The sequence below is a fragment of the Tsukamurella strandjordii genome (assembly GCF_039525985.1).
Classification (GTDB): Bacteria; Actinomycetota; Actinomycetes; order Mycobacteriales; family Mycobacteriaceae; genus Tsukamurella; species Tsukamurella strandjordii.
The window spans coordinates 1-56,009 of sequence record NZ_BAAAII010000005.1 but is presented as its reverse complement, the minus strand read 5'-3'; the positions used below and the strand labels follow the sequence as shown (position 1 = coordinate 56,009).

The window sequence follows — 56,009 nt, the reverse complement described above, 5'->3', positions numbered from 1 at the left end:
CGCCGACGGTGTTCGCCGCGTCTGGTCCATCAAGAGTGCGTCCTTCGCCGGGACCGCGATGGAGAGGGGCACGAAGCGGTCATTCGCGCGCGTGCTGGCCCAGGCTTCCACCATCGGGCCACTGCACCTGATCGTGCCGGTCTCCCTGCGGATCACCGACGATGCCGGCACCGCGGGAGTCGTGACGTCACGGCGCACGCTCCCGATCGGATACACCGCCGAGGCGGATGAGCGGTTGCACCCATCCCACCTCGCCGCACTGACGGTGCTGATCGGCTCCGCCGGCTACTGAGCGTTCTCGCGGGATCGGCCGCGCTCGCGTAGGGCCGCGAATACCCCCGGCGAGCTCGTGAGCACGCCGATGGCGACGCCGAAGGGCACGAAGCTGAGGATCGGCGAGTCGTTCCACCCGGACCACTGGGTGAACGCGATCGCGATCGCCATGGTCACCGCGCCCGCGACCCAGCTCCATACGTCGTCGCTCCTGGTGGTGGCCGGGCGGGGACGCGAACCCGCGACCTTGAGTCCGCATTCGATCAGCACCATCGCGAGTACCGCTCCGACAGCGCATCCGGCGATGTTGAGCAGGAGATCGGTCATACCGGCACAATATGTCCTCCGCCGACTTTTGGTGCCTTTCTGCGGTCGCAGCGCGGTGTCGGCCGCAGAAAGGCACCGAAAGTCGGCTAGTAGTGCGCGTTCAGGTAGTCGATCAGGTGATGACGGGTGTCGCGGATCTGGTCGTGATAATCGTCGCCCGCGGCGGCGTGGGCATCGCGCAGGCCCTCGAGGGCTGGATCGTGCCCGCCCTCCAGGTACACGTCATCGTTCCACGTCAGGGCCCACAGGCGTTGCGACTCTTCTCTCACCCGGCAATCCACGACGGCGCGGTAGGCGGCGGCCTCGTACAGGTCGCACTCCGCCGCGAGCGGGTCGCGGTGGTAGCCGATCTCCTCGGCGGCGCGGTCGAGGATCGGTTCGAGCTCCGAGCGCGGGCTGGTCGACGATGCCATCGCCAACTCCGTCCACGCCTCCCCCGCGCCGGGTAGGTCGGCGATGACTTCGGCGGCCCGCTGTGGCACGTCGGCCGAGGGCATCGCTTGGAGGCGGTAGCTCACGATCAGGTCGTGGGCACGGGTGGTGGGGTCGGCGAAGTGGGCGTGGACGGTGTCGGTCAGCTGCGGCCCGAATCGGGCGTCGAGATTGTCGATGATGCTCTCGCGCAGTCCATCGCGCCGATGGCTCCGCATCCATTCGGGCTCGTCCTTCACAACCGTGGCGAGCTCCACCGATGGCACGAGGGCGACGAGCGCCTCGCGGTACCGGCGGGCGTCGCCGGTGCGCAGGGCGTAGTGGATGAGCTGCGTGGTGACGTCGGCGTCCGCCTCGTCCGCGGAACGGTCGTAGCCGATGTCCGCGGCGGCCCGCTCGACCGTGCCCCCGGCACTGGTCACCGCGGGGGTGGCCAGTTCCACCCAGGCCGGCCCCAGATCGCCGAGGCCCGCAACCGCTGGGGGCAGCTCGGCATCGGAGAGCAGGCCGCGTCGATACGCGGCGATCACATAGCGGCCCCGGACAACAGGATCGGCGAAGTGCTCCTCGACGTCGGCGCCGAACCGCGCGACCGGAACATCGAGTCTGCGGATTGGTACGGATGTCAGGGCCGGCGCGGACAATTCGGCAGTCTCGTCGTCTCGACGGTGGCGGATCGCGGAGACCATGTCGGGAAGGAAGACCATCGGCATAATGGCAACGCCGACAGTGATGCCCTCGACGAACCGCGACCGGTCGGGCCACAGGGCAAACACGAGGAGCGGAGCCAACACAGCCCAGAGCAGCGGCGGAATGTAGTCGAGGACCCAGTCCTTGATCCGCCGTTTCCGGGTGTGTGTTCCGATCACGGCGCCGACGGGGATCGCGAGCAGGAGCATGGCGAGGGAGCCGACGATCACACCGCCGAAGTAGCTCACCTGCGGTCGTCCGAACGTGGCGTTCCAGATCGCGCGTCGTCCTCAGCGGCCATGGGCGCATCGGCGCTCTGCGCCTCGGTTTCCGCGGCGGAGCTCTGAGGACGGCCGTCGAGTCTGCACTCAGTGACGGTTTCCCGCGACGCCCCGTCACTCAATGCAGACTCGTCTCCACGGCGACGCAAGAGACTGACAACGTCCGGGAGGAACACGACGGGCGCCGCTGACACGGCGACGACGATTCCGTCCACGAATGCGGATCGATCGGGCCGGAGTACGCCGACGACCACGCCGACGATGATCCACCAACCGAGGACAGCCAGAGCTCCGCGCAGCCAATCGCGGATACGGACGCGAGGAAGTGGGCCGATCCTGCGGCTCATAGGCCTCCCGAGCGCGACTAGCACTGTCAGTCCGAGCACGGTCCCCCAGACTGCACTCATGCCGGGACCGGCGAGCCGAATCGGGTGGTGAGGAGGGCGAGGGCGGTGCGACGGAAGGCGCGGTCGACGTCGGGGTCCCACTCCTTGTCACCGCTGCGCACGAACGGGGCGACGAGCACGGGGAGAGCCTCGATCAGCGTCGGCGAGGAGAGCTGCCAGCCGCGGACCATCGTCGTGTAGTGGATCGTCCGCGAGAAGTCCACGTAGTCGCCGCTGTCGAGGGCGGCGAAGGCCCAGTAGCCCACCAGATCGGTCGCATGGTCGGGGTCCGGGGCGGCCGGAGACGACAGCGCGAATCCCGCGCGCACCGGGAAATCGCCGTCGCGGAAGTACGACCGCGCCGCGGCGGGAATCGCGTCGCGGGCGGACCGGACCTCCTCGTCGTCACGCGCGACCTGCCGCCGGTTCCGCAGGTGTGCGACCGCCAACGCGATCGCGAACAGGGCCATCGTCGAGCCGACGCTCCACGCAAGGGACGCCGAGGCGGATTCCGGCGCGCCGACGGTCGTCACCCGCAGTACCTGCACGGGGAGGATCACGGCGAACCCGACCGCGTAGCCGACGAGCATGTCATTGGTCGACGACGTGGTGCGCCGATCACCACGGTATCGCCAGGCCTGGACACCGACCACGACCAGCAACAGCCCGATCACCGCGAGATTCGCCAAGACCTCGGCGTTCTCCTCCACCCACTGCCCCATGGCTCGCAGTTTACGTCAGCGAACCATGGGTCAACGACTGGTTACTCAGCGAAGGCCTCGATCGGCGGGCAGGAGCAGACCAAGTTTCGGTCGCCGTACACACCGTCGATCCGCCGGACGGACGGCCACACCTTGGCGCGCGCACCGCCGGACGGCAGGCCCGCGGGGTACACGGCGATCTCGCGCGAGTAGGGGTGGTTCCACTCGCTCACCAGGCACTCGGCGGTGTGCGGGGCACCGCGCAGCGGGTTGTCCTCCACCGGCCACTCCCCCGAGGCGACCCGCGAGATCTCCGCGCGGATGGCGATCATCGCGTCGCAGAACTCGTCGATCTCACCGAGCGACTCGCTCTCCGTGGGCTCCACCATGAGCGTGCCCGCCACCGGGAAGCTCATCGTGGGCGCGTGGAAGCCGTAGTCGGCCAACCGCTTCGCGACGTCGTCGATGGACACGCCGGTGTCCTTCGAGATGCCGCGCACGTCGAGGATGCACTCGTGCGCGACGCGGCCGTTCTCGCCCGTGTACAGCACCGGGAACGAATCGTTCAGGCGCGCAGCGATGTAGTTCGCCGAGGCGATCGCGGTCAGCGTCGCCTTCCGCAGGCCGGAAGCACCCATCATCCGGATGTACGCCCACGTGATCGGGAGGATCGACGCGCTGCCGAACGGCGCGGCCGAGATCGTCGGACCGTTTCCGAGGGAGGGCTCCAGCGGGTGCCCGGGCAGGAAGGGCGCGAGGTGGCTGCGCACGCCGATCGGGCCGACGCCCGGGCCGCCACCACCGTGCGGGATGCAGAAGGTCTTGTGCAGGTTCAGGTGCGAGACGTCGCCGCCGAACTTGCCGGGCCGCGCGAGGCCGACCAGGGCGTTCATGTTCGCGCCGTCCACGTACACCTGACCGCCGGCCTCGTGCACCGCGCCGCAGATCTCGCGCACCTCATGCTCGTACACGCCGTGCGTGGACGGGTAGGTGATCATGATCGCCGCCAGCTCGTCGGCGTGCTTGGCGATCTTCTCCTTGAGATCCGCGGTGTCCACATCGCCCGACTCGCGCGAGGCCACCACGACCACCTTCAGGCCCGCCATCACGGCCGAGGCCGCGTTGGTGCCGTGCGCGGACGACGGGATCAGGCAGACGGTGCGGTGCGCATCGCCGCGCGAGAGGTGGTAGTTGCGGATCGCGAGGAGGCCCGCGTACTCGCCCTGCGAGCCGGCGTTCGGCTGCAGCGAGACGTTGTCGTAGCCGGTGATCGCCACCAGCCACTCCTCCAACTGGGCGATCAGCGCGCGGATGCCCTCGCTGTCGGCGGCGGGCGCGAACGGGTGCAGCCGCGAGAACTCGGCCCAGGTGATCGATTCCATCTCGGCGGTCGCGTTGAGCTTCATGGTGCACGAGCCCAGCGGGATCATCGAACGGTCGAGCGCGATGTCCTTATCGGCCAGCTTGCGCAGGTAGCGCAGCATCGCCGTCTCGGTGCGGTAGTTGTGGAAGGCCGGGTGCGTGAGGAACTCCGAGCTGCGGTTCTCGATGTCCGACGGTGCCGCGTCCACCGGCTGCGCGTCGAAGGCCTTGAGCACCGCGGCGACGTCGGCCTCGGTGGTGGTCTCGTCGGCGGCCACCGAGACGTGGTCGTCGTCGACGCGCCACAGGTTGTACCCGGCGGCCTTGGCGGCGGCGATCACGTCGTCGGCGCGGCCGGGCACCTGCACGAGCACGGTGTCGAAGAAGTCGGCGTGCACCACGGCGTCGCCGAGGCCCGCAGCGAGCGCCGACGCGCGGGCATGCACACGCAGCGCGATCGCTCGCAGGCCCTCGGGGCCGTGGTAGCTGGCGTACATCGCGGCCAGCACGGCCAGGAGCACCTGCGCGGTGCAGATGTTGCTGGTGGCCTTCTCGCGGCGGATGTGCTGCTCGCGGGTCTGCAGGGCGAGTCGGTAGGCGAGGCTGCCGTCGGCGTCCACGGAGACGCCCACGAGGCGGCCGGGGATCTGCCGGGCGTGCTTCTCGTGCACCGCGAGGTAGCCGGCGTGCGGACCGCCGAAGCCGAGCGGCACGCCGAAGCGCTGGGTGGTGCCGAAGCAGGCGTCGGCGCCCTGCTCGCCGGGAGGCGTCAGCAGGGTCATGGCCAGCAGGTCGGCGCCGACGGCGACCAGTGCGCCGCGCTCATGCGCGGCGTCGATCACGGTCTGCACGTCGGGGATGCGGCCCGAGGCACCGGGAGTCTGCAGGATGACGCCGAAGAACTCGCCCTCGGGCAGGCCGTCCGCGATCACGTCGGTGACCACGACCTCGATGCCCAGCGGCTCTGCGCGGGTCTCGATCACGGCGAGGGTCTGCGGGAAGACGTCCCGGTCCACCACGAGTCGCGGGCTCTTGGACTTGCCGGCGCGGCGCAGCAGGGTCATGGCCTCGGCGGCGGCGGTGGCCTCGTCGAGCATGGAGCTGTTGGCGATCTCCATGCCGGTGAGGTCGGAGACCATGGTCTGGAAGTTGAGCAGCGCCTCGAGGCGGCCCTGGCTGATCTCGGGCTGGTACGGCGTGTACGCGGTGTACCAGGCCGGGTTCTCGATGATGTTGCGCAGCAGTACCGGCGGGGTCAGCGTGTCGTAGTAGCCGAGGCCGATCATGGTGCGGTCCACGGTGTTGCGGTCGGCGAGCGCACGCAGCTCGGCGAGGGCCTCGTGCTCGTCGATCGGTGCGGGCAGTGCGCCCAGGCCGTTGTCGTCGGCGGGGTCGAGGATCGCCGACGGGACCGCGGCGCGGGCCAGGTCGTCGAGGCTGTCGACGCCGATCACGCGCAGGATCTGCTCCAGCTCACCGGCGTCGGGGCCGATGTGGCGAGCGGGGAAGTTGCTTGCGGAAGTGCTGTCGGACACTGGGGAACCTCCGGGCCGTGACGTGCCGGGCGCGAGGGACGACCGGCGCTGCCCTCCCCCTCAGTCGCCGGCGGCTCCAGAGGCGCCCAACCCGCATGGTCCTGGTGCCTGAGAGATTGACGGAGAGGTGTTGCTCCTTCGGCGCCCGGGGCCCGTGCTCGACGGTGCCCGCTGGGCTCTCCCACGCGGTGTTGCGACGCCCGACGATTCTAACTCAATCCAGCAGGACATCCGTACGGTGACTCGGCCCGCCCGCGGAGGGCAGCAGCTCCAGCACCACATCGGCCGCGCGGTCCAGCCCACCGAGCTCGGCCAGTTCCGCCGCGAGCTCCCGCGCACGGCCCGTGAGTTGCAGGGCGGCGTCGCAGGCCGCCCCCAGCGACACCGCGTCCAGCTCCTCCGGCAATGGCACCGCGATCCCCGCCGAGGCCAGCATCTCGGCGTTCTGGAACTGGTCCGCCGCCTGCGGCGCGGTGATCACCGGTGTGCCGGTGAGCATCGCCTCGGTGCTGCCACCCATGCCCGCGTGGGTGAGGAAGACGTCCGTCTCGCCCAGCACCGTGACCTGATCGATCCACGGGTGCACCTCCACGTTGGGCGGCAGCGCACCGTCGGAGGCGGTCACCGTCGACGGGTCGGTGCGCCCGCCCACCTGCAGGATCACCCGCCAGTCCGGGCGGGCGACGGCGAAGTCGCAGGCGGCGCGGTAGGTGTCGGGCTGGTCGGTGAAGGCCGACCCGAAGGACACCAGCAGGGTGGCCGGGCGGTCCTGGGCCGACGGTGCCGCCTCCGGAAGGCGGCGCGCGGGTCCGGTGAAGGTGTAGATCGAGCGGTCCACGCGGTCGGCGTTGGGCTGCATGGACGGCGCGATGAGCACGAGCGACCGTTCCGGCGTGCCGATGAACTCCAGCGAGTCCGTCTCGATGCCGTACCGGGCGAGCAGTGCGTCCTGTCGGGCCAGCATCGCGATGCCCCGAGGGTCGGTGCGGAGCATGGTGTGGAAGTCGGCCATATCGTCGGCGTAGCCCTCCCAGGCCACGTACGTCGGCGAAACCTGGAGCGCGGGAACGCCCCAGGCCCGGGCGAGGACCAGGCTCATGGCGCCGGCGATGTCGTAGAGGATCAGATCGGGACGGTCGTCCTCGTACAGGGCGAACCACTGCGGCAGCTGGTTCTCGTACTCGTCGGCGAACACGGAGAGTTGGTCGATCACGTCGCCGGCGAAACCGTCCTCGGCGTCCGCCGTGGCCGCCTCGCCGAGCTTCGGGATCACCGAGGTGTAGGGCTTGAGTTCGGCGCCGGTGGCCTCGATGGCGTCCCGCATCGACGGGTCGTTCGCGTAGGTCACGCGGTGCCCGCGGCGCACCAGTTCGGCGAGCAGATCGAGCGCCGGAAGCACGTGCCCGGGGGCGGGGATGGAGAACATCGCGATGTGAGCCACGGCGATGAACCTAGGCGGCGCACGATGGGCGCCGCAATGCGATTTAGCCGGTGGCGCGGGAGCGGTTGCGGCGGCGCGAGGCGAGCTCGTCCTCGGGGGCCGCGTCGGCGGCGGCACCGTCGGCCCGCTCGCCCGGGAAGTCGGCGATGGTGCCGGTGAGCTCGCGCATCGCGCCGGAGACGGCGATGCCGAAGACGCCCTGGCCGTGCTGCAGCAGGTCGACGACCTCTTCGGCGCTGGTGCACTCGTAGACGGTGGTGCCGTCGGAGAACAGGGTGATGCGGGCCAGGTCCTCCACACCGCGCTGGCGCAGGTGGTCGACGGCGACGCGGATGTTCTGCAGCGAGATGCCGGTGTCCAGCAGCCGCTTGACGATCTTCAGGACGAGAACGTCCTTGAACGAGTACAGGCGCTGGGTGCCCGAGCCGCCGGCGCTGCGGATCGACGGGACGACGAGCGAGGTGCGGGCCCAGTAATCGAGCTGGCGGTAGGTGATGCCGGCGATCTGGCAGGCGCTGGGGCCGCGGTATCCGAGCAGCTCATCGGGGATGGTGTCGTTCGGGAACAGGCCCGGCGCGATGTCGTCGAGCGAGCCCTGTGTACCCACGAGCGTGCTCGCCTGCGGGTTATCGCCCTGCCCGGTGCCAACCTGATCGGTCACTGCCGTCTCCCTCGTAGGTCCCGTGCGCACTCCTCAGAGTACGCCTCCCGCGTTCCGGCCGTCGGTGTAATTCCCTCGGTGCCATTCGCGGTGTCCGGCGTGAACGCTAGGGGGCCGAAGCGTCCGAATCAACGCGACACACCCATAACCTCAAGTTGAACTTTAGGTCGAGACCGAATCGTGATCTTCGAGCGAGCGAGTGCGCGAACCGACGTTCAGGACTCGCCGGGGGCCTTGAAGTCGTCGGCCGAGATGGAGTCCAGGAACTCCTTGAACTTCTCCACCTCTTCTTCGGCGGGCGCTTCTTCACCGGATTCGGTTGTCTCCGAGTCGATCTCATCATCCGGGAGGATCAGCCCGGCCTCGGCCAGCACCTCTTCCTCGGCGAAGATCGGCACCGCGAGCCGCACCGCGATCGCGACCGAGTCCGACGGCCGGGCGGAGACGGTCTCGTCACCGTCGAGCACCAGATCGGCGTAGAAGGTGCCCTCCTGCAGCCCGGTGATGCGCACCTCGGTGAGCGAGCGCCCGAGGGTCTCCAGCAGGTCGCCGATCAGGTCGTGCGTCAGCGGGCGGCTGGGCTCCACGCCCTGCAGCTTGATGGCGATGGCCGTGGCCTCGCCCTGCCCGATCCAGATGGGCAGATACCGGGGGCCGCCCACCTCGCGGAGCAGCAGCACCGGATCGTCCTGCGGCGGGTCCATGCGGATGCCCGCGACCGTCATCTCGATCATGGCTTCACCTTACCGGCGGCCGAATTGGGTTGCACCGACTACCGAACGGCGTCTTTGACAGCGGACTTGACCAACTGGGTGTGGAAGGTCACGGACAGCGCCGCGAGCTCGCGGATCAGCTCCGCCGCCCGCTCCGCGGCACCGGCGTCGCCGCCGCGGGCCACGGGGTTCGCGATCTGTGCGATCAGACCCGCCTCACGGTCGGCGGAGGTCTTGAAGGCCCGCAGGTGCCGGGCCTCGAGCCCGTACTCGGCGAGCGCCTTGGCCGCGCGGACCAATTCGACCGCGTCCTCGTCGAAGAAGCCCGCCTTGCCGGAGGTCAGCAGCGCCGAGCGCTCCAGCTCCCGCAGGAAGGCCTCGTCGGCGCCGGACCGGCCCAGCAGATCGGCGCGGCTGATCCGGGTCTGGCGGCGCGCGGAGAAATCGGTGGCCGGGGCCGTCTTCGACGACACCGCCGTCAGCGTGCGCGGGGCACGTGGGGCCGGGCCCTCGACGCTCTCGCCGCGATCGTGCGCGTCCAGCTGCTCCTTGATGATCTTGAGCGGCAGGTAGTAATCACGCTGAGCGGTGAGCACGTAGCGCAGCCGCTCGCAGTCCTTCGGCGAGAAGCGCCGGTAGCCCGACGGGGACCGGTCGGGCGTGACCAGCCCCTCCGACTCGAGGAATCGGATCTTGGAGATGGTCACGTCCGGAAACTCCGCGCGGAGCTGCTCCAGCACCGCCCCGATCGACATTGCGCTCGGGGCGGTGGATTCCTGACGTGGGGCCGTCACCGGGTTCAGCCCGCGGTGGGTACGAAGAACACCAGGCGGAACTTGCCGATCTGCACCTCGTCGCCGTGGGCGAGCGGCGACGCGTCGACCGGCTCACGGTTGACGTAGGTGCCGTTCAGGCTGCCCACGTCCACCACGGTGAAACCACCCTCGACCGCGCGGAACTCGGCGTGCCGGCGGGAGACGGTGACATCGTCGAGGAAGATGTCGCTGTCGGGATGACGACCGGCCGAGGTGGCCTCCTGATCGAGCAGGAAGCGAGAGCCCGCGTTCGGTCCGCGCTTCACCACGAGCAGCGCCGCGCCGGCCGGGAGGTTCTCCAGGCCCGTGACCGGAGCCTCGCTCTCGGATCCGCCGGAGGCGTCCATCTCGCGGATGATGTCGGCACGGAACACCGAGGTGGTCTCCACGGGGGCCTCGTCGAAGCCCTTGTCGTTCTCGCTCACATCGCTCCTTCGTCAGTTCCTACTGCACAGGTGTTCAAGTTTGCGGTACCTCGGGATGTTGTTGTCCACGGTACCGCGACCGGCGCCTCAGGGGCGGCCGATCGTCGGGGCTCTAAAGCCGTTCTAAGGAACGGACTTCACCGCCCGCTCAGGCCTCGGCGGTCAGCGCCTTGTAGCCGTCCGCGTCGAGCAGTTCGCCCAGCGCCGATTCGAGGTCCTCGGGCGAGGCGGCCTCGATCTCGACGATCCACCCCTCGCCGTACGGATCGGAGTTGATCAGATCGGGGCTGGAGTCCAGCTCGCCGTTCACGGCCACCACGCGGCCGGCCAGCGGCGCGAAGATGTCGGAGACGCTCTTGGTCGACTCCACCTCGGCGAACGAATCGCCGGAGGTGACCTCGGCATCGTCCTCGGGGAGCTGCACGAAGACCACGTCGCCCAGCTGATCCTGCGCGTACTCGGTGATCCCGATCCGGACCACCGTGTCGCTCTTCTTCAGCAGCCACTCGTGATCGGGCGTGTACAGCAGTTCTCCGGGAAAGCTGGCGCTCACTTCAGACTTCCTTTCGCGAGGGCTGCGCCGGGCGCGCGGCGGTTTCAACTTAGTGGGCGGCACCGGGGTCGAGCAACACGCCCCGGTGTTAACCCCTGTGACCGGTGTGGTTACGTCCGCCGCGGGAGCCGCTGCACCACCAGCACCGTCTGGTACCAGTACAGCGCCAGGGTCCACCAGTACATCCCCAAGCCCCAGATCAGGAAGGCCCAGCCCAGCGGGTGCATCACCGTGCCCAGCCAGTTGTCGAAGGTGCCCGCCAACAGCATCGGCAGCGCGTACATCAGCGCCATGGTGGCGGCCTTGCCCAGGTACAGCGTGGGCAGTGCGGTGATGCCGCGGCTGCGCAGGAAGGGCACCGTGCCCGCGAGGAGAACCTCCCGGCCCACGATCAGCGCGAGCACCCACCACGGGATGATCCCGCGGATCGCCAGTGCGATGGGCACCGCGATCATGTACAGCCGGTCGGCGGCGGGATCGAGCAACTCCCCCAGCCTGGTCTGCTGATTGAGCACGCGCGCCAGCTTGCCGTCGAGCCAGTCGGTGAAGCCGGACACCATGAGGACCACCAGGGCCCAGGCGTCGTTCTTCTCGACCAGCAGCAGCCACAGGAACAGCGGCACGCCGAGCAGCCGCAACACGCTGAGCGCGTTGGGCACGTTGACGATCCGGTCCGACGGTGCCGGGTCGGAGGCCGGTGCCGCGGCGTCGTTCATGGCGCTAGATCAATCCGAACATGTTCGCCATGCCCTTGGTGGCGAACGGATTGTCGTGCACCATGTAGGTCCACGTGAGGGTATTGCGCCCGAGGTCGGAAGCGTCCAGATCGATGCCGTCGGAGGTGATCTCGGCCTCCCGAAGCGACTCGCGGGCGCGGCGCAGGGCCTCCTCGGCGAGCTTGCGGAACTCCTCGATCACCAGGCGGTGGAACTCGTCGAGCGGCGACTGCTTGCCCAGCGCGCGCAGGTGGATCGTGGTCTGCACCTCGGAGACGAAGGCGAGGTGCTCGGCCCACACCCGGTCGAGGTGGTACAGGAAGGCCTCGCGCGCAGCCTGTTCCAGGACCTCGTCGGACACGCCGGCCTCGCGCAGCTCGTCGACGCGCTCCGGTTCGAGCTCGACGAAATCGGTGAGCGGCTTGTCGGTGGTGAGCAGCGCGTGCCGCCGCGCCATCACGAGATTGCGCTGCTGGTTCACCAGATCGTTGTAGCGCCAGGTGTTCGCGTGCGTCTCCAACATCGCGCCCTCGGCCACGCGCTGCGCCGAGTCGAGCATGTCGGCCGCCTTGCCGCCGCGCGGGAACTCCCCCGTGTCCGGGTCGAAGCCGCCGGGCGACCGCTTGAGCGGGAGGTGCCGCTCGACCAGCGGGTCCTCCACCGAGGCGAAGATCACCGAGGTGCCCGGGTCGCCCTGCCGGCCGGCGCGGCCGCGCAGCTGCTGATCGAGGCGCTCGGTGTCGTGCAGGCCGGTGCCGATCACGGCGAGCCCGCCCAACTCGGCGACCTCGTCGTGTTCGGGGCTGTCGTCGCCCGCCCCGCTGCCGCCCAGCTTGATGTCGGTACCGCGACCGGCCATCTGGGTGGACACCGTGACGGCGCCCTTCTTGCCGGCCTCGGCGATGATCCGCGCCTCGTCGGCGTCGTTCTTGGCGTTGAGCACGGTGGCGACCACACCCGAGATCTTGAGCATGTGCGCCAGCTCCTCGGACTCGGCCACATCGTGCGTGCCGATGAGCACCGGCTGGCCGGTCTCGTGCAGCTCGCGGACGTACTCGACGATGCCCGCGACCTTGTTGCCCTTGTTGTCGTACACGCGCATCGGCTGGTCGACGCGCACGTTCGGGGTGTTCGGCGGGATCTGGGAGACGCCGAGATCGTAGAACTGGCGCAGCTGCTCACCGGCCGCGAGCGCGGTACCGGTCATGCCGCACACCAGGGCGTAGCGCTGCAACAGCGCCTGGACGGTGATGGTGTCGATGACCTCGCCCGAATCCGTCTGGGCGAGCCCCTCCTTCGCCTCCACCGCGGCCTGCAGGCCGTCCGGCCAGCGCTGCAGTTCCGCGACACGGCCGCGCGAGGAGTTGATGAGCTTCACCGCGCCGTCGCGCACGATGTAGTGCACATCGCGTTCGACCAGCGCGTAGGCGTGCAGGGCGATGTTCACCTGCGGCAGCGTGGAGGCGACGTGGGCATCGGAGTACAGCTCGATGCCGCCCAGCTCCTCCTCCACGAGCTTCGCGCCGTCGTCGGTGAGGAAGGCCGATTTGCCGTTCTCGTCGATCTCGTAGTGCCGGCCCTGACGCAACCGGGCGACCACCTCCATGATGGCGGCCTGCGGGACATCTCCCTTGACCGAACCAGCCAGCACGAGAGGGATCAGCGCCTCGTCGACGAGCACCGAATCGGCCTCGTCGACGATCGCCACATCCGGTGTGGGCGAGATGAGATCGTCGGCGCGGGTGGCGAGCTGATCGCGCAGCACGTCGAAGCCGATCTCGTTGACCGAGCCGTACACCACGTCCTTGCCGTAGGCGGCGCGGCGTTCCTCGCGGGTCGAGGACTCGGTGACGAAGCCGACGGTCACGTCGAGCAGATCGAAGAAGGGCCTCATCCACTCGGCATCGCGCCGCGCCAGGTAGTCGTTGGGCGAGATCACGTGCACGGACCGGCCGGACAGTGCCATGCCGGCCGCGGCGATGGCACCGGCGAGGGTCTTGCCCTCACCGGTGGCCATCTCCACGACATCGCCCTCGAGCAGCCGATCGGCGCCCTGCAGCTGGACGTCGAAGGGCCGCAGCCCCAGGGTGCGCTCGGCGGCCTCGCGGGCGATCGCGATGAACTTGGCGCGATCCTCGGCCTTGGGCTTGTACACGTCCAGCGCGAGGGCGGCGTCGGCGAATTCCTCGTCGGTCAGGCCCTCCGCCCACTCGTCGAATGCGGCGGACTGCTCGATCAGCGCGACGGACCTCGATTGGTTCCGCGTGCTCTGCGCGCCGAGCACCTTCCACATCTTGTTGCTGAACTTGCCCACGTGACCTCCGCTGTCGGTTCGACCAGCTCCGAGCGTACCGGTGGGTTACAGCGCCGCGAAGTACCCCGTGGCCCAGGCGACCGCGCCGACGGCGGAGCGGTAGATATCCATGTTCACGTTGTCGATGGTGTCCTTGGCGCTGTGGTAGTTCGGGTCGTAGGTGACGCCTGCGTCACCACCCCACTTCTGGGCCTCCTCGGGCGTCTTCTTGCCGTCGGCACCGGTGTCCACACCGCCGGACGGGATGCCCTGCGCGATGAACGGGCCGTAGTCCGAGCGGCCGTCGAAGGCGCTCGACGAGACCGGCACGTTCTTGCCGGAGAAGTAGCGCTGGAAGACCTGCTCGATCACGCCCGAGCCGTCGGGGCCCACGGTGCTGCCCTCGAGCTTCGAGGAGCCGTCGCCGTCGTACGCGAAGAGCACGCCGTTGGGCGAGCCGAGCATGTCGAAGTTGAGGTAGCGGGCGATCTTGGCGCGCTCGTCCTGCGGCAGATCGGCCACGTACTTCTCGGAGCCGAGCAGGCCCTCCTCCTCGGCGCCCCAGAACGCGAAGCGCACCTTGTTCTTGACATCGGCATCGGCGCCGAGCTTCACGGCGGTCTCGAGCACCGCGGCCGAGCCGGTGCCGTTGTCGTTGATGCCGGGGCCCTCGGTGACGCTGTCGAGGTGCGCGCCCACCATCTGCACGGCGTCGGCGTTGCCCTTCTTGGTCTCGGCGATCAGGTTCCAGGTGTCGGCCTTGACTGTCTTGGCGTCCACGGAGAGCTGGACCTGCGCACCGTCGACCAGACCGGCCCCGTCGGCCTTGGAGACGCCGACCACCGGGATGCCGGCGCCGTCGTCGAGGCCCAGGGTGCCGCCCTTCCAATCGCCGTCCTGGTTGTTGACCAGGATGAGCGCCGCGGCGCCCTTGGCGAAGACCTTCTGGTACTTCTCCCCGAACTTGCAGGTGCCGCGCTCCACCACGGCGATCGATCCGGCGGTCACCTTGCTGACGTCCGCGTCGCTGCAGCCCTGGTTGCCGGTGGCCACCACCTTGGCGGTGAGATCGCCGTTGGTGCCGCCGGAACCGCTGAGGGCGGCCACCTTCAGCGGCGCGTCGCCCAGGCTGGCCTCCTGCTTGGAGACGGTCCACGAGCTGGCCTGGAAGGTCTGGCGCTTGACGTCGAAGCCCGCCGTGCGCAGCGCGTTCTCGATGTGCTCGACGCTCTGCTGGTAGCCGGGGCTGCCCAGCGCGCGGTTGCCGCCGTTGCGGTTGGCGATGTCCTGGAAGGCACGCAGGTGCGCCACGGCACCGTCGAGCTGGACCGTGTCCGACAGCGACCGGGCCTTGTCGGTGGCCGCCGGGTCGTCGGCGCCGCCGGGAGGGGCGGGCCGCTTCGGGGTACCGGTTTCACTGGCGGACGCACCCGCGGACGACGACGGTGCCGCCTGATCCGAGGACGAGCCGCACGCGGCGATTCCGAGACCCGCGACGGCGATCAGCGAGACCATACGGACTGATGTCGAAATGTTTAGCCTTTGCACCATGGTTGCCATTAGATACAACTGAGGCATGATCCGCCCGCCGAACACGCACATCTACGCAGTCGAAGTCGAGTGGTCGGCGCCCGAGGGCACCGCCGATTACGCGACCTATCCGCGTGCGCATCTGCTCAGTTCCGCGGCGGCGCAGTCGATCGCCGCCACCGCGGACCCGCATTTCGGTGGCGATCCGGCCCTGTGGAACCCGGAACAACTCCTGGTGGCCGCCGCGGCGAACTGTCACATGCTCTCGTACCTGGCGCTGTGCGCCCGCCGCGGCGTGGTGGTCCTCGACTACGTGGACGCGGCCACCGGCACCATGACCGAGACCCCGGGCGCGGGTGGGCGATTCACCGCGATCGAGCTGCGTCCACGGGTCACGGTGCGCGCCGGCACCGATGTGGAACTCGCCCGCGCCCTGCACCGGGACGCGGGCGAGCAGTGTTACATCGCGGCCTCGCTCAACCTGCCCGTCTCGCACGAGCCGGTGATCGTGACCGAGTAGATCAGCCCGCGCTGCGCTCCACGTGCACCTGCACGTTCTTCATCAACGGCTGATCGCTCTGGGTGCTGAAATCGGCGATCCCGATGAGTGCGTTCATCTCCGGCATGTACCCGGCGGCACTACCCCGGGGCAGGTCGTAGCGCAGCGCCCGGAACTTGCGGACCGTGCGCACGCTGCCGTCGCGCGAGGTGGCGGTGATATCCACGAAATCGCCCTCGGACAGCCCGCGCTCGGCCATATCGGCCTCGTTCAGGAAGATCAGTTCCCGCAGGTTCTTGATACCGCGGTAGCGATCGTTCGCCGAGTAGATCGTGGTGTTCCACTGATCGTGGCTGCGCATGGTCTGCAGCACCAGGGTCTTCGCGTCGGCGGGGATCACGTTCGGCAGCGGTGCCAGCGAGAAGTTCGCCTTCCCCGAGGGGGTGCGGAAGTCGCGCTGGCGGGCGGGCTGCGGGATGCGGAATCCGCCGGGCTGCTTGATCAGCTCGTTCATGCCCTCGAAGCCGGGAAGCACCTTGGCCATGACGTCGCGGATCCGGTCGTAGTCCTCGACGTACCAGGCCCACGGGGTGCGGCTGTCGGGCAGCGTGGCGGCGGCGATGCCGGCGATGATCGCGGGCTCGGACCGCAGCTCGGGCGAGGCGGGACGGCGCTTGCCGGTGGAGATGTGCACCATGCTCATGGCGTCCTCCACGGTCTGGCCCTGGAGTCCGGCGGTCTGCACATCCTTCTCGGTGCGGCCGAGGCACGGCAGGATCACGGCTTTGCGGCCGTGCACGAGGTGGCTGCGGTTGAGCTTGGTGGACACCTGCACGGTGAGCTCGCACTGCCGCAGCCCCGCCGCGGTGTACGCGGTGTCGGGCGCGGCCATCACGAAGTTGCCGCCCATGCCCACGAACACCTTGACCGAGCCGTCGTGCATGCCCTCGATGGTGGTCACCGTGTCGAGACCGTGCTCGCGGGGCGAGGTGATACCGCAGACCTCGTCGAGCTTGTCGGTCCACGGCGGCGGGCGGTGGTCGATGCCGCAGGTGCGGTTGCCCTGCACGTTGCTGTGGCCGCGCACCGGCGAGGGTCCGGCGCCGGGCCGGCCGATGTTGCCGCGCAGCAGCAGCAGGTTCATGATCTCGCGGGCCGTGTCCACGCCGTGCTCGTGCTGGGTGACGCCCAGGCACCAGGAGATGATGCTGCGGTCGGCGTCGAGGTACACCTTTCCGACGGCGCGGATCTGCGCCTCCGTGAGTCCGGACTGCTCGGCGAGATCGGACCACGGAGTGCCGGTCACCAACTCGCGGTAGGCCTCGTAATCGGCGGTGTGGTCGTCGATGAACGCCCGGTCGATCGCCGTGGGATCGGTCTCGGCGGCCTCGAAGACCACCTTGGCCATACCGCGCATGAGGGCGAGGTCGCCGCCGGGGCGCACCTGCAGGTTCATATCTGAGACCGAGGTCGATTTGAACAGCGCCATATCGACCATCTCGTGCGGCACGATCGTCTTGGTGGCGCCGGCCTCGACCAGCGGGTTGACGTGCACCACCTGCGCGCCGCGGCGGGTGGCGTCGGCGAGGGCGGTCAGCATGCGCGGGGCGTTGGACGCGGCGTTCACGCCCATGACGAACAGGGCGTCGGCCTCCTCCCAATCCTCCAGATCGCAGGTGCCCTTGCCGGTGCCGATCGACGCCTGCAGCGCGCGGCCCGAGGCCTCGTGGCACATGTTCGAGCAGTCCGGGAGGTTGTTGGTGCCGTATTCGCGGGCCAGCAGCTGGTAGAGGAACGTGGCCTCGTTGCTGAGCCGGCCCGAGGTGTAGAACGACGCCTCGTCGGGGCTGGCGAGACCGCGCAACTCCTCGCCCACCAGCGCGAAGGCGGCGTCCCAGGAGATCGGCACGTACTTGTCGCTGTCGGCGTCGTAGACCATCGGCTCGGTGAGCCGGCCCTGGTCCTCGAGATCGAAATCGGTCCAGTCGGCGAGCTCGGTCACGGTGTGCGTGGCGAAGAACTCGCGGCCCACGCGCTTGGGGGTCATCTCCCAGGTGACGTGCTTGACGCCGTTCTCGCAGAAGTCCAGCGTGAGCTTCTTGTCGTCGGGCCAGGCGCACCCGGGACAGTCGTAGCCGCCGGGGTGGTTCATCACGAACATCGAGTGGGTGCCGCGGATCAGCTCGCGCTGCTTGAACAGGATGGTGCCCACGGATTTCGCGGCGCCCCAGGACGCGGCGGCGTGGTGGTACGGGCTCGACGACCAGGCACCGTCGGTGACCGGGCCGTACCCGCCCTGGCGCGGGACGTCGGGCATCAGCCCCGGTACCCGGACGCGGGTCTCGTTGGGGTCGTTGTCGATCGCCATGTTTCGGCTCTCCTTCGTGCTGGGCTGGGGCTGAGGTCGGGGGCTGAGGTCGGGGCTGGGTCAGCCGATCGGGGCCGGGGACTCGACCCGGATCCGTTCGGGCCGGGTGTAGACGTTCATGGTCTCGCCGCGGAGGAAGCCGACCAGGGTGAGACCGGCCCGGTCGGCGAGTTCGACCGCGAGCGACGACGGTGCGGACACCGCGGCCAGGACGGGGATCCCGGCCATCACGGCCTTCTGGACGAGTTCGAAGCTGGCGCGGCCGGAGACCTGGAGGACGGTGCCGCGCAGGGGCAGCCGGTCGTGCAGCACGGCCCAGCCGATCACTTTGTCGACGGCGTTGTGCCGCCCCACGTCCTCGCGGAGCACCAGCAGCTCGCCGGTCGCGACGTCGAACAGTGCGGCGGCGTGCAGCCCGCCGGTCTTGTCGAAGACGGCTTGCTGCTCGCGCAGGCGGTCCGGGTACGCCGCCAGTTCCCGGGCGTCCACATCGACCGGGTCGCTCGACACGTCGTGCGACGACACCGTCTCCACGGCGTCGATGCTGGCCTTACCGCACATGCCGCAGGAACTGGTGGTGTAGAAGTTGCGGGTCACCCCGACGGCGGGCGGTGCCACACCGGGGGCGAGGGTCACATCGAGCACGTTGTACTGGTTGAGTTCGCCGCCGGTGCCGGGGCCGCCGCAGTGGATGGCCGAGGCGAACTGCTCTCCGCGGCTGATCACGCCCTCGGACACCAGGAAGCCCGCGGCGAGTTCCACGTCGTGCCCGGGTGTGCGCATCGTGACCGCGAGCGGGCTGCCGGACACCCGGATCTCCAGGGGCTCCTCGACCGCGAGGGTGTCCACCTTGCGGGCGGCAGCGACCCCGACGGCGACCTTCGTCACCGCTCTGCGTGTCGTGATCCTGCCCATGCCCCTTGACGCTACTCCGGGAGGCTGCTCGATTTCGACGCGATGCGGCGGTTGACTCGCGAATCACAGTCGACCCCGGTCCCGCTACGCTGCCCGAAACGCCGCAAGGCCGGAACGTGGAAGGGAGTGCGGTGATCACCGTCGACGAGCACCTGCGCCGGATACTGGCCGCCGCGCGGCCCCTGCCCGCGCACTCGGTCGAGCTCGCCGCGGCCCTGGGCTCGGTGCTGGCCGAGGACGTGCGCGGCCGCTGGCCGGTACCGCTCTTCGACAATTCGGCGATGGACGGGTACGCGGTGCGCGGCGGCGATGCCACGCCGGGAGCGCGGTTGCGGGTGGTGGCGGATGTCCCCGCCGGCAGCGGCGAGGATCCGCGGTTCGGCCCCGGTGAGGCCGTGCGGATCATGACCGGCGCGCCCGTCCCCACGGACGCCGATGCGATCGTCCCGCTGGAGGCGACCGACCTCGGTATCGCCGTCTCGGCCGTGGCACCGGAGTCGATCGTGGTGACGCGGGCGCCGAAGCCGGGGGCGCACATCCGGCGGCGCGGCGAGGACGCGGCCGCGGGTGCGGTGACGGTGGCTGCCGGGACCGAGCTGGGGCCGTGGCAGCTCTCGGCGGTGGCCTCGGCGGGACACGATCGGGTCCGGGTGCAGCGGCGGCCGCGGGTGGCGGTGGTGTCCACCGGATCCGAGCTGGTGGCACCGTCCGCCGACCCCGCGCGGGGCGAGATCCCGGATTCGAACTCCTTCCTGCTGGCGGCCGCGCTGCGCGAGGCCGGGGCCGAGCCGGCGACGGTGCGCACCGTCGCCGACGATGAGGCGGAGCTGTCGGCGGCACTCGCGGAGATCGAGGCGGATGCCGTGGTGCTCTCGGGCGGCGCCAGCGTGGGTGCCTTCGACGTGGTGCGCACCGTGCTGGGCGGGTCCGGAGTGCGTTTCGATTCCGTGGCCGTGCAACCGGGTAAGCCCCAGGGCTTCGGAGTGTCCGACGACGGCATGCTGGTGTTCTGCCTGCCGGGCAATCCGGTGGCGGTCGCGGTGTCCTTCGAGATGTTCGTCCGGCCGGCGGTGCGGTCGCTGGCCGGCCATCGGGAAGTGATGCGGCCCCGCGTGATCCGCCGGGCGGCGGTGGGCTGGCGCTCCCCCGCGCAGCGCGATCAGGTGCTGCCGGTGATCGTCGACGACGAGTCGGTGCGGCCCGCCGCACGCGGCGGCAGCGGCTCGCACCTGGTGGCCTCCTTGGCGGACGCGAACGGCCTGGCGCTGGTCCCCACGGGGGTCGACGAAGTGGGGGTGGGCGATCCCGTGACGGTGCTGGTGCTCCGATGACGGTGACGGCCGCGCTGGTGCTGGGCGGCGGGCGGGCCACCCGCCTGGGCGGCGCGGATAAGGCGGCGGTCGAGATCGCCGGTGTCCCACTCGTGGAACGCGTCTACGCGGCGGTGCGCGGCCTGCCCGTGATCGCCGTCGGTCCGCCGTCCCTGGCTCGGCCGGGGGTCACGGTGGTGCGCGAGGAGCCGCCTTTCGGTGGGCCGGTCGCCGCGCTGGCCGCCGGCGTCGCGGCGCTCGCGCCGGGGATCGGCGAGGTGCTGGTGCTGGCGTGCGACCTGCCGCGTGCGGCGGGCATCGTCGATCAGCTCACGGCCGCTCCCCTGCCCGACGATGCCGATGCGTTGGTGCTCCGCGACGCCGGCGGTCGCCTGCAGTGGCTGGCCGCCCGGTACCGGATGGCGCCGCTGCGGCGGGCGCTCGCCGCGCTGCCGGCGGTCGACGGTGCCCCGATGCGCGCGGTGCTGGACGGCCTCCGGTTCGTGGCCCTCGACGATGATCGCGATGCGGCCCTCGATCTCGACACCTGGGCCGATGTGGAGGGCTACCGCGACGGCTACCGCGACTAGCGGGTGGCCTCGAGCTGCTCCAGGATGAGGCCGGTCACGGCCTCGGGTGCCTGTTCGGGAGCCCAGTGGCTCACGTCCTCCAGCATCTCGAAGCGGTACGGGCCCGTGCAATAGCGCTCGGTGCCGAAGGCGACGGTGGAGCCGAAGGCCGCGTCGTCCGTGGGCCAGAGGTACATCGTGGGGACCTCGACGGTGCCGATCGCGGTGGCCGGGCGGCCGGAGCGGTACCAGTTCAGGGCGGCGGTCAGCGCGCCCGGCTCCTGCAGGCGCTGCACGTAGTCGTCGACGGTGCCGCGGGGTACGGCGCCGTCGAACATGCGGCGCAGTTCGCGGCCGTTGTCGGCGAGCATGGCGTTCTCGGTGGCGGGCGTCTCGCGCCACCGGATCATGTATTGGGAGCGGTTGTGCTGCTCCTCGTCGGTGCGCAGGGCCTCGGCGAGCGCCGCGGGGTGCGGAGTGGAGATCACCGTGAGCGAGCGCAGCCGGTCGGGATGCTCGGCCGCGGTCCACCAGGCCACGGCGCCGCCCCAGTCGTGGCCGATCAGGTCGAAGGTGGTCCAGCCCAGTGCGTCCGCGATGGCGACGACGTCCTCGACGAGCGGGGTCATCGCGTACTCGGCGGGGCGTTCGGGGCGCACGCCGGGCGAGTAGCCCCGCTGGTCGGGTGCCACCGCCCGGTAGCCGCGGTCGCCGAGTACCGCCAGCTGGTAGCGCCATTCGATCGCGGCCTCGGGGAAGCCGTGGAGCAGCAGCACCGGGCGACCGTCCGGGGGCCCGGCCGCGATGGCGTCGAAGGAACCGGCGGGCGTGGCGATGGTGAGGTACTCGGTCACGAATCCGAGGCTAGGCGAGAGGTCTGTCAGTCCTCCGTGCGACAGTGTCGGCATGACTGATCTCACCGGCCTCACCCCCGCCGAGCGGCACCGCGCGGTCGCGAAGACCTTCGCGGACGTGTCGCGGTCCATCTCCGATTGGGACGCGCAGACGCCGGTGCCGGAGTGGCGGGCGCGCGATGTGGTCTCGCACCTGGTCGAGTGGCTCCCCGGTTTCCTGGAGTCCGTCGGAGTCGAGCTGATCGGCGCGCCCGCGAATGCGGTGGCCCCGGCGGAGGCCTTCGGCCTGCTGACCGCGGCGGTGCAGGGGCTGCTCGACGCCCCCGATGCCGACCGTGTGGTGTCCACCCCGATGATGGGCGATCTGCCGCTGAACCAGCTGGTGGATCGGTTCTACACGGCGGACGTGTTCATGCACACGTGGGATCTGGCTCGCTCCAACGGGATCACGCCCGATCTCGATCCCGGGTTCGCGGCCGGTCTGCACACCGGCCTGGAGTCGATGGGCGAGGCGCTGCAGCAGTCCGGTCAGTTCGGGGCGCCGATCGAGCCGCCCGCGGGCGCCGGTGAAGTGGTCTCGCTGATGGCCTACATCGGGCGCGATCCCGCGCACTGATCGTCGCGTGCTCACCGCTCCACCGTCCCCGTCCGATACCGAGGTACTGGCGGCGGTCCGCACCCACTGGGCGACCGATGCCGCGGCCGCCGTGTACCTGCCGGTCGGGTTCGGCGCGCATCACTGGCGGATCGACGATGCGAGCGGTCCGGTCCTGTTCGCCACCGTCGATGCCGATACCGAGTTGCGTCCCCTCGCGGAGGCGGCGGCCGCGTACGGCGCGGCGGCGCACCTGCAGGCGGCCGGCGTCCGTGGCGTCGTCGCGCCGGTGCCGTCGAGCGCCGGGACCGCGGTGGTGCAACTCGACGGTGCGGGCCTGAGCGTCACGCCGTGGCTGCGCGGAACGACCCCGTCGGAGCACGAGGCCCGCGCCCACGCCACGGAGACGGCGGAGCTGTTGCGCGGCCTGCACGCGGCGCGGGGCGACGGCGTCCCGCGGTGGCGCACCCGGGTTCGCCCCGGGCTCGCCGACGCCATCGCGGAGGCCACCGCCGGACCGTGGCGTTCGGGCCCGTTCGGCGAACCCGCACGGCGCGCGATCCGATCCCGGCTCGCCGAGATTCTTACCTGGACCGGGCGGCACGCGGCGCTCGTCGAGCGTGCGCTCGCGGTCGAGTGGGTGCCGACACACGGCGAACCGCACCATCCGAATCAGCTGCGGACACCAGCGGGTCTGGTGCTGGTGGACTGGGAGTCCCTGCGCCTCGCGCCGCCCGAGCGCGATCATCTCGATCTACCCTCTGACCTGCACCGCGAGGTGGGCTCGCGGGATTGGGCGGTCGAACTGTTCGAGTGGGAATGGCGACTGACGGAGATCGATGAGTACCTGGAGTGGTTCCGCCGTCCGCACTCCGGCGGCCCCGACGACGAGGCAGCGTTCGTCGGGTTGCAGGAGGAGTTGAACATCGCATGAAGAAGCGATGCGATAGCAACCATGGGGGCCGGTTTAGGAGTACTGTCTGCGCCGTGAGGGAACACCCCCACACGCACTCGATTACAGGGAGGACAGCGCATGTCTTTCGCAGATGACGCGAAGAACAAGGCCAACGAGCTCAAGGACAAGGCCAAGGAGGCCGGTGCCAAGCTCGAGCAGGACGCTGCGAACGCGCGCGACGCCGCCTCTGAGGCTGCCGAGAAGGCCAAGACGAGCGTCGAGAACAGCGTGAACTCGGCCAAGGACAAGCTGTCCGGCAACTGATTTCATCCCGCCGATGCGGCCGAATCGATCATCGATTCGGCCGCATCGTCGTTTCCTGGGTCAGCGGGGCGTGCAGATGACCACGGGGATGTCGCGGTCGGTGCGCTTCTGGTACCCGTCGTAACCGCTGTAGGCCTTGACGATCTGCGGCCACAGCGCGGCCTTCTCGTCGGCGGTGGCAGAGTGCGCGGTCCACGGCGAGGTCACGTCGTCGACGGTGATCTCCACATCCGGATTGGCGACGAGGTTCTTGTACCAGTCGGGGTTGTCGGAGTGGCCGCCCTTGGACGCGACAACCACCACGCGGTCCGGCGAGTACAGCGGCGCGGTGAGCATGGTGGAGCGTCGCTGGCCGGACTTGCGCCCCACGGTGTGCAGTTCGAGGGTCTGCATGCCGAGAACGCGCTTGGGGAACCGTCCGCCGGTGACCGCGAGCAGCGCGCGGTGGCCGTTCTCCAGTCCCCACGCACCGAGCTCGGTGACCTTGTCTGAGAGTGTCATGCCCACATCATGCCCGCGGCAGCGGACCAACGCGATGCGCGAACACCCACAGCGCGTTCTTTCCGGTGTTCTCGGCCATGATCCCGACAACGCCGCATCCGCCGTGGGGATTCCTGATCGATCGACCGACCTCCCGCAGGACAGCGAAAACCGCTGGTGCGGAGGAATACTCGGCTACTGCGCGGAGAAGGTGGACGCGAGGCTCGACACGGCGCGCGCCAACATCGTGCGGCGAACCGCGACCGCAGAGGCGTCGCCGCCCGTCGGAGCGATGAGCGCGGGTGACGCCGAGGCCCAGGCGGTGACGAGGCCGAGCGCGAGGGCGAGCACGTCGGCGGATCGGTCCCCGAAGCGTGCCGCGAGCGCATCCGTCTTGGCGCCGTAGGTCTCGGCGTCGTTCGCAGTGATCACCGGCCGCTCCAAGTTCGCCCAGGTGGTCAGCCGGAGCGTGTCCGGGTGGGCGAGCAGGTAGTCGAAGAGCCGGACGGCGTAGTCGGCGAGGTCGTCGGCATCGAAGGCGACGGCCTCGGCCATCGCTCGCAGTGCCGCACTCACGACCAGGTCGAAGAGCTGCTCCTTGGGTCCGAAGTGCATGTAGATGGACCGCTTGTTGGCCTGAGCCTGATCGGCGATGCGGTCGATCCGCGCTCCGGCCAGCCCGAACTCGGCGAACTCCTGCCGCGCGGCGGCGAGAATCCGCCGCTTCGTCTCGGTCGCGTCGGGTGGCACGTGACGGACAGTACCGAAGCGGTTTGTAACTAACCAGTTATTGACAACCGTCCGGAACGGAGGCACGCTCGATGACACCCACCCGAACGAGACGAAAGAGACCCATGTCGAAGAAGATCCTCATCACCGGAGCCAGCTCCGGATTCGGCCGCGGCGCGGCGATCACCCTCGCTCGCGCCGGCCACTCCGTGGTCGCCACCGCCGAGACCTGGCCGCAGGTCCGGAGCCTGCGCGCCGACGCCGCCGAGGCGGGCGTCCAGCTCGACGTCATCAAGCTCAACCTGCTCGACGACATCGACATCGCCCACGCGGCGAAGTACGACCCCGACGTGCTGGTGCTCAACGCCGGCGTCATGGAGGGCGGATCGGTCGTCGACATCCCCCTGGAGCGCGTCCGGGAGTCGTTCGAGATCAACGTCTTCGGCCACCTGGCACTGGTCCAGGCCATCGTGCCGAAGATGGTGGCCCGCAAGTCGGGGAAGGTGGTGTGGACGTCGTCGATGGGCGGCATCCTCGTGGTCCCGTTCCTCGGCGCGTACTGCGCCACCAAGCATGCGATCGAGGCCATCGCCGGTTCGATGAAGGCCGAGCTCGCACCCCACGGCGTCCGAGTGGCCACCGTGAACCCCGGCGTCTTCGGCACGGGCTTCAACGACACCGGCGCCGAGAGCTACGTGCAGTGGTACGACGAGGACACCGCGGTCGTGCCGATGCCCGATTTCGGGGACAGCCTGGCCGATCAGGCCGACCCGCAGGAGATGATCGACACGATGGTCGAGATCATTCCCGCCGATGAGCACCTGTACCGGACCATGCGCCCGCTGGCCACCATCGACGCCGCGAAGCAGTGGCAGGAGACGGAGTGGACGCAGAATGCCTGAGATCACGCTCGACCATGCGAACCGGCTGATCACCCAGGGGATCGCGGCCGCGGAGGCCGCGGGCGTCAAGGCCGTCTTCGCCGTCCTCGACCAGGGCGCGAACCTGGTGGCCTTCGCCCGGACCGATGGCGCCTGGCTGGCCTCGAACGAACTCGCCCAGGCCAAGGCGCGCACCTCGGTGATGTTCCAGGCGCCGACCGCCGCTTTGGCGGCTCCGGTCGAGATCGGTAAGCCGGCGCTGCATTTCGATCACATCCACTCCCCCGGCCTCCTGCTCGTGGGCGGGGGCGTGCCCCTGTTCGACGCCGATGGGGCGCTCATCGGCGGCCTGGGAGCATCGGGCGGTTCACCCGAGCAGGACGATGCGCTCGCGCGGGCCGCAGCCGCCTAGCGGGCGTCCGGCTCGAGTCCGTCCACGATGAGTTCGAGGCCGAACGCGAACTGCGCATCGAATCCCGGATCCTCGGATCCCGGGACCGCGTGCGCAGCGGCGGCTTCGACCAGATAGGGATAGTCGGCGGCGGAGACGGATAAGACCGCCTCCGCCGCCGCGTCCCGCACCGTCCGGTCTGCACCGACGGGCAGGCTCTGCTCCGCGAGCACACTGCCGTACACGTAGCCGTCGAGCGCGCCGATCGCCCGCACGGCGCCGTGCACCGAGAACCCGGCGCGGCGCAGGAGCCCCAGCGCCGCATCGTGATGCCGCAGGGTGGCCGGCCCCGGATCGCGTCGCGAGTCCATGACGCCGATCGCCCACGGATGCCTACGCAGCGCGTCGCGCGTCGATCCCGCGAGCGCGCGCACACCGTCCCGCCACGGCACGTCGGGCCCCGGGAGTTCGATCTCCCCGAAGACCGCGTCGATCATGCCTCCCACCAGCGCGGCCCGGTTGGCCACGTGGTTGTAGAGCGACATCGCCTCGACCCCCAGTTCGGCCGCCACCGCGCGCATCGTGACCGCAGCGAGATCGGCACCGTCGGCCAGCGACACCGCGGCTCCCACGATCCGCTCCCGCGTCAGCGGAGCCCGTTTCCGCTCGACCATCGGCCCTCCCGACTCTTGCGCGAACTTACACAGTAAGCCTACTGTACTTACAACGTAAGTCGGAGATGGGAGCAGCATGGGCAGCAGGGACATCCACCGGGTCTGCGTGATCGGCGCGTCCGGCAAACTCGGCCGATACCTCGTCGGCCACGCCCTCGATCGGGGGTACGAAGTGGTCGGCGTCTGCCGGGAGCGCAGCGTCGGCAAGCTCGTCGATCTCGCCGACCGGATCACGATCGTCGGGGGCGACACCGATGACCGGGAGGCGGTGGCACGCGCGGTCGCAGGCTGCGACGGGGTGCTGACGGTGCTCGTGCCGTGGGGCGTGCGCGGCTACGCGTCGGGCACCGCACAGGCGGTCCTGGACTACGCGGAACCCGACGCCCGCTTGGTCTTCTCATGCGGCTGGCACGTCACGCGCGACGACCGCGACCGCTATTCCCGCGGCAGCCGCCTCGCCCAGGCCACCGTCACCCGGGTCATGCGGGCGCTGCGGCTGATGGACGTCGACGATCAGGTCGCCGCGGCGCGGCGCGTCTTCGCCAGCGACCGACGCTGGACCGTGGCGCGCGGGAGCACATTGGAGGAAGGCCCGAGCGAGGGGCCGCCGCTGTGGGCCGAGCACGTGGGCGATCCGCTACTGGCGCGCGATCGCACCCGCCGGGTCGATTACGCACTCTTCATGATCGAGGCGCTCACCGACGACACCTTGATCCATCGCGCCCCGGCGATCGTGGGCCGCTCCGCTCCGGCGGCGGTGTCGGCATGACCGGGGTGCGCACGCGCACGGCGGTCGCGGGCGAGCTCGACGCGCTCTCCGCACTGTGCGCCGACGCCTTCCACGACGATCCGCTCACGAGGTGGACGCATCCGGACGCGGCGATGCGGCCGCCGATTCTGCGGATGATGTTCGCCGCGGCGCTGAGCCACGCCCTCACGACCGGCGACGTCCTGGTGGCGACGGGCGCCGACGACGCGGTCGTCGGCGCGTCGATATGGCTGACCGAGGCGAGCGGCGGCGACATCCCCGGCGACGATCCGCTCGCCCACCGGATGCGTGCCATCCAGGCCGCCACCGACGCCGCCCGTCCGCACTCGCCGCACGTGTACCTGCCCTCGATGGCCGTCGACAGCCGCCTGCGCGGCCGCGGCATCGGCGCGGCGCTCATGGCCGACGGTGCGGGCCGCGCCGCGGCGCGCGGACTCCCGGTGTATCTGGAGGCGTCGTCCGAGGACAATCGCCGGTTCTACGCGCGGCACGGCTTCGCGGACAGGGGCGGTCCGGTGCGGATCACCCCGGACGGACCGACGATCTGGCCGATGTGGCGCGAATCCCATTGAGCCACTGCCGGGATGCGCGCCGGCCGTTCGACTGATACACAGTGCTTTGTGTCGTTAACGATCTCTCGTCTCCCCTCGCTGCGCCGGACGGCCGCGATGAGTCCCGCGCGCACAGCCCTCGCCGGCGGCCTGCTCGCGGCATCGGTGCTGTACTTCCTGGCCGAGGTCGTGGTCGCATCGCGGTGGCCGCAGCCGTACAGCTGGACCGGCAACATGATCAGCGATCTGGGAGTACCCGAATGTCTCGGCGACATGAGCCGATTCGGCGATCTGGCGGTGGCCGATCGATACATCTGCTCACCCTGGCATCCGGTGATGAACGCGGCCTTCGTGGCGGTGGGGCTACTGGGCATCGCCGCCGCCGTGGCGCTGCTGCCGCGCATCCCGCGGCCGTGGGACCGGATCGTCCTCGCGCTGGCGGCGATCAACGGGATCGCACTGGCATGTGTGGGCCTGTTCCCCGGCAGCGCAGGCGAATTCCCGGGCGGACCGCCCGTGCGGACCGTGGTACACCCGATCGCGGCGTACGTCGAGCACGTCTCCGGTATGGCGCTGATGGCGATCGCGATCGTGCTCCTGGTGCCCCGCCGGTGGGACCTCGCCGGGGTGACCGCCCTGCTGTTCGGGATCTCCGGGCTCGCCGCGCTGGTGATTCCGTGGGGCAATCCGATCGGCCCGGGAGGTACCGAGCGCGCCGCGATCGATCCGTTCCTGTGGTGGCGGGTGGCCGTGGGCGTGGCCCTGCTCGTCGTCGCCGTCCGCGCCGGACGTGCGAACGCGGCGTCCGCACAACCGGACTGACCCCGAACAGCAGAATCGCGGGCCCTCGGTGAGGACCCGCGATTCGTGGTGTCGGGCTGACAGGATTTGAACCTGCGACCACTTGACCCCCAGTCAAGTGCGCTACCAAGCTGCGCCACAGCCCGCCGCCCCGCTCGCGCGGTGCTGTACGAGACTACCCCACCGCATCGCCGGGCGAGAAATCGCCTGGCCGCTTCCCCGAGCGGCCTGCCGATTCGGGCGAATCGCCCTACCGTGGAGGCACTCGGACGAAGGGCGCGCACCATGACGATCGGACGTCACCCCCGCCTCGCGACGGCGGCCGCAGCGCTGCTCCTGCTCACCGCGTGCACGCAGGCGAGCCCCTCGTCGACGCAGGGCACGGGCACCCCGTCGGCACCGTCGGGCGGCGTGGCCACCGTTGTCGACCGGCTGGACGCGCCGTGGTCGATCGCCTTCGCCGGGACCGCGGCGCTGGTCACCGAGCGGGACTCGGGCCGGATCCTGGAACTGGTCGGCGGCTCCACCCGCGAGGTGGGCAGGATCGACGGTGCCGTGGCGCGCGGCGAGGGCGGGTTGCTGGGCATCGCGGTGCGCGACGGCGCGCTGTACGCCTTCTTCACCACGGACGCCGACAACCGCATCGACCGCTACGAGCTCCGCGGTTCCGCGGGCTCGTACGCGCTCGGACCGTCCCGCTCGATCCTCACCGGCCTGCCCGCGGCGTCCACCCACAACGGCGGCCGCATCGCCTTCGGACCCGACGGCATGCTCTACGCCACCACCGGCGACGCCGGCTTGCCGGACCGGGCGCAGGATCTGGGCTCCCCCGCCGGGAAGATCCTCCGGATGACGCCGGACGGTGGCCGTCCGGCCGACAATCCGTTCCCCGGCTCGCTGGTCTACAGCTACGGGCACCGCAACGCCCAGGGAATCGCCTGGGCACCGGACGGGAGGATGTACGCGAGCGAATTCGGCCAGAACACCTGGGACGAACTCAACGAGATCCGGGCCGGCGCGAACTACGGCTGGCCGGAGGTCGAGGGGATCGGACGGCGCACGGGCTTCGTGGACCCGCTGCAGCAATGGCCCACCTCCGAGGCCAGCCCGAGCGGTATCGCCGTCGTCGGCGACCGGCTGTACATCGCGAACCTGCGCGGGCAGCGCCTGCGGGTGGTGCCGCTCGCCGCCCCGTCGACCTCGACCGAGCAGCTCGTCCGCGAATTCGGGCGGCTCCGCGATGTGGCGCCCGCACCCGGCGGCGGCGTGTGGGCGCTGACCAACAACACCGACGGTCGGGGCGCCCCGCGCGACGGCGACGATCGGATTCTTCGAATCAACTGACCTGCACGGACGCCCGCGACCGCGCTACAGTTGCCCGCATGAGGCGTGCACTGTTGGCGATCGCGGCGGCGGCGGCCGTCGTGGTCACCGCGACGCCCGCCGACGCCGAACCGGCGATCGACGCCGACCGCTACCGCACCGACGGCGGCGACTACGCCTTCCAGTACCGCTACGAGGGCGCGAACCGCAACTGCACCGTCAGCGCCGAACCCACCACCGTCCGGTGCGTGATCGCTCCGCCCGCCGGGACCCGGATCACCGTGGGCCGGCGCGTGGTGCGGCCGAACGCGATCGAGATATCGGGGCGCGGCTGGCGGTACCTGGAGGACCGGACACCCCAGGAGAAGCTGCGTGCGCTCCCTGAGGGGGCGCGCCTGTCGGTGCTCGGGGCGTCGTGCACCGCGATCCGCGGCGGCGGGATCGAGTGCACGCTCAACGGGGTCGGCTTCCGGCAGGCTTCCGGGAGCTTCGCACCGCAGGGCAAGCGCGCCCGGTAGCGGTCAGCCGACCAGCTTGGCGCGGAGCCGCTCGACGGTGCCGTCGTCCACCCCGAGCCCGTCTCGCACGTATCCCTCCACCCCGCCGAAGCGGCTGTCCGCCTCGTCGAACGCGGCCTCCAGCGCCTCCGGGAAGACACCGGCGAGAACGCGGGCGGCCTCACCGACACCGCTGCCCTTGGCCTCGGTGGCCTTCGCCGCGATGGCCTCGATGGTGGCGGCCGAGTACTCGTTGGTGAGGAGGTAGTCGTCCATCACATCGTCCTGCGAGACACCCACCAGGCTCTGCACCAGCGCGGCCGCCCAGCCGGTGCGATCCTTGCCGGCACTGCAGTGGAAGACGTGGGCGCCGCCGTCGTCGGCGATCCGCCGCAGCAGCCCACCGAACTCCGCCCGCGCGGAGGCGTCGCGCACGAACAACCGGTTCACGTCGATGAGCAGGTCACGTGCCCCCGCCGCATCCGTCAGCGAGGCGGGGTCCAGGGCACCCAGATCGAGCTCGTCCCCGATCACGTTGAACCGCACGTACTCGGCACCGGCGAGCACCACATCGGGCTTCGGCGTGACCTCCGCCGTGGTCCGCAGGTCGAAGATGCGCGTCAGTCCGAGCGCACCCAACCGGGTGCCGTCGACCGACTCGGCATCGAGCGCGTTCGATCGGAACAGGATTCCGCCGCGCATCCGCCCACCGTTCGCCGCATATCCCGCACGGCCCGCCACATCGCGGAAGTTGTCCACGCACCGAGCGTAGCGAACCGGTCAGGCGCGCTCGTACGGGATCTTCTCCCCCGCGGTCACCGCGAAGGGCAGGCGATTACCGGCCGGCGGCAGCGGGCAGGTGGCGAAGTCGATGAAGGCGCACGGCAGGTTCACCGCACGGTTGAAGTCGAGCACCACCTCACCGCCCGTGGCCAGCACCGACGGTGCGGCCTCGATCGCGAGACTGCGGTTGGCGGCGTAGGTGCTCACGCCCGAGGTCTCATCGGTGAACAGCACCGACAAGCCGTCGACCTTCCCGTTGAAGGCCACCAGCCGGGTGCGCGTGCCGTCGTGCTCGATCACGAGCTCGCCGGGCGAGACGTACACGTGCTCGAGCCCCTCGGCCACCGCGCCCACGGTGACCTCCCGCGGCTCGGGATAGGGCTCGAAGGTGGCCGTCAGCACCCAGGCGGGGTCGGGCTCGTAGGTGGGCACCCCGCGGAAGTCGCGTACCGCGGGCGCCTCCGGATCGTGCACGCGGATGAGGTACCCGTCGCCGCGGTGCGCCACCTCGATCTGCGTGCGTCCCGCCCCGATCAGGCTGCCGGGTGCGGTTGCCCCACTGACGAATCGGTGGGTGCCGACCACATCGATGTCATCGCCCGGCTCGGCGGTCACGTAGGCGGCGACCCCGTCGTGATGCCAGGTGCCGGGGATCCCGTCGAACCGCTGCGGCTCGGTGTCGAGCCACTCGAGCCGCGAGATGGCCAGCCACCCCAGCGGCGTCGCCAGCTCGCGTTCGCGCCGGCTATGCCAAGCGTTCCAGGTGTCGGTGAACACGTTCGCCGTGGCCGTCATGGTTCCTCCTCGGGTCGTCACTGGTCCAAGCGGTCCAACGCACCGCTCCAACGGGTTCATCGCATTCCGCGCACCACGAACGCAATCCGGGCACGGCGTCGGCGGCGGGCGGGGTCAGCGCCAAGACGATCAGCGCGTCGAGCGGCACGTCCGCCGGGACCTCGACGCGGCCGGCCAGGCGCGCACCGTCGGCGCCGCGGATCAACAGCTGCCGCATGCGGGCACCGGCCAGGTGCACGCCGGGCCAGGCGACATCGGCCAGCGTGTGATGCGGCGGGATCGGCCCGTCGATATCGCACAGGACCACGGGGCCCGAACGGACCATGCGGCCCACTCGGGTCACGAGCACACCGTCGCACGACGGTCCGCGGCCCAGCAGCCCGCGCGCGGGCGCGCCGGCTATCAGGACCTCGTCACCGTCCATGACCGTGCCCTCGGGCCAGATCGTGGGGTCGAACGAGCGGGCCACACCGGCCCGGGCGAGCGAGGGAAGTACCTCCATCAGAGTCACGTCTACCGGTCTACGCCGGGGCGCGGCACGACGAAAGAGCAGCGACCGTCAAAGTCGCGCTAAGACTGTCGCGGGGGTCAGACCCCGTCCTCGGCGCACGGCAGCTTCCCGGCCTTGACCGCGGCCTGCGCTGCGGCGTAGTCCTTCTCGTTCTGATCCGCGTAGGCCACCGCGAAGGAACCGATGGCCTGGTCGAACTCCGGCCCCTTGCCCAGGTACTCGGCGGCGGTCTGCGCCGCGGGCGACTGGGAGTGCGCGCGAGCGAGCAGCGAGGCGCAGGCCTGGCCGTACCGCTCGAACTGGTCCAGGGTGAGCAGCTCGGTGACCACCGAGCCCTTCATGTCGCGGAACTGGCGCCAGTAGTAGTCGTGATCGTTGATCGTGGGTGTGAAGCCGAGGAACGGGTCGGACTGGGCCTGCAGCGTCTGCTGGCCGACGACCACCCGGAAGGCCTGCGCACCACTCGCGGGCACGCGGGGCGGCATCACCTGCGGCCCCAGCTTGCCGTAGGTCTCGAGCACCGACTGCGAGGCCTCCTTCACCTGGAGGAACAACGTCTCGTGGCCGCCCTCGGGCAGGTCGCGGCCGAGCAGGACGATGAAGCAGCGGGTTCCGACGCTGCCCACGCCCACCACCCGCAGTGCCCAGTCGAGCACGGTGAACTGCGACAGCAGCACCGCCACATCGGCGCGCACCGAATCGAGGTACTTGGTGAACGCGCCCTCGAACTCGGCCACCAGGTTCGCCGGGGCGGGCACGAGGGTGGGCGGCTGGGCGACGATCTGCGGTTCGCCGGACTCGCTGGTGGCGGTGATCTTCTCCACCATCCGCGCCGAGGTGCGCTTGCGCGCCTTCTTCGCGGTCTGCTCGATGAGGTCCTTGAGCGACTGATCGCCCGATTCGGTGGCCGCGGCCGTCAGGGTGTCGACGTCGACCGAGACGAAATACCGGTCCACGGCGCCCATCTGCATCAGCTCGCGCAGCCGGGTCCGATAGGCCCCGACCGCTTTGACGACGGCCTCGGTGCCCTGCGCATCGGTGTAGCTGTTGTCCCGGGCCGCGATCATGATGCTGGCGGCGAGCCGCTTGACATCCCACTCCCACGGAGCGAAGGCGGCCTCGTCGAAATCGTTGACGTCGAACAACAGTCGCCGCTCCGGCGATGCGAAGAGGCCGAAGTTGGAGATGTGGGCGTCGCCGCAACTCATCACGTGGGCACCGATGCTCGGCGTCCCCGACAGATCGTGCGCCATCAGCGCGGCGCCACCGCGGTAGAAGGAGAAGGGCGAGTGCAACATCCGGGAGACCCGCACGGGAACCAGATCCTGGATGCGAGTCTCGTTCTGCTCCTGGATGATCCGGACCGGGTCACGGTCGTCGGCCGCGAAGTCGGCATGCGCGGAGCGCGGTGCGTTCTTGCGGAGTTCCTTGCCACTGGGCGATGTCGCAGTCATACCGGAAAATGCTAGACCCGCACCACCTCCACAGAGTGGGCTTTGGTGTCGCAAATTGTCTCGATACGGCCGCCGGCGTGAGCAGCCCCACACCGGAAGATAGGTGAGCCTTACTTGTTTTCGGTAGCATGGTCACGAAACCGACTTGGGAGTGACTATGACTGAAAACCCCGCTACCGCAAAGCCCCGCCGCCCGCGCCCGCAGTACGAGCTCACCGTGGTGCAGACTCAGCGCCTGAGCGAGCACCTGGTCCGCGTGATCGCCGAGGGTGAGGCCCTCGCCGGTTTCGCCGATCCGGAGCTGCCCGGGCTTCCGAGCACCGACAGCTACGTCAAGCTCCTCTTCGGCGAGGTCACCCGCACCTACACCGTGCGCACCTTCGATCGTGCGGCGCGCCGCATCGCCATCGACTTCGTGGTGCACGGCGACGAGGGACTCGCCGGGCCGTGGGCCCAGCGCGCGCAGTCCGGCGATCGCCTGGTCCTCATGGGCCCGGGCGGCGCCTATTCCCCCGCCCCGGATACCGGCTGGCACCTACTCGCGGGCGATCTCTCCGCCGTGCCGGCCATCGCCGCGGCGCTCGAGGCGATGCCCGCGGACGCCCGCGGCGTCGCCCTGATCGAGACCGCCGATGCCGAGCGCCTCGACCTCACGGCACCGTCGGGCGTCGAGGTGCGGTGGCTGCACAACCCGGATGTCGCCGACGTCGACTTCCTGGCGCGCGCGGTGCGGGAGGCCGCATGGCCCGACGATCGATCGTCGGCACAGGTCTTCGCCCACGGCGAGCGCGAATCGATCAAGGCGATCCGGCGGGTGCTGCGCGACCTCGAGATTCCGCGCGATCGGCTGTCGATCTCCGGGTACTGGGCGCGAGGGCGCGCCGAGGACGCCTTCCAGGCCGAGAAGCGCCAGCCCATCGGCCAGATCGAGTAGCCGAGCCGAACGCGGACGTGTCCGTCGTCACAGCGAACTCGGGTTGGTGATTGTCAACACAAAACACCCCGCGAGAGCATGGATTTCAGACACTTGCGGATAATTTGTCTACCTGTGGACTTAGCACCGGTTCCGGGATTCGCCCCCAGCGCGAAGCAGCTGCGGACGCGCGGAATCGCGGTCGTGGCGGTGATCGCGGTGATCCTGCTGACGGTGTGGGCGTACAACGAGTACAAGCCCCGCGACCGCTTCTCGGTGACTCTGCGGACCCCCGTGGTGGCGGCGGGAATCGTGGACGGCGCCAAGGTCCGGATCCAGGGCGTCGAGGTGGGCAACGTCAGCGGGATCGAGCGGCTCGGCAACGGCCAGCAGGGGGTCACTCTCTCGCTCGACGGTCCGCAGGGCCGCAGCCTGACCAACAACGTGGAGGCCGCGTTCTCCGCGGGCAATCTGTTCGGCGTCTCCGAGGTCGTCCTGACCCCGCACGACGGCGGCGGGCCGCTGGCGAGCGGGGCGGTGATCGCTCCCACGAAGCCGATCAGCGACAACACGGTCTCGAACATGATCACCACGATCGGCGACGTCAACGACGATGCGCTGCGCCCCAACATGAGTCAGCTGCTGTTGAACTTCGACGCCTCCTCGAAGGCGATGCTGCCCCTGTTCACAGCGCTGGGCAGCGTGACGCAGGCGATCAGTGACACGCAGAAGCTGAGTACGGCCGCGACCTTCCCGCTGATCACCGAGACGATCCAGTCCGCGGATTCCGCGGTGGCGGCGATGCTTCCCGGTTTCCAGATCCAGTCGAAGCTCCCGCTGCTGCACAACGGCAACAGCCAGAAGATCAAGCCGATGCTCGATCAGGGCATCAACGACGAGCGCACCGGCCTGCTCGCCGGGCTCCAGCGGATCCTCACGCCCGAGGCGCTGGACGCGCTGCGCACCCTGACGCCGGCCGGCGTGAGCCTGATGCAGCCGATCCTCAACGCCTTCCCGAACGGCAGTGCCCGCGGGGTCGGAATCCAGTTCGGCCAGTTGCTCGACAACGTCCGCAGGGCGATGCCCGACGGCCCGAACGGCCCGACGCTGAACCTGCGCCTGCAGGTGTACTACCCCGCCGTGAGCGCGGCCCTGCCGCCCGAGGCGACCGCCGGCCCCGCTGCCAAGCCGGGCGACAAGCCGGCGGCCCGGCCGAAGCCCTAGCCGCGAGTCAGGCGGTCAGGGCACGGTCCCGGGAGGGTGTGACCGGCAGGAGCATCGCGAGGCCCAGAGCGAGGACCAGCACGATGGCGGCGATGCCCGCCCGGTCGGTGCCGAAGACCGCCACGAAGAGGGTGAACAGGGCCGGGGCGAGGAACGACGCCGCACGGCCGGTGGTCTGGTAGAGCCCGAACATCTGGCCCTCGTGGCCCGGGGTCGCCATCCGGGCCAGGAGGCTGCGTGCGGACGACTGGGCGGGGCCCACGAAGACGGTGAGCATGAGTCCGAAGATCCAGAACATCGTCGTCCCGGAGACGAACAGCAGCACGATGCCGGCGATGATCATGCCCACCAGCGAGACCACGATCACCGCCTTCGGGCCCACGGAATCGTCGAACCTACCGGCCACCAGTGCGCCGATCGCGGCGAAGACGTTCGCGGCCACGCCGAACAGCAGCACCGTGGACGCGGACATGCCGTAGACGCTCACCGCGAGCACGGCACCGAAGCTGAACGTGGCGGTGAGGCCGTCACGGAAGACGGCGCTGGCGATGAGGAAGTACACGGCGTTGCGATCCGCGCGCCACAGCTGGGCGACGGACGCGAACAACGCCCGGTAACTGTCGACGAGTCCGCGGCGGGCCGGTGCGGCGGGATCGCGCGGCACCTCCGGCACCGCGAACAGCACCGGCAGGGCGAAGATCCCGAACCACAGCGCGGCGAACAACGCGACGAGCCGGATGTTCATCCCGCCCTCGGTGCTCAGTCCGAGGAATCCGCGGGTGTCGCCCTCGCCGGAGATGAACCCCAGGTAGCACACCAACAGGATCACGATGCCGCCGAAGTAGCCCGACGCCCAGCCGATACCGGAGACCCGGCCGATCGTCGCGGGCGTCGAGACCTGCCGCAGCATCGCGTAGTAGGGCACGTTCGCGAGCTCGAAGAAGACGGTGCCCGTGGCCAGCAGCAGGAGGCCGAGCCACAGGTACTGGTAGTCGTCGCGCACGAAGAAGCAGCCCAGCATGGTGAGGAACAGCAGGGCGCTCCACACCGCGAGCGAGGACCTGCGGCGACCGGCCTCGTCCGAGCGCTGTCCCAGCACCGGCGCGAGGACCGCCACCAGGACCCCGGCCGTCGCCAGCGCTCCGGAGAGGTAGGCGGTGGCCGGAATCGATCCGGGCAGGTTCTTCCCCACCGAGTCGGTCAGGTACACCGAGAAGACGAAGGTGACGATCACGACGTTGAAGGACGCGCTCCCCCAATCCCAGGAGCACCACGCCAGAAGCCGACTGCGCGGCGGCGCGACCTGACCGTCGGACGCCGACGGTGCCGGACTACTTGCGGGCACGCTTCTCCCGCACGCGCACGTTGACGCGGACGGGCGAACCCTCGAAGCCGAACTCCTCCCGCAGCTTCCGCTCCAGGAAGCGGCGGTAGCCCGCCTCCAGGAAGCCGGTGGTGAACAGCACGAAGGTGGGCGGGCGGGTGCCCGCCTGGGTGGCGAACAGCACCTTCGGCAGCTTCCCACCACGCAGGGGCGGCGGTGTCGCGGCCATGACATCACGCAGCCAGTTGTTCAACCGGCCGGTGGGGATGCGCTTGTCCCAGGACTCGAGCGCGGTGTCGATCGCGGGCACCAGCTTCTGCAGGGCACGGCCGGTCTGCGCGGAGATGTTCACCCGCTGCGCCCACGGCAGCTGCACGAGCTCGCGGTCGATCTCCTTCTCGAGCTGGTACCGGCGGTCCTCATCGACCAGGTCCCACTTGTTGTAGGCGATCACCAGCGCGCGACCGGATTCCACCACCATCGACAGGACCCGCAGGTCCTGTTCGGTGATGGGCTGCGAGGCGTCGATCAGCACGATCGCGACCTCGGCCGCCTCGATGGCGCCCTTGGTGCGCAGCGAGGCGTAGAACTCGTGCCCGTTGGCCTGATTGACCTTCTTGCGCAGGCCGGCGGTGTCGATGAACTTCCAGGTCTTGCCGCCGAGCTCGACGAGCGAGTCGACCGGATCGACGGTGGTGCCCGCCACGTTGTCCACCACTGAGCGCTGCTCGCCGGTCAGCTTGTTGAGCAGGGAGCTCTTGCCCACGTTGGGCTTTCCGACCAGTGCCACGCGCCGGGGGCCGAGTCCGCCGGTGCCCTCGCGGGGCGTCTCCGGCAGCTTCTCCAGGATCACGTCGAGCAGATCGCCGGTGCCGCGGCCGTGCACCGCCGAGATGGTGTGCGGTTCACCGAGTCCCAGGCTCCACAGCGTGGCGGCCTCGGATTCGGCGCGCTGATCGTCGACCTTGTTGGCCGCCAGGATGACCGGGGCCTTCGAACGGCGCAGGACGCGCGCCACGGCCTCGTCGGTGGTGGTGGCGCCCACGGTCGCGTCGACCACCACGACGATGGCGTCGGCGGTGCGCATGGCGATCTCCGCCTGCTGCGCGACCGACTGCTGCATGCCCTTCGCGTCGGGCTCCCAGCCGCCGGTGTCCTGCACCAGGAACCGGCGCCCGGCCCAGTTGGCCTCGTAGCTGATCCGGTCGCGGGTCACGCCGGGGATGTCCTCCACGACGGCCTCGCGGCGGCCGAGGATGCGGTTCACCAGGGTCGACTTGCCCACGTTCGGGCGGCCGACGATGGCCACCGTCGGCAGCTTGGCGGTGGCCTCCGCGGCCTCCGCTTCGAGGTCGCCGAACTCGTCCCCGAACTCGTCTCCGTAGCCGTCGAAGTCGGACTCGTCCTCCCACACACCGTCTTCGGTGACGGGCGCGAATTCCAGTTCGTCACTCATCGCACACTCTCCTCCAGTCGCGCGGCCAGCTCCGCCACCGCGGCGACGGTCTCCTCGAGCGTGAGGTCCGACGAATCCACGATGACCGCATCGTCTGCGGGCCGCAGGGGCGAGACCTTCCGCGTCGAGTCCAGGCCGTCGCGGCGCTGTACGGACGCGAGCACCGCGTCGTAATCGCTGGGCAGTCCCAGCTCGATGTTCTGCTTGTGGCGCCGTCCGGCGCGGGCCTCCGCGGAGGCGGTCAAGTACACCTTGAGCGGCGCATCGGGGAAGACGACGGTGCCGATGTCGCGCCCCTCCACCACGATCGGTGTCTCGTCGTCCTCGGCCACCGCGCGCTGATAGGCCACCAACTGCTCGCGCAGCGCCGGGACCGCGGAAACGGCGGACACGGCGGCGGTCACGTCGTCCTCCCGGATCCTCCGGGTCACCGATTCACCGTCCAGCTCCACCTGCTCGCCCAGCGGGTCGCAGCCCATCGCCAGGGGCAGATCGTCGGTGGCCGCGGCGATCGCCGCGGGATCGTCGAGCGCGACCTCGCGGTCGAGCACCCACACGGTGGCGGCACGGTACATCGCGCCAGTGTCCAGATAGCGCGCCCCGAGGCTCTCGGCGAGGCGACGGGCCACCGTCGACTTGCCGGTACCCGAGGGGCCGTCCATCGCGATCACCAGAGTCATGCCACTCACATTCCCACCGCCTTGTACAACGACTCCACCTCGTCGCGCCCGAGCACGCGCAGCGAGCCCGGCCGCTGGTCGCCGAGGGCCACGGTGCCCACGTGCGTGCGCACCAGGCGCTGCACCGGGTGGCCCACTTCGGCCAGCAGGCGGCGCACGATGTGCTTGCGGCCCTCGTGCAGCACGATCCGCACCATCGACTTGCCCTCGGACGCCTCCAGCACCGAGAACCGGTCCACCTTGGCGGGGCCGTCCTCCAGCTCCACGCCGTCGCGAAGCTTCTTGCCGAGGTTGCGCTGCACCTCGCCGTTCACCCAGGCCAGGTACGTCTTGGGGACCTCGTACGACGGGTGCATCAGCCGGTGCGCGAGTTCGCCGTCGTTGGTGACCAGCAGCAGGCCCTCGGTGTCGGCGTCGAGCCGGCCGACGTGGAACAGCCGCTGTCCGGCGGCCACGCGCTCGGCCACGATGTCACCCACGCAGGGGCGGCCCATATCGTCGCTCATCGTCGAGTGCCACCCGCGGGGCTTGTTGAGGGCGAGGTGCACCAGGCTCTCGTTGACCACCACGCGGACACCGTCCACGCGGACCACGGCCACCGACGGGTCGACCCGCAGGCCCTGCTCGGTGACGATCGCGCCGTCGACCTCGACGCGGCCGTCGGCGATCATCTCCTCGGCGACGCGCCGCGAGGCCACACCGGCCTGGGCGAGCACCTTCTGGAGCCGGATCTTCTCGCCGTCGCCGCCGGGGTTCGACGGTGCGCGATCGTCCGGATCGCGCACGGGAACGTTCTGCGTGCGGGCGGGTTTCGCATTGGAGAGCTTGGGGGTGTTGTTGCGCGGGGGCGCCTCCGAGGGGCTGCGCCGCGGCCCCTGGCGGGGCGCCGTCTTGCGTTTGTCGTTCGAGGAGGATCGGTCCGGTGTGCCATCACGGCGAGCGGGTCTGTTCATGATCGATCCATTGTCGCAGGACGCGCGGGATTTCGGTACTCGACGCTCAGGCGTCCGGATCGAAGCCGATCACGTCGCTGCTCTTGCGGCCGAGTTTCGCGAATCGCGGCTCGTCGTCGAGGGTGGTGCTGAGGTCCTCGATCACGTCCACCTCGGGCAACAGCGGCGCCAGCGGCGGCAGCTCGTCGAGGGAGGTGAGGCCCAGTCGCTCCAGGAACAGTTCCGTCGTGGCGTAGGTCGTGGCACCCGCATCACTGCCCACCTCGCCGATCAGACCGCGGGCCGCGAGCGTGCGCATCACGCCGTCGACGTTCACGCCGCGGATCGCGCTCACCTGGGACCGGCTCACGGGCTGCTTGTAGGCGATCACGGCGAGGGTCTCCAGCGCGGCGCGGGTGAGCTTGGAGCGCACACCGTCGAGCAGCAGGCGTTCGACGTAGGGCGCGTACTCGGCCCGGCTGTAGAGCCGCCATCCCTCGGCGGATTCGCGCAGCTCCATCCCGGAGCGCCGCTCGGTCAGCTCGGCGGCCCAGGCCCGCAGGTCGGCGGTGATCCGCTCCTCGGGTTCCTCCAGCGCCACGCCGAGCGATTCGGCCGATGCCGGCGCGTCGATCACCAGGAGCAGCGCTTCGAGCGAGGACCGCAGTTCGTCCGGTTCCATGCCCTCGACCAGCGCGAAACCGTCGTCTTCCGGTGCGCCGTGGTCGTCGGTCGGCGCCGCAGCGGGCGCGGCTTCCGCGGGGGTGTCGTCCTCGGTCGTGGGGTGTTCGTCGGTCACTCGTCCTCCTCCGGGGGCGCCTCGTCGTATTCGTCGTCGGCGCGCACCGCCACCTCGTCCTTCTCCCCCGACCAGCGCACCTTGAGCTCGCCCAGGGCCTCCGGCTGATCGAACAGGACGGCGCGCTCGCGGTACAGCTCCAACAGCGCGAGGAAGCGCGCGATCACGGCGATGCCGGAGTCGCAGTCCGAGACGATCTCCGCGAATCCGGACCAGTGGCCGGGCCGTTCCCGCAGGCGCGCGGCGATGAGTTTGGCCTGTTCGGGCACCGAGACCTTCGGCACGTGCAGGTGCCCGAGGCCCACCGTGGGCTTCTCCTTCGGCGTGAACGCCGCCGCCGCGACCAGCGCGAACTGCTCCGGATTCACGCCGAGCTGCACCGGCGGCACGAGCTGCTCGTACCGCTGTTCCAGTCCCACGGCCCGCGGGTAGCGACGGTTCGCCTTCGCTTCGAGCTGCGCCATGAGCTCGGCGACCTGCTTGTACGCGCGGTACTGCAGCAGCCGCGCGAACAGCAGGTCGCGTGCTTCGAGCAGCGCGAGGTCTTCATCGTCTTCGACCTCGCCCGCCGGGAGCAGCCGCGCGGCCTTGAGGTCGAGCAGGGTGGCCGCGACCACGAGGAATTCGGTGGTGGCGTCGAGGTCGGCCGCGGCGCCGAGTTCCTTGGTGTACGCGATGAATTCGTCGGTCACCACGTGCAGCGCCACCTCGGTGACGTCCATGCGGTGCGCGCCGATCAGCTGCAGCAGCAGGTCGAACGGGCCCTCGAAGTTGGCCAGGTGCACCTGGAAGCCCGACGGTGCCTCGACCGCCTCCGAGGCCTCCGCCGGTGTGGGCGGGTCGAGGGGTGCGACGGCTTCGATCGGCTCGGGGGCCGCGGTCTCGGTCACTTCTCCTGCGCGATGACCTCGCGCGCGAGTGCGCGGTAGGCGTTCGCGCCCGACGACTTCGGCGCCCAGGACGTGATGGGTTCACCGGCGACGGAGGTCTCCGGGAAGCGCACGGTGCGCGAGATCACCGAGTGGTAGACGGCGTCGCCGAAGACCTCGACCACGCGGGCCATCACGTCGCGCGAGTGCAGGGTGCGGGCGTCGAACATGGTGACCACGATGCCCGCGAGGTCGAGCCGCGGGTTGAGGCGATCGCGCACCTTGTCGACGGTGTCGGTGAGCAGAGCGAGACCGCGGAGCGCGAAGAACTCGCATTCCATCGGGATCAGCACCTGATCGGCGCAGGCCAGGGCGTTCACGGTGAGCAGGCCGAGGCTGGGCTGGCAGTCGATCAGGATGTAGTCGTAGCGGTCGAGGACCGGGTACAGGGCCCGGCCCAGGGTCTGTTCGCGGCCGACCTCGTTGACCAGCTGGATCTCGGCGGCGGAGAGGTCGATGTTGGAGGGCAGCAGGTCGAGACCCTCGACGCGGGTGCGCAGGAGCACATCGTCCGCGGAGACGCGCGACTCCATCAGCAGGTTGTGCACCGTGAGTTCGAGCTCGTGGTGGGCCACGCCGAGTCCGGCGGAGAGCGCGCCCTGCGGATCGAGGTCGACGAGCAGCACGCGGCGCCCGTAGGCCGCCAGCGAGGCACCGAGGTTGATGGTGGTCGTGGTCTTACCCACGCCGCCCTTCTGGTTGCAGACCGCGATCACCCGGGCGGGGCCGTGCGTGGTTTTCGGGGTGGGTTCAGGGAATTCGACCTTGGGTCGCCCGGTGGCGTCGAGGCTCTCGTCGTGCGGGTCCCGTGCTGCGGGGTGGTGCTGCAGCTCGCCCAGGTCCAGGCCCGGGTGCTCCGCGTCCGGCGCTGCCGCCACTAGCCCACCTCCTTACGTTCCCTCACACCCTAGTGCGCTCGTCGTGCCGACGAGCGCAGCGGCGCGCTCGCGTCGGTCGACGACGATCCAGTCTACGGTCCCGCCGCGGGGTGAAGGCCGGAGCGGTGGTCGTGCCTTCCGGGCGTCATGCACGATCTGCATACCCGACGGTCCGCCCTACGGCTCAGCGCACGGCCCGGGGATGCGCCTGGGCGTACACCTCACGCAGCGCCTGGACCGTCACCAAGGTGTACACCTGCGTCGTGGTCACCGACGCGTGCCCCAGCAGCTCCTGCACCACCCGCACGTCGGCTCCGCCTTCGAGCAGATGCGTGGCGAAGGAGTGCCGCAGGGTGTGCGGAGAGACGTGGGTGGTGGCGGTGTCGATCCCGGCACGCTCGGCGGCGGTCGCGAGCACCTGCCACGCCGACTGCCGGGACAACCGACCGCCCCGCACGTTGAGGAACAGAGCGGGATTCGACCGCTTCACCAACGACGGCCTGCCCCGCACGAGGTACGCGTCGATCGCGGCGAGGGCGGGCCGGCCGATCGGCACCACTCGTTGCTTGCCGCCCTTGCCGAGCAGCACCACGGACCGCGACTGCGCGTCGATATCGTCCACATCGAGCGCCGTCACCTCAGAGATGCGAGCGCCGCACGAGTACAGCAGCTCCAGCAGCGCCCGGTCGCGCAGCCGCGACGGAGTGTCGGACTCGCCGTCTCCCCCGGCGGCCTCCAGGAGCGCGATCACCGTATCCACGGGCAAGGCCTTCGGCAGCCGCTTCGCCGGGGCGGGCGGACGCACCTCGCGGGCCACGTCGGACGGGGTCAGTCCCTCTGCGGCGGCGAACCGGTGCAGCCCGCGGACCGCGATGAGCGACCGCGCCGCCGAACTCGCGGCGAGCGGAGGACGGCCATCGCTCCCCTCCCGCATCGCGACCAGGAAACCACTGACCTGGCCCGATGTCACTGCCGCGAGATCATCGACGCCGAGCGCTGCCAGGTACTCGCGATACCGGTCGAGATCGCGGCGGTAACTGCTCAGCGTGTTCGCGGCCGCACCGCGCTCCACGGTGAGGTGGTCGAGGTAGGCGCGCAAGGCATCGTCGAGCGGGGAGTTCACAGCCCCGCCCGTCTTCACGCGCGCGCCCGCCGCCACCGTCCTACTGCTCGGCTTCCACCGGGCGGCCCTTGCGCGCGGCGAGCGCGGTGGGACGGCCCGGCCACGGAGCATCGGCGCACCGCAGCGGGGTGTCGTCGTCGGTCACCATGGTGGCCGCGAGGATCGCGCTCACCGAGGTGGAGTTGACGATCTCGCCCGACAGCACCATCCGGACGGCGTCGGGCATCGGGACCCACTCGACGGTCATGTCGAGCTCCTCGTCCTCCTGCTCGGCCATCTCGCAGTACCGCAGATCGGTCGCGAGGAAGACCCGCACCATCTCGTCGGTGAACCCGGGCGACGGTGCCAGATCGACCAGCACGTGCCACTCCCGCGCACCGAGCGCGGTCTCCTCCGCCAGCTCGCGCTGCGCGGCGGCCACGGGCTCCTCCTCGCCGGAATGATCGAGCAGGCCGGCGGGGATCTCCAGCAGCCGGCGCCCCATCGGGTGCCGGTACTGATTGACCATCGCGATCGCACCGTCGTCGTTCATCGCGACCACGGCCACCGCACCGTCGTGCTCGACCACGTCGCGCATCGCGGTGCCGCCGCCGGGCATCGTCACCTCGTCCCGCCGGACCGCGAAGATCGGCCCCTCGTACACCTTCTCCGAGGCGACCGCCTCGAAGGCGTGCAACTGGTCAGGCATCGACGGTGCCCTCGTCGGCGGTCTCGTCCTCGGCCGGGGCGCTGGCATCGGCCTTGGCGGCCTCGCGGTGCACGTCCACCGGGAGCTCCTCCTCGGCCTTGTACTTCAGCGCGGCGGCGATGAACGCGGCGAACAGCGGATGCGGGCGGGTGGGGCGCGACTTGAGCTCGGGGTGCGCCTGCGTGCCGACGAGGAACGGGTGCACCTCCTTCGGGTACTCGACGAACTCCACGAGGTGCCCGTCGGGCGAGACGCCCGAGAACTTCAGGCCCGACTCGGCGATCTTGTCGCGGTAGGTGTTGTTCACCTCGAACCGGTGACGGTGCCGCTCGGAGACCTCGGTCGCGCCGTAGGCGCCGGCGATGATCGAGCCCCGCTCCAGGACGGCCGGGTAGGCGCCGAGGCGCATGGTGCCGCCCAGATCGGCTTCGCCCGCCACGGCCTGCTCCTGATCGGCCATCGTCGAGATCACCGGGTACTGCGCGTCGGGCTCGAACTCGGCGGAGCTGGCGCCCTCGAGCCCGGCCGAGCGGGCCGCCTCGATCACGATGCACTGCAGGCCCAGGCACAGGCCCAGCAGCGGAAGGCCGCGCTTGCGGGCGTACCGGATGGCACCGACCTTGCCCTCGATGCCGCGGATGCCGAAACCGCCGGGGATCAGGATGCCGTCGATGTCGCGCAGCGCCGCAGCCGCACCCGCCTCGGTCTCGCAGTCATCGGACGGCACCCAGGTGATCTGCACCTTGGCCCAGTTCGCGAAACCGCCGGCGCGCAGCGCCTCGGTCACCGAGAGGTAGGCGTCGGGCAGGTCGATGTACTTGCCCACCAGGGCGATCCGCACCGTCTCGCGCGGCTCGTGGACGCGCTTGAGCAGATCGCCCCACACGCTCCAGTCGACATCGCGGAAGGGCAGGCCGAGCTTGCGCACCACGTAGGCATCGAGCTGGTTGCCGTGCAACACCTTGGGCACGTCGTAGATCGACGAGGCGTCGGGGCAGGAGATGACGCCCTCGACCTCGACGTCGCACATGAGCGCGATCTTGTTGCGCTGGCCCTCGGGCACCTCGCGGTCGCAGCGCAGCACCAGCGCGTCGGGCGTGATGCCGATGCTCCGGAGCGCGGCCACCGAGTGCTGGGTGGGCTTGGTCTTGAGCTCGCCGGAGGCGGCGAGGTACGGGACCAGCGAGACGTGCAGGAAGAAGACGTTGTCGCGGCCCACGTCGTGGCGCACCTGACGGGCGGCCTCGAGGAAGGGCTGCGACTCGATGTCGCCGACGGTGCCGCCGATCTCGGTGATCACGACGTCGGGCGCGTGGCCCTGCTCGTCGGGGGCCTGCATCGCGAGGATGCGGGCCTTGATCTCGTCGGTGATGTGCGGGATCACCTGGACGGTGTCACCGAGGTACTCGCCGCGCCGCTCCTTGGCGATCACGGTGGAGTACACCTGGCCGGTGGTCACGTTGGCGCGACCGGACAGGTCGCGGTCGAGGAACCGCTCGTAGTGGCCGACGTCGAGGTCTGTCTCTGCGCCGTCCTCGGTGACGAAGACCTCACCGTGCTGGAACGGGTTCATCGTGCCGGGGTCGACATTGAGATAGGGATCGAGCTTCTGCATCGTCACGCGCAGGCCGCGCGCGGTGAGAAGCTGTCCCAGGCTCGAGGCCGTGAGGCCCTTACCCAGCGAGGACGCAACGCCCCCGGAGACGAAGATGTGCTTGGTGGCTACACGAGCGTGGGGCCGAGGAGAAGGCAACGAGACTCCCGTATTCGAGCGGATAAACCTGCTTCAGTTACGGGACTTCAGAGTATCACTGTCGTCAGCGGACGCCGGCACCGTACGCGCGTACTTCTCCGCGCGTCGCCTGGCTCAGCGCCAGCGCGGTGGAAACCTGCCCCACGGTGGTGTCCACATCGTCGACGGTGGCGAGCCGCGCAGCGAGCGCCTGGTCCTGCCGCACCACCACGATCGGACCCGAACCCGAGGCCGATCCGGTGCGTCCGACCAGCACTGATCCGTCGCCGTGGCGCGACAGCCCCGCCGCGAGGCGCCCGATGCCCTGCCCCTGCGCGGCGTGATCGGCCGCCACCGCGCCGCCGGTCACCACGATCGCGGCGCGCGCGCCGGGCACCGTCGGGCCGTCGAAGGCGAGGAAACCCGCCTGGCGAAGTGTGACGAGCGCATCAGTGCCGCCTTGCGAGACCGCGGGCGCGGCGCCCTTGCCCAGGAGGACCGAACCGATCAGGTCGCCGGCGCGGGCGCGGGGGTCGACCTGGCCCGCGTCGAGCGTCACTCCCACGGGAGCGGCGTTGTCGACGGTGCCGCGCAGCCGCTCGGACTGATCGTCGGCGTACAGCGCGTCGGTCAGCCGGACGGTGCCCGCGACGGTGCCGCCGGCCTGCGTGACGCGGCGATTGATCTGGGTGATGTCGCCGCCGTCGGCATCGGGGGCCACGACGAGCAGCACTGGGAAACCCGCGAGGGAACGGCCGAGCGCGCCGGGTGCCGCGGCATCGGCGAAGCCGTCGCCCGCACGCGCCCGCGCGTCGAGGGTGTCGTTGCGCTGCTCCAGGTCCTGGACCTGGGAGCGGAGGTCACGGATGTCACCGTCGGCGGTGAACCGCGACAGGACGCCGCCGCCCAGGGCGATGCCCACGGCGAATGCGATCAGCACCGACGCCCAGAACAGCGCCGGACGACGAGCGCCGGGAGTCCGGAGGCGGCGCGAGCGGCCGGGCACTTACAGTGCCCGGAACTTGCCCTGAACCCAGAGCGCGAAGTGGTTCCACTGGTCGATGACCCACTGCAGCAGGTCGGTGCCCTGATTGGAGACGAGCACCGCGGCGACCACGGCCACCAGCGCGGCGAGGATGAACAGCGCCACCGCGCCACCGTGCCCGCGGCTGCGGTACAGCGTGGAGACGGCCTTACCGTCGACCAGCTTGGTGCCCACCTTGACGCGGGTGAGGAAGGTGGACGGGTTCGACTCGCGGCGGCCGGCGTCGAAGAACTCCTCCAGCGAGGCGGAGTGTCCGACCGAGACGATCAGCGAGGCGCCGTGGTGGTCGGCGATGATCAGTGCCAGATCGGCGGCCGAGCCGGACGCCGGGAAGGTCATGGCGCCGATGCCGAGGTCCTGGATGCGCTCCAGGCCGGGGGCGTGGCCGTCCGGGGCGGCGGGCAGGACCACCTGCGCGCCCGAGCGGAGCGTGTTGGTGGTGATCACCTCGGGGTCACCGACGATGAGGTCGGGCCGGTAGCCGGCCTTGACGAGGGCGTCGGCGCCGCGGTTCACGCCGATCAGCACCGGCGCGTACTCCTTGATGAAGGGCTTGAGGCGCTTGAGGTCCTCGACGTGGTCCGGACCGTCGGCCACGACGAGCACGTGCCGGTCGTTGAGGTTGACCTCGACGTCCGGGATGCCGACGCCGTCGATCAGCAGCGGCGACTCGACGCGGATGAACTCGATGGTGTTGCCCGCGAAGGCCTCCAGGTGGTCGACCAGGCCCGAACGGGCGGCCAGCATGCGGGACGTGACGGCGCTGTCGGTGAGTTCCTCACCCTCGGCCAGCTCGCGCTCGCCCGCGTAGACGACACCCTCGTGCACGCGTACCTTCGCGCCGTCCTTGATCCGGGAGAAGACCTCTTTGCCGGCGTCGTCGACCAGCTCGATGCCGGCGGCGGCCAGCACCTCGGGCCCCAGATTCGGGTAGCGGCCGGAGATGAACGGGGAGGCGTTCACGACGGCGGCGACGCCCGCCTCCACCATGAGATCGGCGGTGGTGCGATCGAGATCGAGCTCGTCACACACGACCACGTCGCCGGGCCCGATGCGACGAAGGAGCCGGGTGGTGTCCTTGTCGACTCGTGCGGTGCCCACGACGCCGGGCAGGTTCGACGTGTTCCGGGACAGCAGACCAGTGAGCTTCATGGCTGACATTGTGCCCCGCCAGTCACATGAATCACGTGAGGCACGCCGACAACACCAAAAACTTTGAACAACTTGCGCCGCAGCCGCACCGCGTGGATTCCGCGCGGCCCGCCGGCACTTTCGCGCCTGTTGACCTCAACCGAGGATGAGGTGGTCGCATGGAGGCATGAGCACACCGGAGCACCTCGACGAGGCGTACACGCGGCTGCATCGCACCGGCCCTGAGTTCGAGGGGTGGTTGAGCAATCACGGACCGATGGTGGTCGAGGCCCTCGCTCGCCGCGGCCGCGCAGAGATGGCGGAGGAATGGCTCGACCGCTACGTCCCCAAGCTCGACGCCGTGCCGCCGTCGCGCGGGGTCGCACGCTGGCCCGAGAACCTCGGCGACGCGTCACTGCTCGGCGCGTGGATCGCCGCTTTCCGCGATGAACTCCGCGACGCACCCTGGCGGGAGGTCCTCGCAACCTGGTGGCCACGGCTCCTACCGGGCGTCGCGGCCGGCGCGACCCACGGCGCCATCCGTGTGGGGCATGCCGTCGACGCGCTCCTCACCTGGGGCGACGATGTCGTGCGCCGCGCGGAACTCGCGCACGCGCTGGGGTACTGGGCGGCGCGATGGCAACCACGCGATACCCGACGAACTGCACGACGCCACCGTCGCCGCGGGCTGGTCGGCGGCGGCCGCGATCTTCGCCGCCTACGCACCGAACGACGCGATCAGCCCGCCCGTGCACACCGCAACGATCGACGAACTGATCGATCGCGCGGTCGCGCACGGCGATGAACACGCCATCAAGCTGATCGACACCGCGCTCGACGTCCTGGCGTGGACATCCGACGAACGCGCGGTGCACGCGTCGCTGGTGGCCCTCGACGGGATCGCGCCGGCATGACGACGGGGAGCTACTCCCCCTTGTGGTTGCCGGTCTGGGCGATCTTGTCGGACTCGGCGGCTTCGAGCAGTTCCTCGGCGTGCGCGCGACCGGTATCGGAATCACCGAGGCCGGCGAGCATCCGCGCCAGCTCGGCGATCCGCTCCTCCCGGCTGAGCGCGGTGAGTGTGGAGGTCACCGACTTCTTCGCGGTCTGCTTGCCCACCGTGAGGTGAGTGTCGGCGAAGGCGGCCACCTGCGGCAGGTGGGTCACCACGATCACCTGGTGGCGCTGCGCGAGCGCGGCGAGTCGCCGGCCAATCTCCACCGCGGCCTTGCCACCGACCCCGGCGTCGACCTCGTCGAAGACCATGGTGAGGCCCTGCTCGGTGGCGGCGAGCACCACTTCGAGCGCGAGCATCACGCGCGAGAGTTCGCCGCCCGATGCGGATTTCCCGATCGGCAGCGGGTTCGCGCCGTCGTGCGCCACGAGCCGGAACTCGACGGCGTCGGTGCCGTGCGCGCCGGCGCGACGCGGCGCACCGTCGACGACGATGCCGGACTCGTCGGGATCGGGCGCCACGTCGACGGTGATCGACGCCCCACCCATCGCAAGCTTGCGGAGCTCACCGGTCACCCTCTTGCCCAGCGTCCCGGCGGCCTTCACCCGGGCGGCGGTGAGCGCGGACGCCGCCGCGACCAGCCCGGTCTCCAATTCGGTGACGCGGCCCTGCAGTGCCGCGAGTCCCTCGGCGGAGGTGTCGATTCCGGCCAGCCGTTCGCGGGCCTCGTCGGCCCACGCGAGCACGCCGTCGATATCGGGCGCGTACTTGCGGGTCAGCGTCTTGAGCTCGGACTGGCGCAGCAGCAGGTGCTCCAGCTCCGACGGGTCGCTGGGCAGGTCCGAGAGGTAGGCGCCGAGCTCGTTCGCGACATCGCCCGCGACGGTGGCGGCCTCCTCGACGCGTTCGGACAGTCCGCGCAGTGCGGCGTCGTCGGACCCCGACAGCGCGGCGCGCACGGTCCCCAACAGATCGAGGACCGATCCCGCGCCCTCGCCGTCGGACCCGTAGCCGGATCCGGTGAGCGCGGCGTAGGAGGTGTCGGCCGCCTCGCGCAGCGAATCCAGGTCAGACAATCGCTTGATCTTGGCGACGGTCTCGACGTCTTCTCCGGGAAGCGGTTCGGCGCCGTCGATCTCGGCGAGCGCGGCGGTGAGATGATCCTGCTCCAGCGCCAGCTCGCGGGAGCGGGTGGTGCGGTCGGCCAGTTCGGCGCGCGCGGCCAGCCACTCCTCGCGGAGGGACTGGTACTTCGCCAGCGCCTTGAGCGCGGGCGCGCCGGCGAAGGCGTCGAGCAGGTCGCGCTGCCGCTCCGGGCGCAACAGCCGGAGCTGGTCGTTCTGACCGTGCACCGTGAGCAGGGGCCCGGCGAACTCGGCCAGGGTGCCGACGGGCACGCTGCGGCCGCCGAGGTAGGCGCGGGAGCGGCCGTCGGAGGCCACGCTGCGCACTGCGATCACCGCATCGTCGTCGAGCTCGCCCCCGGCACCGTCGACCACCTCGCGGACCTGGTCCGCCGAGCTCGCCCCGGCCAGGGAGAACCTGCCCTCGACGACGGCCTTCTCGGCGCCGGCGCGGATGCGGCCGGGATCGGCGCGCGCACCGGCCAGCAGGTGCAGGCTGGTGACCACCATCGTCTTACCGGCGCCGGTCTCGCCGGTGAGCACGGTGAGGCCCTCGGCGAACTCGGCGGCCGCCCGCTCGATCACGCCGAGCGAGTCGATCCGGATCTCTTCGAGCATGCGCTATCCCCCGCTTCCCGTGGTGCCGTCGCCGCGTCCCCGCCACCCGGTGATCGGCAGTTCGAACTTGTGCACCAACCGGTCGGTGAACGGCGCCGCGCCCAGTTTGATGAACCGGACGGGCTCCGCGCCGCGGCGGATCTCGACGCGTCCGCGCTCGGGCACCTCCAGGGTGCGGCGGCCGTCGCAGAAGGCGATCGCCTCGTGCCGGCTGCCCTCGACCTCGATCGCGATGGTCGAGCGCGGGCTGGTCACCATGGGGCGCGCGAACAGGGCGTGGGCGTTGCTCGGCACGATGAGCAGTGCCTCCAGGTCGGGCCACATCACGGGGCCGCCGGCCGAGAAGGCGTACGCGGTCGAGCCGGTGGGGGTGGCCACCAGGACACCGTCGCAGGCGAACCGGGAGACGGGGCGGTCGTCGACCTCGGTGACGAGTTCGAGAAGGCCCTGCCGTGAACGGTTCTCGACGGAGACCTCGTTGAGGGCCCAGCCCTGGGAGATCAGGTCGGTGCCGTCGTGGATCTCGACGTCGAGGGTCATCCGCGGTTGCACCGTGTACCGGCGGGCCAGCAGATCGTCGATCGTGGACGCCACGCTGTCCATCTCGCTCTCGGCGAGGAAACCCACGTGACCCAGGTTGATCCCGATGATGGGGACGCCCGCGCGGCGGGCCAGTTCGGCGCCGCGGAGGAAGCCGCCGTCGCCGCCGAGCACCACCACGACCTCGCAGCCGAAGGCCGCGTCGTCCGGGGCGTCGCTCACATCGCTCTCGAGCTTCATCCGGACGCCCGCCTCGTCGAGACGCCCCCGGATCTGTTCGACGGTGCGGTCCACGTCCTTGCGGAGCGTGTGCACCACTACGAGGAACGTGCGCTCTTCGCTCATTGGGGCCCTTCCGCCACGGCTGTTGCGATCATGTCGTCGACGTCGGCGGGGAGCGTCACCGGCCCCTCCTCGCGACGCAACCAGAGAAAGTACTCGACGTTGCCCGACGGCCCGGGAAGCGGGCTGTAGGTGACGCCGCGGGTCTGCAGGCCCTGTTCGGCGGCGGCCCGGGCCACGCCGAGCACGGCGCTCGCGCGGAGTTCGGGTTCCCGGACCACGCCGCCGGATCCGACGTTGCCCTTGCCCACCTCGAACTGCGGTTTGATCATGGGCAGCAGATCGGCGCCCACGGCGCTGCAGGCGGCCATCGCGGGTAGGACGAGGCCGAGCGAGATGAAGGAGAGATCGCCGACCACGAGGTCGACGGGTCCGTCGAGCGCCTGGGGTTCGAGGGTGCGCACGTTGGTGCGGTCCATGACGGTGACGCGGGGGTCGTCGCGCAGGCGCCAGACGAGTTCGCCGTAGCCCACGTCGACGGCGTACACCCGTTCCGCGCCGCGGTGCAGCAGCACGTCGGTGAAGCCGCCGGTGGAGGCTCCGGCGTCGAGGCAGCGGCGTCCGGTCACGCTGACCTCGGGGAAGGCATCGAGGGCGCCGATGAGTTTGTGGGCGCCGCGCGAGGCCCAGTCGATCTCGCCGGCGACGGCCGTGACGTGCACGGGGTCGGCGGGGTCGATCTGGTTAGCGGCCTTGCGCGCCACCTGCTTGTTGACGGTGACCCGCCCGGCCTCGATGAGTTCGCGGGCGTGTTCGCGGGAGCGGGCCATGCCGCGGCGGACCAGTTCGGCGTCGAGCCGCACTCTGCGGGCCATGGTCAGGCTCGCTCCACGCTGTCCAGGGCGTCCACGAGGAGCTGGTGCGCCTGCTCGAACAGAGCGGCCTGCCGCCCGAGGGTGGCGAGTTCGCCGACTCCGGCCACGGTGCCGAGGTCCTCGACGGGGGCGTCCTCCAGCGCATCGACCCGGTGCATCAGGTCCTCCACGGCGGTGCGCACCGCCGCGGGATCACTGGCGTCGCTGGGTGCGTCGCCGTACTGTTCCGGATTCATCGGCTCCACGCTAGCGGACGACGAGCTCAAGGCCCGCCCGACGGTCCGCGGGCAGCTCGCGTGCCGCGGCGACCGCCACGTACTTCGCGTCGGCGGGGTCGGCGTCCGGGGCGCCGGTCACGATCAGCCGGTCACCGTCGACGACGGCGGACCAGCCGGGCCGCGGTCCCGGTAGCGATCGTTCGCGCGGGGCGTGCAGTCCGGCGAGAGTGTCGGCGATGTAGGTGGGCTGGTGGATGTCTGGCGCGGCGATCACATCGGCCACGTCGTTGACGCCCGTGAGCACGAGATAGGTATCGGCGCCCAGGGCGTTGCCGCCCTCGATGTCGGTGTCGAGCCGGTCCCCCACCACGAGCGGGGCTGCGGCGCCGGCCTCGGCGACGGCATCGGCGAGGATCGGGGTCCCGGGCTTGCCCGCGACCTGCGGCACCGCACCGGTCGCGTTGGCGACGGCGGCCACCATGGAGCCGTTGCCGACCATCAGGCCGCGTTCGGTGGGCAGAGTGGCGTCGGTGTTGGTGGCCACCCACGTGGCGCCCGCGCGGATGGCGAGGGCGGCCTCCGACAGTCGCGCCCAGCCGGTCTCCGGGTTGTGCCCCTGGACCACGGCCCGGGCCTCCTCGGCGGTGTCGACGGGCACGAGCCCTCGGTCGATCACCTCGGCCCGCAGCGCGGGCGCTCCCACGACCAGCGTCGGGGTACCGGCGGGGACGATCGAGGCGAGCAGTCGGGCCCCGGCCTGGGCGCTGGTCACGACGGAGTCGTCGGGGGCGGCGAAGCCGAGGTCGCGCAGGTGCTGCGCCACGTCCGACGGTGCGCGGCTGGCGTTGTTGGTGACGTAGGTGACGGGCAGCCCCTGCAGGGCGTCCGCGGCACCGGGTATGGCGACCGGTCCGGCGTAGACCGTGCCGTCGAGGTCGACGAGCAGCAGGTCGTAGGCCTCGACGAGGGACGCCGTCACAGTTCGTCGGAGAGCTCGGCGACGCGGTCCTCGGCGTCGGTGAACTCCTCCTCGTCGGCCGCGGCCGCGTTGAGGAACCAGGTCAGGGCGTCGGCCCGACGGTCCGCGGCCAGCAGCGCCTCGGCGTACGCGTAGAACAGGCGCGCGGCGTGGAAACCGCGGCGGGCGGGGTCGAGATCCTCCGCCTGGAGGGTGACGACGGCCTTGTCGTAGTCGCCGATGTCCATGCGGGCGCCGGCTTCGACGATGCGCAGCTCGGTGCGGTCGTCGCCGGTCAGCTTGGCGGCTTCCTCGCCGCGGGCGGTCTCGATCGCCTTCTCCGGGCGGCCCAGACCGCGCTCGCTGTCCGCGATCATCGGGAGCAGGTTGATGGCGCCGCCCATGCGCTTCGCGGCGCGGAGCTCGCTGAGCGCCTCGGACCATTCGCCGTTCATGTAGGCGGCGATACCGCAGGCCTCGCGGACCGCGGCGATGCGGCCCGCGCGTTCGCGGGCGGCACGTGCGTGCGCCAGTGCCGCTGCGGGATCGGACTCGAGGAGCCGCCCGGCCTGCACCAGGTGTCCCGAGACGATCTCGGCGTTGTTCTTGTCGAGGCTCAGCAGGTCGCGACGGATGGCGCCGTCGAGTTCCTTCGGGTCGACGTCGTTGGGGATCGACGGTTCGCCGGGCTTGGTGCGCGGGCGGGTGTCCGTGCGCCGGTCGTCGCGGGGCTTGAACGGGCCGCCGCGATTGCTGGAACTCTGTGGACGCGAACCGTTCCGGCTGTTCGGGCCGCCGCGGTTGTCGCCGGAGCGGAAGTCGCGGCGATCGCCGCCGGGGCCGTCTCCCCGGCGTCCGCCGTCACGCCGATCGTCACGGCCACGGAATCCGCCGGAGCGGTTATCGTCGCGCCCCTTGAATCCGCCGCCGGAGCGATTGTCGTCACGACCCTTGTAGCCACCGCCGGACCGGTTGTCGTCACGGCCCTTGTAGCCGCCACCCGAGTTTCCGCCACCGGAGCGGTTGTCGTCCCGACCGCGGAATCCCCCGCTGCGGTTGTCATCGCGGCGCGGCCCGCTGCGGCGGTCGCCGTCGCGACGATTGTCCGAGCCACGCGGCCCGCCACGGTTGTCATCGCGACCGCGGAAACCGCCGTTGCGGTCCACGCTGGACCGGTCGCCGGTGGGGCGGTTACCGGTGGACCGGGGCTTCTCGCCGCCCCGTGACGCATCGCCGCCTCGTCCGCGGTCGGCAGGATTCACGAACCCTGCGCGCTGCCGGCGTTCCTCGCCGTCACGACCCGACTCAGCTGCCACGTTCCACCCGCTTCCCGTCACCCTGGAGGCGACTTCTCCCCATCACTGTACTTCCAACGGCGAAAGCCCCTGGGGTGTGGAGCACTCTGTGCTCAACACGATCCCCAAGGGCTTTCATCCTGTATCTAATTTTAGTCCGGCGGTGTCCTACTCTCCCACACCCTCAC

58 protein-coding genes, 1 tRNA gene and 1 riboswitch (1 of these 60 running past the window's edge) are annotated in these 56,009 nt (G+C 70.4%); of the genes, 17 read left to right on the top strand and 42 right to left on the bottom strand.

Annotated elements, in window-relative coordinates; genetic code table 11:
- Nucleotides 1–292 carry the 3' portion of a hypothetical protein gene (locus ABD108_RS09310; protein ID WP_220658668.1) on the top strand. The gene continues 209 nt to the left of window position 1, outside the view, so only the last 292 of its 501 coding nucleotides appear in the window; the start codon falls outside the window, past its left edge; the stop codon is at nt 290–292.
- Here ABD108_RS09310 and ABD108_RS09305 read toward each other — a convergent pair.
- From ABD108_RS09305 to ABD108_RS09245, 13 genes are all read right to left on the bottom strand, one after another.
- On the bottom strand, nt 286–600 hold the full coding sequence (locus ABD108_RS09305) for a hypothetical protein (protein ID WP_220658667.1): 315 nt from the start codon (nt 598–600) through the stop codon (nt 286–288). The two genes, ABD108_RS09310 and ABD108_RS09305, sit on opposite strands and share 7 nt — an antisense overlap.
- Nucleotides 601–686: 86 nt before the next feature.
- Nucleotides 687–1,970: a hypothetical protein gene (locus tag ABD108_RS09300; protein ID WP_343930115.1), complete on the bottom strand. Its 1,284-nt coding sequence runs from the start codon at nt 1,968–1,970 to the stop codon at nt 687–689.
- A gap of 436 nt (nt 1,971–2,406) precedes the next feature.
- A complete protein-coding gene (locus ABD108_RS09295) occupies nt 2,407–3,111 on the bottom strand; it encodes a hypothetical protein (protein WP_220658665.1) in 705 nt (234 codons plus the stop codon).
- Between the two features lie 41 nt (nt 3,112–3,152).
- Nucleotides 3,153–5,987 carry an aminomethyl-transferring glycine dehydrogenase gene (gene gcvP, locus ABD108_RS09290; RefSeq protein ID WP_343930114.1) on the bottom strand — a complete coding sequence of 945 codons (2,835 nt, stop codon included), beginning with the start codon at nt 5,985–5,987 and terminating at the stop codon, nt 3,153–3,155.
- Nucleotides 5,988–6,073: 86 nt separating this feature from the next.
- Nucleotides 6,074–6,181, bottom strand: a riboswitch (glycine riboswitch).
- 20 nt (nt 6,182–6,201) lie between these two features.
- On the bottom strand, nt 6,202–7,428 hold the full coding sequence (locus ABD108_RS09285; protein ID WP_255585778.1) for a macrolide family glycosyltransferase: 1,227 nt from the start codon (nt 7,426–7,428) through the stop codon (nt 6,202–6,204).
- A gap of 43 nt (nt 7,429–7,471) precedes the next feature.
- On the bottom strand, nt 7,472–8,089 hold the full coding sequence (locus ABD108_RS09280) for a MerR family transcriptional regulator (RefSeq protein WP_220658663.1): 618 nt from the start codon (nt 8,087–8,089) through the stop codon (nt 7,472–7,474).
- A 215-nt stretch (nt 8,090–8,304) separates the two neighbouring features.
- On the bottom strand, nt 8,305–8,823 hold the full coding sequence (locus tag ABD108_RS09275; RefSeq protein ID WP_220658662.1) for a bifunctional nuclease family protein: 519 nt from the start codon (nt 8,821–8,823) through the stop codon (nt 8,305–8,307).
- Between the two features lie 38 nt (nt 8,824–8,861).
- Entirely contained in the window at nt 8,862–9,596 is a 735-nt protein-coding gene (gene ftsR, locus ABD108_RS09270; RefSeq protein ID WP_439655412.1) for a transcriptional regulator FtsR, read from the bottom strand.
- A 5-nt stretch (nt 9,597–9,601) separates the two neighbouring features.
- Complete coding sequence (gene odhI, locus ABD108_RS09265; RefSeq protein ID WP_305110449.1) at nt 9,602–10,042, bottom strand: oxoglutarate dehydrogenase inhibitor Odhl; 441 nt, start codon at nt 10,040–10,042, stop codon at nt 9,602–9,604.
- 148 nt (nt 10,043–10,190) lie between these two features.
- Nucleotides 10,191–10,595 carry a glycine cleavage system protein GcvH gene (gene gcvH, locus ABD108_RS09260; RefSeq protein WP_220658660.1) on the bottom strand — a complete coding sequence of 135 codons (405 nt, stop codon included), beginning with the start codon at nt 10,593–10,595 and terminating at the stop codon, nt 10,191–10,193.
- 110 nt (nt 10,596–10,705) lie between these two features.
- Entirely contained in the window at nt 10,706–11,311 is a 606-nt protein-coding gene (locus ABD108_RS09255; RefSeq protein WP_220658659.1) for a CDP-alcohol phosphatidyltransferase family protein, read from the bottom strand.
- A 4-nt stretch (nt 11,312–11,315) separates the two neighbouring features.
- Nucleotides 11,316–13,625, bottom strand: coding sequence for an accessory Sec system translocase SecA2 (gene secA2, locus ABD108_RS09250; RefSeq protein ID WP_343930113.1), 2,310 nt, complete (start codon nt 13,623–13,625; stop codon nt 11,316–11,318).
- A gap of 45 nt (nt 13,626–13,670) precedes the next feature.
- Nucleotides 13,671–15,119 (bottom strand): M28 family peptidase, encoded by a 1,449-nt coding sequence (locus ABD108_RS09245; RefSeq protein WP_343930112.1) that lies wholly within the window; start codon nt 15,117–15,119, stop codon nt 13,671–13,673.
- A gap of 61 nt (nt 15,120–15,180) precedes the next feature.
- On the opposite strand from ABD108_RS09245, the gene ABD108_RS09240 reads away from it, so the two are divergent.
- Nucleotides 15,181–15,654, top strand: coding sequence for an OsmC family protein (locus tag ABD108_RS09240; protein WP_343930111.1), 474 nt, complete (start codon nt 15,181–15,183; stop codon nt 15,652–15,654).
- A 1-nt stretch (nt 15,655) separates the two neighbouring features.
- Here the strand turns inward: ABD108_RS09240 and ABD108_RS09235 are convergent, their stop codons facing one another.
- Together ABD108_RS09235 and fdhD are read right to left on the bottom strand one after the other, a co-directional pair.
- Complete coding sequence (locus ABD108_RS09235; protein ID WP_343930110.1) at nt 15,656–18,001, bottom strand: FdhF/YdeP family oxidoreductase; 2,346 nt, start codon at nt 17,999–18,001, stop codon at nt 15,656–15,658.
- Nucleotides 18,002–18,061: 60 nt separating this feature from the next.
- Nucleotides 18,062–18,916, bottom strand: coding sequence for a formate dehydrogenase accessory sulfurtransferase FdhD (gene fdhD, locus ABD108_RS09230; protein ID WP_343930109.1), 855 nt, complete (start codon nt 18,914–18,916; stop codon nt 18,062–18,064).
- A gap of 131 nt (nt 18,917–19,047) precedes the next feature.
- On the opposite strand from fdhD, the gene ABD108_RS09225 reads away from it, so the two are divergent.
- Complete coding sequence (locus ABD108_RS09225) at nt 19,048–20,247, top strand: molybdopterin molybdotransferase MoeA (protein WP_343930108.1); 1,200 nt, start codon at nt 19,048–19,050, stop codon at nt 20,245–20,247.
- On the top strand, nt 20,244–20,816 hold the full coding sequence (gene mobA, locus ABD108_RS09220; RefSeq protein ID WP_343930107.1) for a molybdenum cofactor guanylyltransferase: 573 nt from the start codon (nt 20,244–20,246) through the stop codon (nt 20,814–20,816). The genes ABD108_RS09225 and mobA overlap by 4 nt, the downstream gene beginning before the upstream one ends.
- Here mobA and ABD108_RS09215 read toward each other — a convergent pair.
- Complete coding sequence (locus tag ABD108_RS09215) at nt 20,813–21,649, bottom strand: alpha/beta fold hydrolase (protein WP_343930106.1); 837 nt, start codon at nt 21,647–21,649, stop codon at nt 20,813–20,815. The two genes, mobA and ABD108_RS09215, sit on opposite strands and share 4 nt — an antisense overlap.
- Before the next feature lie 52 nt (nt 21,650–21,701).
- On the opposite strand from ABD108_RS09215, the gene ABD108_RS09210 reads away from it, so the two are divergent.
- The 3 genes from ABD108_RS09210 (at nt 21,702) to ABD108_RS09200 (ending at nt 23,463) form a co-directional block, all read left to right on the top strand.
- A complete protein-coding gene (locus tag ABD108_RS09210; protein WP_220658652.1) occupies nt 21,702–22,265 on the top strand; it encodes a maleylpyruvate isomerase N-terminal domain-containing protein in 564 nt (187 codons plus the stop codon).
- A gap of 7 nt (nt 22,266–22,272) precedes the next feature.
- Nucleotides 22,273–23,178: an aminoglycoside phosphotransferase family protein gene (locus tag ABD108_RS09205; RefSeq protein WP_343930105.1), complete on the top strand. Its 906-nt coding sequence runs from the start codon at nt 22,273–22,275 to the stop codon at nt 23,176–23,178.
- A gap of 99 nt (nt 23,179–23,277) precedes the next feature.
- Nucleotides 23,278–23,463, top strand: coding sequence for a CsbD family protein (locus ABD108_RS09200; RefSeq protein WP_220658650.1), 186 nt, complete (start codon nt 23,278–23,280; stop codon nt 23,461–23,463).
- A 60-nt stretch (nt 23,464–23,523) separates the two neighbouring features.
- On the opposite strand, the gene ABD108_RS09195 is transcribed toward ABD108_RS09200, so the two are convergent.
- Nucleotides 23,524–23,964 (bottom strand): nitroreductase/quinone reductase family protein, encoded by a 441-nt coding sequence (locus ABD108_RS09195; protein WP_220658649.1) that lies wholly within the window; start codon nt 23,962–23,964, stop codon nt 23,524–23,526.
- A 174-nt stretch (nt 23,965–24,138) separates the two neighbouring features.
- On the bottom strand, nt 24,139–24,693 hold the full coding sequence (locus ABD108_RS09190) for a TetR/AcrR family transcriptional regulator (RefSeq protein ID WP_343930104.1): 555 nt from the start codon (nt 24,691–24,693) through the stop codon (nt 24,139–24,141).
- A 104-nt stretch (nt 24,694–24,797) separates the two neighbouring features.
- On the opposite strand from ABD108_RS09190, the gene ABD108_RS09185 reads away from it, so the two are divergent.
- Nucleotides 24,798–25,574: an SDR family oxidoreductase gene (locus ABD108_RS09185; RefSeq protein ID WP_343930103.1), complete on the top strand. Its 777-nt coding sequence runs from the start codon at nt 24,798–24,800 to the stop codon at nt 25,572–25,574.
- Nucleotides 25,567–25,965: a GlcG/HbpS family heme-binding protein gene (locus ABD108_RS09180; protein ID WP_220658646.1), complete on the top strand. Its 399-nt coding sequence runs from the start codon at nt 25,567–25,569 to the stop codon at nt 25,963–25,965. Before ABD108_RS09185 ends, ABD108_RS09180 begins: the two co-directional genes overlap by 8 nt.
- On the opposite strand, the gene ABD108_RS09175 is transcribed toward ABD108_RS09180, so the two are convergent.
- The gene (locus ABD108_RS09175; protein WP_343930102.1) at nt 25,962–26,618 is read right to left on the bottom strand and encodes a TetR/AcrR family transcriptional regulator; all 657 of its coding nucleotides are present in this window, start codon (nt 26,616–26,618) and stop codon (nt 25,962–25,964) included. The two genes, ABD108_RS09180 and ABD108_RS09175, sit on opposite strands and share 4 nt — an antisense overlap.
- 76 nt (nt 26,619–26,694) lie before the next feature.
- On the opposite strand from ABD108_RS09175, the gene ABD108_RS09170 reads away from it, so the two are divergent.
- Genes ABD108_RS09170 through ABD108_RS09160 form a run of 3 tightly spaced genes read left to right on the top strand, consistent with a single transcriptional unit; the run spans nt 26,695 to nt 28,760 of the window.
- Nucleotides 26,695–27,387, top strand: a complete 693-nt coding sequence (locus ABD108_RS09170; protein ID WP_343930101.1) for an NAD(P)-dependent oxidoreductase — start codon at nt 26,695–26,697, stop codon at nt 27,385–27,387.
- Nucleotides 27,384–27,959 (top strand): GNAT family N-acetyltransferase, encoded by a 576-nt coding sequence (locus tag ABD108_RS09165; protein WP_343930100.1) that lies wholly within the window; start codon nt 27,384–27,386, stop codon nt 27,957–27,959. Before ABD108_RS09170 ends, ABD108_RS09165 begins: the two co-directional genes overlap by 4 nt.
- A 48-nt stretch (nt 27,960–28,007) precedes the next feature.
- Nucleotides 28,008–28,760: a DUF998 domain-containing protein gene (locus ABD108_RS09160; protein WP_343930099.1), complete on the top strand. Its 753-nt coding sequence runs from the start codon at nt 28,008–28,010 to the stop codon at nt 28,758–28,760.
- Between the two features lie 51 nt (nt 28,761–28,811).
- On the opposite strand, the gene ABD108_RS09155 is transcribed toward ABD108_RS09160, so the two are convergent.
- A tRNA-Pro gene (locus ABD108_RS09155) sits at nt 28,812–28,885 on the bottom strand.
- 139 nt (nt 28,886–29,024) lie between these two features.
- Between ABD108_RS09155 and ABD108_RS09150 the strand changes: the two genes are divergently transcribed.
- Nucleotides 29,025–30,083: a PQQ-dependent sugar dehydrogenase gene (locus tag ABD108_RS09150; protein WP_343930098.1), complete on the top strand. Its 1,059-nt coding sequence runs from the start codon at nt 29,025–29,027 to the stop codon at nt 30,081–30,083.
- A gap of 38 nt (nt 30,084–30,121) precedes the next feature.
- Entirely contained in the window at nt 30,122–30,580 is a 459-nt protein-coding gene (locus ABD108_RS09145; RefSeq protein ID WP_343930097.1) for a hypothetical protein, read from the top strand.
- A 3-nt stretch (nt 30,581–30,583) separates the two neighbouring features.
- Here the strand turns inward: ABD108_RS09145 and ABD108_RS09140 are convergent, their stop codons facing one another.
- The 4 genes from ABD108_RS09140 to ABD108_RS09125 form a co-directional block, all read right to left on the bottom strand.
- On the bottom strand, nt 30,584–31,318 hold the full coding sequence (locus tag ABD108_RS09140; protein WP_220658639.1) for a tyrosine-protein phosphatase: 735 nt from the start codon (nt 31,316–31,318) through the stop codon (nt 30,584–30,586).
- Between the two features lie 21 nt (nt 31,319–31,339).
- Nucleotides 31,340–32,137: a DUF1684 domain-containing protein gene (locus tag ABD108_RS09135; RefSeq protein ID WP_220658638.1), complete on the bottom strand. Its 798-nt coding sequence runs from the start codon at nt 32,135–32,137 to the stop codon at nt 31,340–31,342.
- Nucleotides 32,088–32,639 (bottom strand): hypothetical protein, encoded by a 552-nt coding sequence (locus ABD108_RS09130; protein WP_220658637.1) that lies wholly within the window; start codon nt 32,637–32,639, stop codon nt 32,088–32,090. Before ABD108_RS09130 ends, ABD108_RS09135 begins: the two co-directional genes overlap by 50 nt.
- An 86-nt stretch (nt 32,640–32,725) precedes the next feature.
- Nucleotides 32,726–34,102: a DUF2252 domain-containing protein gene (locus ABD108_RS09125; RefSeq protein ID WP_220658636.1), complete on the bottom strand. Its 1,377-nt coding sequence runs from the start codon at nt 34,100–34,102 to the stop codon at nt 32,726–32,728.
- 157 nt (nt 34,103–34,259) lie between these two features.
- Here ABD108_RS09125 and ABD108_RS09120 point away from each other — a divergent pair, with 157 nt between their 5' ends.
- On the top strand, nt 34,260–35,036 hold the full coding sequence (locus ABD108_RS09120) for a siderophore-interacting protein (protein WP_220658635.1): 777 nt from the start codon (nt 34,260–34,262) through the stop codon (nt 35,034–35,036).
- A gap of 114 nt (nt 35,037–35,150) precedes the next feature.
- Nucleotides 35,151–36,239 (top strand): MlaD family protein, encoded by a 1,089-nt coding sequence (locus ABD108_RS09115; protein WP_305110432.1) that lies wholly within the window; start codon nt 35,151–35,153, stop codon nt 36,237–36,239.
- 7 nt (nt 36,240–36,246) lie between these two features.
- Here the strand turns inward: ABD108_RS09115 and ABD108_RS09110 are convergent, their stop codons facing one another.
- The 12 genes from ABD108_RS09110 to steA form a co-directional block, all read right to left on the bottom strand.
- On the bottom strand, nt 36,247–37,584 hold the full coding sequence (locus ABD108_RS09110) for an MFS transporter (protein WP_343930096.1): 1,338 nt from the start codon (nt 37,582–37,584) through the stop codon (nt 36,247–36,249).
- The gene (gene der, locus ABD108_RS09105; RefSeq protein ID WP_343930095.1) at nt 37,571–39,019 is read right to left on the bottom strand and encodes a ribosome biogenesis GTPase Der; all 1,449 of its coding nucleotides are present in this window, start codon (nt 39,017–39,019) and stop codon (nt 37,571–37,573) included. Before der ends, ABD108_RS09110 begins: the two co-directional genes overlap by 14 nt.
- On the bottom strand, nt 39,016–39,699 hold the full coding sequence (cmk, locus tag ABD108_RS09100) for a (d)CMP kinase (RefSeq protein ID WP_344185549.1): 684 nt from the start codon (nt 39,697–39,699) through the stop codon (nt 39,016–39,018). Before cmk ends, der begins: the two co-directional genes overlap by 4 nt.
- Before the next feature lie 5 nt (nt 39,700–39,704).
- Complete coding sequence (locus tag ABD108_RS09095; protein ID WP_305110428.1) at nt 39,705–40,652, bottom strand: pseudouridine synthase; 948 nt, start codon at nt 40,650–40,652, stop codon at nt 39,705–39,707.
- Between the two features lie 46 nt (nt 40,653–40,698).
- Nucleotides 40,699–41,430, bottom strand: a complete 732-nt coding sequence (gene scpB, locus ABD108_RS09090; protein WP_255585775.1) for an SMC-Scp complex subunit ScpB — start codon at nt 41,428–41,430, stop codon at nt 40,699–40,701.
- On the bottom strand, nt 41,427–42,320 hold the full coding sequence (locus ABD108_RS09085) for a segregation and condensation protein A (RefSeq protein ID WP_220658629.1): 894 nt from the start codon (nt 42,318–42,320) through the stop codon (nt 41,427–41,429). The genes scpB and ABD108_RS09085 overlap by 4 nt, the downstream gene beginning before the upstream one ends.
- The gene (locus tag ABD108_RS09080; RefSeq protein WP_374758740.1) at nt 42,317–43,204 is read right to left on the bottom strand and encodes a ParA family protein; all 888 of its coding nucleotides are present in this window, start codon (nt 43,202–43,204) and stop codon (nt 42,317–42,319) included. Before ABD108_RS09080 ends, ABD108_RS09085 begins: the two co-directional genes overlap by 4 nt.
- Nucleotides 43,205–43,421: 217 nt before the next feature.
- Nucleotides 43,422–44,360 (bottom strand): site-specific tyrosine recombinase XerD, encoded by a 939-nt coding sequence (gene xerD, locus ABD108_RS09075; RefSeq protein ID WP_305110425.1) that lies wholly within the window; start codon nt 44,358–44,360, stop codon nt 43,422–43,424.
- 40 nt (nt 44,361–44,400) lie between these two features.
- Nucleotides 44,401–45,048: an NUDIX domain-containing protein gene (locus tag ABD108_RS09070; protein WP_220658627.1), complete on the bottom strand. Its 648-nt coding sequence runs from the start codon at nt 45,046–45,048 to the stop codon at nt 44,401–44,403.
- Complete coding sequence (pyrG, locus tag ABD108_RS09065; RefSeq protein WP_220658626.1) at nt 45,041–46,801, bottom strand: CTP synthase; 1,761 nt, start codon at nt 46,799–46,801, stop codon at nt 45,041–45,043. Before pyrG ends, ABD108_RS09070 begins: the two co-directional genes overlap by 8 nt.
- A 64-nt stretch (nt 46,802–46,865) precedes the next feature.
- Nucleotides 46,866–47,786, bottom strand: coding sequence for a copper transporter (locus tag ABD108_RS09060; protein WP_220658625.1), 921 nt, complete (start codon nt 47,784–47,786; stop codon nt 46,866–46,868).
- Entirely contained in the window at nt 47,787–48,977 is a 1,191-nt protein-coding gene (steA, locus tag ABD108_RS09055; protein WP_220658624.1) for a putative cytokinetic ring protein SteA, read from the bottom strand.
- A gap of 563 nt (nt 48,978–49,540) precedes the next feature.
- Here steA and ABD108_RS09050 point away from each other — a divergent pair.
- Entirely contained in the window at nt 49,541–49,870 is a 330-nt protein-coding gene (locus ABD108_RS09050; protein WP_343930094.1) for a hypothetical protein, read from the top strand.
- 10 nt (nt 49,871–49,880) lie between these two features.
- Here ABD108_RS09050 and recN read toward each other — a convergent pair whose 3' ends face one another.
- From recN to ABD108_RS09020, 6 genes are read right to left on the bottom strand one after another with little or no spacing between them, the layout of a single operon-like run.
- Nucleotides 49,881–51,653, bottom strand: a complete 1,773-nt coding sequence (gene recN / locus ABD108_RS09045) for a DNA repair protein RecN (protein ID WP_343930093.1) — start codon at nt 51,651–51,653, stop codon at nt 49,881–49,883.
- 3 nt (nt 51,654–51,656) lie between these two features.
- Complete coding sequence (locus ABD108_RS09040) at nt 51,657–52,538, bottom strand: NAD kinase (protein ID WP_305110419.1); 882 nt, start codon at nt 52,536–52,538, stop codon at nt 51,657–51,659.
- On the bottom strand, nt 52,535–53,350 hold the full coding sequence (locus tag ABD108_RS09035; protein WP_220658620.1) for a TlyA family RNA methyltransferase: 816 nt from the start codon (nt 53,348–53,350) through the stop codon (nt 52,535–52,537). The genes ABD108_RS09040 and ABD108_RS09035 overlap by 4 nt, the downstream gene beginning before the upstream one ends.
- A gap of 2 nt (nt 53,351–53,352) precedes the next feature.
- Nucleotides 53,353–53,586 (bottom strand): hypothetical protein, encoded by a 234-nt coding sequence (locus tag ABD108_RS09030; RefSeq protein WP_305110417.1) that lies wholly within the window; start codon nt 53,584–53,586, stop codon nt 53,353–53,355.
- Between the two features lie 10 nt (nt 53,587–53,596).
- Nucleotides 53,597–54,547, bottom strand: a complete 951-nt coding sequence (locus tag ABD108_RS09025) for an HAD-IIA family hydrolase (protein WP_343930092.1) — start codon at nt 54,545–54,547, stop codon at nt 53,597–53,599.
- Nucleotides 54,544–55,842 carry a hypothetical protein gene (locus tag ABD108_RS09020; RefSeq protein WP_343930091.1) on the bottom strand — a complete coding sequence of 433 codons (1,299 nt, stop codon included), beginning with the start codon at nt 55,840–55,842 and terminating at the stop codon, nt 54,544–54,546. Before ABD108_RS09020 ends, ABD108_RS09025 begins: the two co-directional genes overlap by 4 nt.
- Nucleotides 55,843–56,009: the final 167 nt, after the last annotated feature.

Bases quoted from the DNA above. Each gene is read 5' to 3' on its own strand.
- ABD108_RS09200 (WP_220658650.1), top strand. From the start codon at position 23,278: ATGTCTTTCGCAGATGACGCGAAGAACAAGGCCAACGAGCTCAAGGAC.
- mobA (WP_343930107.1), top strand. From the start codon at position 20,244: ATGACGGTGACGGCCGCGCTGGTGCTGGGCGGCGGGCGGGCCACCCGC.
- ABD108_RS09235 (WP_343930110.1), bottom strand. From the start codon at position 18,001: ATGGCGATCGACAACGACCCCAACGAGACCCGCGTCCGGGTACCGGGG.
- ABD108_RS09245 (WP_343930112.1), bottom strand. From the start codon at position 15,119: ATGGTCTCGCTGATCGCCGTCGCGGGTCTCGGAATCGCCGCGTGCGGC.
- ABD108_RS09295 (WP_220658665.1), bottom strand. From the start codon at position 3,111: ATGGGGCAGTGGGTGGAGGAGAACGCCGAGGTCTTGGCGAATCTCGCG.
- ABD108_RS09175 (WP_343930102.1), bottom strand. From the start codon at position 26,618: ATGGTCGAGCGGAAACGGGCTCCGCTGACGCGGGAGCGGATCGTGGGA.
- ABD108_RS09185 (WP_343930103.1), top strand. From the start codon at position 24,798: ATGTCGAAGAAGATCCTCATCACCGGAGCCAGCTCCGGATTCGGCCGC.
- ABD108_RS09255 (WP_220658659.1), bottom strand. From the start codon at position 11,311: ATGAACGACGCCGCGGCACCGGCCTCCGACCCGGCACCGTCGGACCGG.
- ABD108_RS09030 (WP_305110417.1), bottom strand. From the start codon at position 53,586: ATGAATCCGGAACAGTACGGCGACGCACCCAGCGACGCCAGTGATCCC.
- ABD108_RS09165 (WP_343930100.1), top strand. From the start codon at position 27,384: ATGACCGGGGTGCGCACGCGCACGGCGGTCGCGGGCGAGCTCGACGCG.
- ABD108_RS09095 (WP_305110428.1), bottom strand. From the start codon at position 40,652: ATGAACAGACCCGCTCGCCGTGATGGCACACCGGACCGATCCTCCTCG.
- ABD108_RS09170 (WP_343930101.1), top strand. From the start codon at position 26,695: ATGGGCAGCAGGGACATCCACCGGGTCTGCGTGATCGGCGCGTCCGGC.
- ABD108_RS09305 (WP_220658667.1), bottom strand. From the start codon at position 600: ATGACCGATCTCCTGCTCAACATCGCCGGATGCGCTGTCGGAGCGGTA.
- ABD108_RS09035 (WP_220658620.1), bottom strand. From the start codon at position 53,350: ATGGCCCGCAGAGTGCGGCTCGACGCCGAACTGGTCCGCCGCGGCATG.
- fdhD (WP_343930109.1), bottom strand. From the start codon at position 18,916: ATGGGCAGGATCACGACACGCAGAGCGGTGACGAAGGTCGCCGTCGGG.
- ABD108_RS09120 (WP_220658635.1), top strand. From the start codon at position 34,260: ATGACTGAAAACCCCGCTACCGCAAAGCCCCGCCGCCCGCGCCCGCAG.
- ABD108_RS09145 (WP_343930097.1), top strand. From the start codon at position 30,122: ATGAGGCGTGCACTGTTGGCGATCGCGGCGGCGGCGGCCGTCGTGGTC.
- ABD108_RS09275 (WP_220658662.1), bottom strand. From the start codon at position 8,823: ATGATCGAGATGACGGTCGCGGGCATCCGCATGGACCCGCCGCAGGAC.
- ABD108_RS09040 (WP_305110419.1), bottom strand. From the start codon at position 52,538: ATGAGCGAAGAGCGCACGTTCCTCGTAGTGGTGCACACGCTCCGCAAG.
- ABD108_RS09130 (WP_220658637.1), bottom strand. From the start codon at position 32,639: ATGGAGGTACTTCCCTCGCTCGCCCGGGCCGGTGTGGCCCGCTCGTTC.
- ABD108_RS09135 (WP_220658638.1), bottom strand. From the start codon at position 32,137: ATGACGGCCACGGCGAACGTGTTCACCGACACCTGGAACGCTTGGCAT.
- ABD108_RS09240 (WP_343930111.1), top strand. From the start codon at position 15,181: ATGATCCGCCCGCCGAACACGCACATCTACGCAGTCGAAGTCGAGTGG.
- cmk (WP_344185549.1), bottom strand. From the start codon at position 39,699: ATGACTCTGGTGATCGCGATGGACGGCCCCTCGGGTACCGGCAAGTCG.
- ABD108_RS09210 (WP_220658652.1), top strand. From the start codon at position 21,702: ATGACTGATCTCACCGGCCTCACCCCCGCCGAGCGGCACCGCGCGGTC.
- der (WP_343930095.1), bottom strand. From the start codon at position 39,019: ATGAGTGACGAACTGGAATTCGCGCCCGTCACCGAAGACGGTGTGTGG.
- recN (WP_343930093.1), bottom strand. From the start codon at position 51,653: ATGCTCGAAGAGATCCGGATCGACTCGCTCGGCGTGATCGAGCGGGCG.
- ABD108_RS09125 (WP_220658636.1), bottom strand. From the start codon at position 34,102: ATGACTGCGACATCGCCCAGTGGCAAGGAACTCCGCAAGAACGCACCG.
- steA (WP_220658624.1), bottom strand. From the start codon at position 48,977: ATGAAGCTCACTGGTCTGCTGTCCCGGAACACGTCGAACCTGCCCGGC.
- ABD108_RS09195 (WP_220658649.1), bottom strand. From the start codon at position 23,964: ATGACACTCTCAGACAAGGTCACCGAGCTCGGTGCGTGGGGACTGGAG.
- ABD108_RS09070 (WP_220658627.1), bottom strand. From the start codon at position 45,048: ATGCCTGACCAGTTGCACGCCTTCGAGGCGGTCGCCTCGGAGAAGGTG.
- ABD108_RS09150 (WP_343930098.1), top strand. From the start codon at position 29,025: ATGACGATCGGACGTCACCCCCGCCTCGCGACGGCGGCCGCAGCGCTG.
- ABD108_RS09180 (WP_220658646.1), top strand. From the start codon at position 25,567: ATGCCTGAGATCACGCTCGACCATGCGAACCGGCTGATCACCCAGGGG.
- ABD108_RS09050 (WP_343930094.1), top strand. From the start codon at position 49,541: ATGTCGTGCGCCGCGCGGAACTCGCGCACGCGCTGGGGTACTGGGCGG.